A 45,616-nucleotide genomic window follows, 5' to 3' on the forward strand; every position below is an offset into this window, starting at 1 on the left:
AAAATTAGAAAAGCCACAATCATATTTTCAGCTAATTTGTCCATAAAATTCTAGCATACTAAACACTATAGCAGAAGAATTCAGTTCAACAGGTGCGGAATACATTCTATCGTTCAGGGCTACTAACTTGTCTTATAATTGCCAAAGGAATGAAATCTCTAGTTTTTATGTAATATCAATAATTTGAAAATTAAGAAAACCATTCCTCACTTATTGAAGAATGGTTTTAATGTTTTAAATCCTCTAAATGATACGATCCTCAAACCAACCAATTAAATGCTGTAAACGCTCCAAGCGATGCTTAGGCTTACCAGAGCGAGACAATTCATGATTTTCATCAGGGAAGCGAACGAGCTTTGTTTCTACTCCCAGATAGCGGAGAGCGATGTACCATTGCTCAGCCTGTTCCATTGGACAACGTAAATCCTGTTCACTATGCAGGATTAGGGTCGGCGTTTTTACATTACGAGCGTAACGGATTGGTGAAACTCTTAAAAGCTTTTCTTCGTCATCCCATAGGTTTGCCTTGCCGTGCTGGGCGTAAGTGAAGAAGAAGCCGATATCACTTGTGCCGTAGAAGCTGAGCCAATTACAAATACTGCGCTGAGTAACAGCCGCTTTAAAGCGATCTGTACGAGTGACGATCACATTAGTCATGTAACCTCCATAGCTACCACCTGTAACAAATAGCTGGTTCTGATCAATAAAGCTAAACTTCTCTACCGCATAATCCACTCCAGCCATAATGTCCTCATAGTCCATACCGCTATAATCTCCTACTACGGCACGAACAAATTCATCTCCATATCCGTGACTTCCACGCGGATTTGTATATAGAACGACATAGCCTTTAGCCGCCATCAGCTGCATTTCATGGTGCAAGCCATTTCCGTATGCGGTGTGTGGTCCTCCATGAATTTGAAGAATCATTGGGTAGGTTTTATCTGCATTAAACTTATAAGGCTTAATAATCCAACCATCGATCTCCCAACCATCAGTACTTTTATAAGTGAAAGATTCTGGAGCACTAAGCTGTACCTCCTCTTCAAGAAGCTCTTTATTCCAATGAGTAAGCTGGTTAATGTTATGCACATCATTTAAATCCTGTAGCATGAGGTCTCCTGAAGAAAAAGGAGTGGCAAGAACAACAGCAGCCTTGTGATCACCTACCAAATCATAAGAGGAGACAGAAGCCACTTTTCTCGTCAGAGCTTCCGAAACATTTCCTTCAAGATCCGCCTTAAACAGCTGTACATCCCCACCGACTGTTGCAATAAAGTAGACCTCTGTTGAAAAGCTATTCCATTTTAGACTAAGGGCTGCGGTGTCATATTTCGCATCGACTCCAACTAGATTTCCAACTGTGTAATCAAACTCTGAGCTTAGGCTTTTAGCCTCTCCACCCTCGCCTGGAACCACGTAAACCTGTGTGTTTCCTGATGAGAACGCTCCCCTTTCATGCCCGGCAAAGGCAATCCACTTCCCGTCTGGAGAATAAGAAGGTGAAGCTATAGAGCCCTTCCCTTTATACAATTCTGTCTCCTGACCTGAAGCTAAATCAAATTTGTATAAGGAAGGAATATATTCCCACTCTTGCTTTTCCTCGTTCGAACCAATATAGATAACAGATTGACCATCAGGAGAAAATTGTGGTTGCCCGAAATCAAACTTCCCATTAGAAAGTCTTGTATAGTTTTTTGTCTCTAAATCAAAGAGATAAACCTGCCTACGCTTCTCATCAAAAATCCCAGCTCCATCCATTTTATAGCGCAGTCGAGTAATAACCTTCACATCGCTCCTAGCTTCCTCTTTTTTGTCTTTATGGCTACCAGCGGCATCTGTCAGAAGCTCAGGAGTTTCTTGATCCTCTTCAGCTTTTATTACTAAGGCTAAGGAATTCCCATTCGGGGACCAGCTAAAATCAAGCACTCCCTCTTTAACGTTAGTTAATCGCTTCGCCTCTCCGCCAGACATGTCTAACGCCCAAACTTGGTTTTTACCCGTTCGATTGGATAAAAAAGCAAGGCTCTTTCCGTCCGGTGACCATGCTGGTGCTGTATCTTTAACCAGTTTGCCCTCAATATAAGGTGCGGTGAACGCCCTACCTTCACCTGTTAAATCACTCACATAGATTGAAGAATAATACCCGTCCTTATCGTGATCCATTTGTGTAAATACATAGGCTACTTGGTCACCTTGAGGTGATACCTGAGGGTTTCCTACATACTTTATTCGTAAAAGATCATCTGCTGTTATTGCACGTTTCCCCATAAATATGTTCCTCCAATCTAATAATCGAAATTGCCTGACTATTCAACTTGAATCTTTCATTAATATCTTCTCTATTTAAAATCTCCAAATTCCATCATAACATATTTCGCCAGACGAAATAAATATTTAAGCTAACTTATTTTGTAGGAAATGTGTTGTCTTTTGGAACTATTTGGAACCATTTGCTGAAGACAAAACAAAAATCCTGCCCTATCCAGGCATGTATACCTGACTGGAAGTATACCTGTACTTTTTAGGACAAGATTTTCAAGCTTTACCTTTGTTCAATCTATACCCATCTTAATTAATGCTCTTCGTCTGATTGAGTATAATGATTGGCTTCATTAGCTTCTTTTTCAGTGTCTTCAGCTAGCTTTACTCTTTTACTTCGGACAGTCTCTCTGGAATAGTATCCTCGGTTTCTCCAGTTCTTTTGTATAAACACACCTATTACAACAAGCACACCTATAATGGTTAATATAACGTATGCACTATGTGTTACATACTGCCCGACGACCTGAGCAGTCATTTATAGTCATCCAAATCCTCAGACGAACCCAGTTCTAAGTCTGACATATCTAAATCAACATTAAATTGATTTCCTCTACGTGAAGAGCTTTTGAGCATTGTCTTCTTTGCCTTCTCAGTCCATTCATTGGCTTGACGCATCGATTCCTTCGCTTTATGCTTCATTGTGTCCTTTGCCTGATCCATCGCTTCCCTTGTTTGGTCCATTACTTTCTCAGAGCTTATTCCCATCATTGCCATTACAGGACAATAACGGGTGATTCCCTCCGCTACCTTCATTGCTGATGCCATTGTAACTAGTAACGGAGTCACTCCATAGGGTCTACGAATCATTTCAGCAGTCCCCCAAGCCACTCCAGTTAAGCCCATTGTAATTCTAAATAAAGCGTCTGTTGTACTGACGTTTTTTTTATTCTGCATTTACTTTTACCCTCCTGATTCATGCTAGCAAGTTATTGCTTTTCAGTTAGTATGAGCTATTACCCGAAAGAGCATGTACGAATGACAAAAATCACATTGAATTCACACTAAAACATGATATGGTAGGGTTGTAATTTTCGTTGAATCGTCAAATCCAGCAGGCTCATTTCTTGATACATTCGTGTAAAATGGTCATAATGGTACTAGTGATGATGAAAAGAGGGTCGGAAATTTGATGTTGAAAAATGATACTTTTTTACGTGCGTGTCGCAAGGAGAACGTCGAGCATGTACCCGTTTGGTATATGAGACAAGCTGGACGATATGATCCAGAGTATAGAAAAATTAAAGAGAAGTACTCTTTATTAGAAATTTGTAAGCAGCCAGAGCTTGCCGCTGAAGTTACTCTTCAGCCGGTTAAAAAGCTTGGTGTTGATGCAGCTATTCTCTATTCCGATATTATGAATCCTGTAGCGTCCATTGGCATTGATTTTGATATTGTGAAGGATATTGGTCCTGTGATTTTTAACCCTATTCGCACAAAAGCTGATGTGGAAAAGCTAAAGCCTATACAGGTAGAAGAGGATTTAGGGCATGTATTGGAAACCATCCGGATTTTGGATCGTGAACTAACGATTCCACTTATCACGTTTGCTGGGGCCCCATTTACGATTGCCAGCTATCTGATTGAAGGAAAACCATCAAAAAATTATTTGAAAACAAAACAGCTAATGTACAGTGAGCCTGATGTTTGGCATTTATTGATGCATAAGCTTGGAGATATGGTCATTGCCTATTTAAAAGCGCAGATTCAAGCTGGAGCGAAGGCTGTGCAGCTTTTCGATAGCTGGGTCGGCTCTTTAACACCACAGGATTTTAAACAATTTGTGTACCCGACAATCTCTCGTATTTTTACTGAGCTTAAGGATGTGCAAGTACAAAAAATCTATTTCCCAGGGGTCAGCTCCGGAGAATTATTGCCTGAGCTTAGAGACTTGAATGTGCAGGTTATTGGGTTAGACTGGCGAGTTTCTATTCCAGAGGCTAGAAAGCGTTTAGATCATCGTTTTGCTGTGCAAGGGAATCTAGATCCTACAGTGCTTACAGCTCCACAGCATGTCATTGAAGAGCATGCTAAAGCGATTATTGACCAAGGATTAGAAGAGCCGGGATACATTTTTAATCTAGGACATGGTTTGTTCCCTGAGGCTTCTTTAGAGAAGCTTAAGGAGCTTACAGCATTTATTCAGCAATATTCCAAAGAAAAAATTCAAAGTATGAAGGTTTAGCCGTTCCTATGGAAGGATACAAGGAAAAGAGCAGCTCATGTTCTTTTCCCACTTTTATGTCTAGACTATCTTCAAGACATATCCTTTAGCACATAAGTACTATGCCTAATTAAAATATAGATCATATCAAGAGCTATAGTAGGGGGTTACATGATGGAAAAAAAGAAGATTGGTGTACTGGTGATGTCTTACGGGACGCCTGAAAGCATTGAGCAGGTTGAGGAATATTATACCCACATTCGTAGAGGACGCCCTCCAGAGCCTGAGCAACTGCAAGAGCTACAGGAGCGTTATGAAGCGATAGGTGGACTTTTTCCTTTAAGACAAAATACGGACCGTCAAGTGAGAGCTTTACAGGATCGCTTAAATGAAGGGGATCATCCGTATGAGTTTGTCTGTTACCAAGGTCTGAAGCATGCCCGTCCATATATTGAGGATGGAGTAAAACAAATGGCTGAGGATGGGATTAAGGAGGCGGTTAGTGTTGTTTTAGCTCCACACTACTCTGTGATGAGTGTAGGTGGGTATAACAAACGAGCGAAGGAAACGGCTGAAGAGGTTGGTATTTCCTTAGATAGTGTCAAAAGCTATCACCTGCATCCGCAATTATTAAAAGCTTTGGTTGAAAGGGTAAATACTTCCCTAGCAAAGTTTTCCGTTGCAGCTGAGCAGGTTCGTATTCTTTTTACCGCTCATAGTCTTCCTGAAAAAATACTTGAAATGAGAGATCCGTATCCACAGCAGTTAAAGGAAACGTCCAAAGCAATTGCTGACCAGGTTGGAACAACGAATTGGGAGTTTGCTTGGCAAAGTGCCGGTCAGACGGCAATGCCTTGGCTTGGACCAGACATCCTTGATGTGTTAGCCCGAGTGCGTAAAGAAGAGGACGTTAGGCATGTGCTCGTTTGTCCTATTGGCTTCGTTTCCGATCATTTAGAGATCCTGTACGATATTGATATTGAATGCCAGGATGCAGCTAAAGAGCTTGGGATACATTTAGAAAGAACAGCTTCCTTAAACACGGATCCCTTGTACATTGATACGTTAGCTGATGTTGTGACACAAACACTTCAAGTAAACAAAGGGTGATGGATGATGGGGGATAGTAAAAAAATTGTTATCATTGGTGGCGGTATTACAGGCTTAAGCGCTGCCTTTTATCTAGATAAGCTTGCCGAGGTTAGCGGGACCAAGCATCAGATCACCGTACTAGAGCAAAGTGATCAATTAGGTGGCAAAATCCAAACGATCCGCAAGGATGGATTTGTGATTGAAAAGGGACCCGACTCCTTCCTCTCGCGCAAGCTACCCGCTTATGAGCTTGCTAAGGAGCTTGGAATTGAAGGGGAATTAGTGGGCACAAATCCAGCTGCAAAAAAGACATACATCCTACATAAAGGTCGCTTTCACCGTATGCCACAAGGACTTAATTTAGGGATTCCTACTGAAATTAGTCCATTCGCTACTACAGGGCTGATTAGTCCTGCTGGAAAGCTAAGGGCCTTAATGGATATCGTACTCCCTAAAAAGCAAGAAGACAAGGATGAGTCGCTTGGTCACTTCCTTCATCGTAGGCTGGGTAAAGAAGTGCTCGAACGCGTGGCTGAGCCTTTGCTGGCGGGGATTTATGCTGGTGATACGTACAAGCTTAGCCTTAAGGCTACATTCCCCCAATTTAGGCAAATGGAACAACGTCATCGTAGCTTAATCTTAGGAATGAAAGCAAGTATGGCTAAGGCTGGTCAGACGGAAAACCTTCCCGATATTGTGAAGCAAAGCCGCTTTCTTTCTTTTAGGAATGGCTTGCAGACGCTTGTGGATCACCTTGTAGCAGATTTACAAAAGAATGACATCCAGCTTTTGACTAAGACAAAAGTGCAATCTGTCACTCATGCTGGACCTTCTCCTGATGGAGTTAAAAAATCACCGTTTCAAGTTATCCTTGATGGAGGAGAATCTATACCGGCTGATTCCATTATCTTAGCTCTACCTACAAAAGCGATTTCTAACCTGCTGTCCTCCACGTTTCCAATGGCAGAGGAGCTAGAGAAGATTCAATACGTTTCGGTGGCGAATGTGATTATGACCTTTAACCGCGAGGACATTCAGCATTCCCTAGATGGATCAGGCTTTGTTGTTCCACGAAAGGAAAAGACAAGCATTACAGCATGTACATGGACCTCTAGCAAATGGGGGCATACTGCACCTGACGGTAAAGTGGTTATTCGCTGTTATGTTGGCCGATCTGGAGATGAGGAAATTGCTGCAGAAGATGATGACGTCATTATAGCTAGAGTGCAGAAGGATTTGGAAAATCTAATGGGGATTAAGGCTACTCCTCTCTTTTACGCCGTGAACCGTTGGCCAAATTCTATGCCTCAGTATCCAGTAGGTCACTTAGAGCTTGTTGAAAAAGTTAGAAAAGAATTAAGTGCTTATATGCCAGGGGTATATATGGTTGGAGCAGGCTTTGGTGGAGTAGGAGTTCCTGATTGTATTAGACAAGGAAAAGGGGCGGCTCAACAGGCTTATGCTCACCTATTAAAAGCATAAGGCAAAAAAATTAGGACAGTCTTGGGCACAGTGCTCAGGCTGTCTTTTTACATTTATTAGACTATTGGAATGGAATATTAAACAGTTCTATCATACGGCTAGTGATGTTGTAATTGTAGAAGGTATTTTAAAGCTAAAGAAACGGATGAATATGATTTTAATGGGGTCTCTATTATTAAATTTGATCGCAACATGAGAATTTATGAGGTCAAGGAATTTCAAGCTGATCCGACCGTTCACTATCCTTTCTCAAACCAAAAATGATAAAGCTTTGTTCAATATTATTTGTAATATTATTTGTTCAATCTTATCACTAAAAAGAGGCTACCTAATAGGCAGCCTCAGGATAGGAAAATCCTATCCATCTATATAAAAGGGGGGGTGAACGAAATTATTAGGGATTGTGACTAAAGCTAGAGACCCAGTCTACTTACTAAATTAGTACAGATTCAGACCTTGTACTGTTTTAGTAAATGTTACGGTAGATTTTTATGGACTTTAGCACCAGCCCATGTCGCAGCCTTCAACATATTGGTCATCCTCTACACCATCAACCTGCTTTTGGTAGATTTTATTGTCCTCAATGCCAAAGCCTTCTTCAAATTTATATTTATCCTTCTCTGCTGTAGCTGACATACTCATACTGCCAATGTATCGCTCTCCAACATAAAATACGATTTTGTCTTCTTGGATTTTACCGATGACTTTGTTGGAGATCTCGACTTTTTTAACTCTTGGCTCGTTTTGTACGCTTTGCTGTGTCATCTGTATCCCTCCTATGCTTAATCTTTTCCCCCTTCTCAGGACGCTCAAACCTATTATTTTTCTTCTATGAAACATGAGAATCTCATGAGTAATTTCTGTAAAACTAGTCGGTTCATCGAAGTGTCAAAAGATGTTCATTTGGCATTTATAGAGGGGAATGTTATACTTTTTCATGAGTTCATGAAATAAGGCGAGGACATATATATCATTTTATAAGTTAGGAGAGATGAACAATGAGTGAAGCAGTAAATACATTAGAGGGATGGTTTGTCCTGCATGATGTAAGAACGATTGATTGGGCAGCATGGAAATCCATTTCCGAGGATCTAAGGCAAGCCGCTTTAGATGAACTGCTTACGTTACAGCAGGAATGGTCACAAACAGAGGAAAACAAGCTTGGAAGCTATGCTTTATATTCTGTACTTGGTCATAAGGGTGATCTTGTTTTTATGCACCTACGTCCTACCATGCAGGAGCTGAATGCGGTTGAAACAGCGTTTAATAAATCATTGTTTGCCGAATTTACGATTCCTTCGTATTCCTACGTATCAGTCGTAGAGCTAAGCACCTACGTATCTTCTCCAGATGTAGATCCAGAAACGGATCCATACATTCAAGGGCGCCTAAAGCCGATTCTACCAAAAACAGAGCATATTTGCTTCTATCCTATGAATAAGCGTCGCCAAGGCAATGATAACTGGTACATGCTTAGCATGGAAGAACGTAAAAGCATGATGAGAAGCCATGGTATGATTGGCCGAAGCTATGCGGGAAGAGTAACACAGGTGATTTCAGGTTCGGTCGGATTTGATGATTGGGAGTGGGGCGTTACGTTATTCGCTGACGATCCAATTACGTTTAAGAAGCTTGTGTACGAAATGCGTTTTGATGAAGTGAGTGCTAGATATGGAGATTTTGGTTCATTTTTCGTGGGCAACAAGGTGGACAACACCTCTCTTGCTGAACTTTTAAGCATGTAAAGGGGTTCGTGCTTCTATTAACATATAAATTTATGCTTCTATTAACATATAAAATGGCATAAAAATTTCTGAGGCTCTTCGATACTTTTGAGGGTCCTTAACCATTTGAGCCTCTTAAAACATTCGAAGCTCTGTAATAATCACAAAGAATAAAAAAAGCAATCTTGGCCTTGTGCCTTGACTGCTTTTTTCTATACTCCTAAAGATTTGACCACAACTATTCATCTAAGAATAATAATCTGATGGGAAAAATCAGTATTGAGAGTGATTGAGAGTGTATGAACATTCTTAATGTCCAATTTAAGGGGTTATCCCGAGTTAGACATTCACAAAGATGAAGTGCAAATATACACTTAATAAATGGAGAATTTCATGTAAAATGATATATAACTGCAAAAATACACTTAATAAGCTCAGATTAATAAGATGTTATCTAAAAATCATTAAATAATTGCATTTTTGCAGGTAAATGATTAATTTATCTTTGATATTGATCTATTAATTGCATATTTGCAATTAAATCTTCAAAACCCAGAGCATCCATCGGATCGACCTTTATTTTCTTCTTCTATACAAGTCCATGGACTTGTACCCTTCTCCTAGAATCTTTTCCATTTCTATCAGGCGCTTCTCTTGAGTTTCTTTTCTTTTAGCACTATAGACGTAACGTGCCCAATCCTTTTGATAGCCAGGGGTTAAAGCGTTATATATTTCAAGTAGCTCTTTCTTATGATCCAGGTATAGCTTAATATCCTCGATATGATGAATATAATCATCTACACGTTGACTTTTTTCAGAGCTCGACTTCTTTTTCGTTTTCTTACGCTCAGATTTTAAGCCGATCACTGTAAAAACATCATTTAAGCTAACCATCCGGGCAAATTTTATATGACTGTCTAAAACAAAGCCTTCCTCATCTATAGGAAGCCTCTCAAAAAAGCTGTCTCTGTCAATATACTCGGAGTATTTCTTGTTATTCTTTTTAGGATAGGCCATAAATAGATATCCTTTATCAGTCAATAAATCCTGATTAATCACTGACTGCACACAGTCTGCATATTCATCTAAGCTAAAAATAAAGGTGAAAACCATATCATACTTTTCTTTGCTAATCGTTGTATCATAGCTTAGCTGATCCAAGTCGTGTACGTCATCAGGCTTTTTAAGCACTAATTTGGTAGGAAATTTTGTTAGATTAAGTTTGTCGACAATGCTTTTTTCTGAATTCAAGCTTGCTTCAATCTCCTTCCTCTATCAAGAAACTCATTGTTTTTTTATCAAGAGACTCATTGTTTTTTTTATCAATATTTATTTTTATAAGATTTTTTTCTTTTAGTCAAGAGATATTCTTTCCTCTTCTTTACGTAGACCATTTACTTAGAAGCTTAGGAGCAAACTTCTCTAATCGCTCGAGTAGTTGTTCTGGTGTATCCTCTACAATAAGATTTTTAGCAAATTCAGGCTTAAGAAAGCCTTCCTGTACCATATGCTCAAGGAGCTTCTCGAACGGCTGGTAAAAGCCATTAATATTAAATACCCCGATCGGTTTAGCGTGATACCCTATTTGCTGCCAGGTCATTACCTCAGCTAACTCCTCTAGTGTACCTATTCCACCTGGGAGGGCAATAAACGCATCTGCAAGGCTGTACATACTCGCTTTTCTCTCATGCATGGTATCCACAATGACCGTTTCCGTTAGTTCAATATGATCCACACTTTCATGGATTTTTTTAGGAATAATTCCTGTTACCTCTCCTCCATTTTCTAGTACAGTACGGGAAAGAACACCCATTAAACCAACGTTTCCACCACCGTAAATGAGGTTTATTTTTTTAGTCGCTAAGGTCTTCCCTAGTTGCAATACCTCTTGTTGGTACACATCGTGCTTACCAAAGCTGGAACCACAAAACACACAAATATTATTAATCATTTAACGTTACTCCATTTCTATATGTTTTCTTTCATTTATTTTCTTTCATTTGTTTTCTTTCATTTGTTTTCTTTCATTTGTTTTCTTTCATTTGTTCTCTTCCATTTGTTCTTGCTCAATTGCTAATATACTTCTTTCATCATTCTACTTCTTTTTCTTATCCTTATTCAATTGCTTTATGAATCCTTTTTCAATCAAGCTCCACGGAACAAGCTTTTTCAGCCATATGGTAGAACGAACTCCTCGACCGATTGGATATCTCAGCTTTGGCCTCTTTGAACGGATCACCTGTAGAATCGTTCGAATAACTGGCTCGGGGTGTGGAGCACTTTGCCCTTTTTGCTGAATCATCTTGGTTAGGATGTTCATTTCCTGCTGATACATTGAAGGTCCTAATGTTGTGGCGCTGCTTAACCCTTTGTCCCAAATTTTTGTACGATACGATCCTGGCTCAATAAGAGAAACATAAATCCCGTAAGGCAGCATTTCAAGGCGCAAAGCCTCGCTGAAAGCCTCTACTGCAAATTTAGAAGCTGCATAGGGAGCCAATGAAGGAAAAGCTATAAGTCCACTGATACTACTCATATTTATGATTCTTCCAGATCCTCTTTCTCTCATTGATGGGAGTACCGCTTGAGTGACTTGGATTAGTCCAAAAAAGTTTGTATCAAATTGCTTCTGCCAACGATCCAACGGAATCTCTTCTACATAGCCACCCTGAGCAAAGCCAGCATTATTAATCAGAATATCTATAGATCCGTATCGCTTTAGAATTGTTTCCACCACTTGATTCACTTGCATGCTATCTGTCACATCTAGCTCCAAAAGCTCAATTTGCTGAAGAGCTCCCTCCTGTTCAGCCAAGGACAAAAGCTCCTGCTTTCTTTCCAAGTCCCGCATCGTTGCGACCACCTGGAAGCCTTGTTTAGCTAAAGCGATCGTTGTGTGAAGACCAAACCCACTTGACGTGCCAGTTATTAACACAGTGGCTTGTTGCTTTTGTTCCATATGGATAGCCATCCTTTATTTTAGTAAAAACTCATTCTTTCTCAATTATAGACGATTATCTATACCAGAGTAAGCGTAAGAATAGGTCTTGACAGAGGCAGCCACCTATTTTAACATGGAATAGTAAGTTCATATTAGGAACATTTTAGAAAATGTTACGATAAAAAGGAGGTTATCCTATGCTCCAACATCACATCCTCCAAGCCCTTAATAAGAAAAAGGGAATTAATCAAAAAAGGCTAGCACAGGTAGCTCGGACAAATGAATCGTCTATTTCTAGGTTCTTGCACGATTTTGAGGAGTTAAACTTTGAAGGTATTCTAAGAATTGTCCAATTTCTATTTCCCTCTCAGGAGCATGACATGCTTCGTCTCATTATCCCTAAATTTAGAAGCAGAAATGCACGGCACGCTTTAGATTACAGTATAATGCATCGACTCGATCAAGAAGCCGAGCATTTAATCACTGTACTTAAGAGCTCGACCAATCCCGTTGATAAAGAATGGGCTACTATTTATACACTCATTCATAAACGTAACTTGAACAGCCTCCCCCTTCTAGAACAGCTAAAACAAATTGAAATTTTTCACCCGAGGGAGCCCGACATGAAGGTGTTGAAAATGGTGCTTCACGCTTACATTTGTTTTGACTTACACCTCTATCCGTTCCTCTCTCTACACAGTTTTGAGGTTGATGAAAAGTTAAAGCAACTCAAAAGCACATTCATGCGACAATCACTTAATGTTAGGTATTCTCTACTTATGGGCTATTATTCCTTAAATATGAATGACATCACTAAAGCACGTTGGTACTATTCTTCTATTCTTGATCAAGCTTTTTTTAAGCATATGCTTCCTACTGTTTACTTTTATTTAGGACAATCTTATCTATATGAAGATTATGAGCAAGCTTATTATTTAATGAGCTATGCTGCCCATGCTTTTGCTGAAGCAGGGAGGGAAGATCTGTATCACACTAGTCAGCTTATGCTCTCCTTTTTGCAATCATATTGGAGGGTTGATAGGGACTTTCCTTTTGAGCTGGTGAGCTATGCTGAGGAGCTTGAATATATCTACTACTTAATTCAGTTAGACCAGAAGGAGCAAGCTAAATCCTTTCTAACAAAGCTGGATATCCATCATGTCCCTTCTCATTCCAAGGGGTTTGTGTACTTTTATCTAGGCTTACTCTATGGGGATAAGGAATTTTTCTATCATTCAGTGGAGTGGTTTAGATTAACAGGCAATTATTTTTATTGTCAGTTGCCTTTAAGAGAATTGAGAAAAATGCAAGAAAATAGGGTCATCTTGAGAGTGTTATCTACAGTAAGGAGAGAACGGCTATGTGAACGAAACGGATTTGGTCTTGTAACTCTATCATCTAAAAACCCCCTTGGGGTGAGCAAAGGTTAGTACCGCTGTGCTAAAAGTCTAAGCTTTTATCCAAGGGGGATCAATCTCATTGTATATTATTAATTAAAACTATCTTAGCAAAACTCTTCAACTAGCTCTGTTAACGCTGCTGAGGTTAAATGTAAGTCCTGATGGACAATAGGATTTTGATCAAAATTAGGAATTTGATCTGTAAAGGATGGTTCCTGATCCTGATAAATAACACCCGTTAGCATACCATTTGTTTCAATAACCTTTTGCATGGCCATGCCTAGGTTACTGCTATCATAGCCTTCCTCATCCTCAAGCTTCACAATGTTCTCCTTAAAGAAATCGTAGGAGTTGATCTTGTTATATGTGACACACGGGCTGAAAATATTGATTAAGGAAAAGCCATTATGCTGCATACCTTGCTCAATCATAGAGACAATTCCTTTTAGGTCTCCAGAGAAGCCTTGAGCTAAAAATCCTACGCCTGAGGATAAAGCAAGCTGCATCGGGTGGACTTGCTTTTCCATAGCACCTGATGGGGTACTTTTTGTGGTAAAGCCCTTCTTACTACGAGGGGACGTTTGACCTTTTGTTAAGCCATAAATTTGATTATCCATGACAATGTACGTCATGTTAATGTTTCTGCGCATAGCGTGAATCGTATGCCCCATTCCAATCGCATAGCCATCTCCGTCACCACCAGAGGCAATAACTGTTAGCTCAGGGTTGGCTAGCTTAACACCTTGAGCGATAGGCAACGCTCTTCCGTGTACGCCATGGAATCCGTAGGAATTAATATAGCCTGAGATTCTTCCTGAACAACCAATCCCGGACACAACAGCAAGATGCTCTGGAGTAATATCTAGATTAGCTGCCGCACGCTGGATTGCTGCTTGAATGGAGAAGTGCCCACAGCCTGGACACCAATTCGGTTTTACATCGTTACGAAAGTCTTTAAGTGTTGACATTCCTTCATCTCCCTTAGCTTTTTCTCAATTTCATGCGGATAAAAAGGGTCACCGTTGTATTTCAGCAGCTCTCCAGCGTGAGTAATCTGGCTGATATGCTGACGAGTTAAAGCTGCTAATTGCGCAGTCGCGTTATTTTCTACAAATAGAACCTGTTTAGCTCCTTGGATATACGCCTGTAGCTCTTCAGTTGGGAATGGTAGAAGCACTTTAACGTGCGCGTGAGAAATAGAAAGACCTTCTCCTTCCAAACGTTCCATTGCTTCCTCGATCACTCCTTTTGAGGAGCCCCAGCCAATAACCAATAAGTCGCTTTCTTGTTCACCGTTCAGTTCAACGCCATCCTTGATGCTCATATTCTGAATTTTACGTAGGCGTTTATCCATCATCATTTGACGATTATCCTTCCCTTCGGAAGGTCTACCTACTTCACTATGCTCTACTCCTGTTACGTGGTGTAGACCTAACGGAGTACCTGGTAATACACGAGGAGACACTCCGTCCTCTGTGCTTTCATAACGCTTAAACAGCTTATAGCGCTCTTCCGCGTCATACTTCTCTCCAAGAACCTCAGCCTTCTTAGGTAAAGGAATCAGCTTTCCTCTATCCAGCTCAGGAGGTGTTGGGTCGATATAAGAAACAGATTGAGTCGCCTGTGAAAGGGCTAGGTCTGTTAATAAAATAACTGGACATTGATACATTTCAGCTAGATTAAACGCCCTAATCGCATCATAGTAGCACTCTTCTGCTGTGCTCGGGGCGAGTACGATTTTAGGTATTTCTCCATGTGTTCCATATAAGGAAGCAAATAAATCACTTTGCTCATGCTTCGTAGGAAGACCCGTACTTGGACCCCCACGCTGTGTATTAATAATCACCACAGGGGTTTCCGTCATACCAGAAAGTCCAATCGCTTCCATCATTAATGCTAGCCCTGGTCCGGAGGTAGCTGTCATTGCTCTAGAACCGGCGAATCCAGAACCGATTGTCATCGTAATGGCTGCAATTTCGTCCTCCGTTTGTAGCACAATTCCACCTAATTTAGGTAGCTTTTTGGCCATATATTCCATAATGTCCGTAGCTGGTGTGATCGGATAGGCGTACATGGAACGGCAGCCTGCTGCTACTGAGCCTAAGCCAAGTGCTGAGTTTCCTGTCATAAGCATTTTCTTTACAGGCTCTATCTCTGGTAGCTCAAACTGACCGTTTAATGAATATGTGTTCTTCACATACTCATAGCCTTCCAAAATAGCCTGCACGTTCATGCTGACAATCTTTTCTCCTTTACGCGAGAAGCGTTGCTCCATAAGCTGTGTGAAGATTTCTGGACGCACTCCTACCATAGCCGCAGAGGCTCCAACTGCCACCATGTTTTTCACTAGCTTGGTGCCTAGCTTTTCCGCAATTTCAATCATTGGAACCTGAATCAGTTGAATGTTTTTACCCTCTGGCAAAACTGGATCTAGTGTAGAATCACACAGAACAAGTCCTCCGTCACATAATTTGCTGGCATTAATGTCAACGGTTTCAAGATCGAAGGCCACGAGTAAATCAAGGTTATCTGCGTTAGATAAACGCGAATCCGTACTGATACGCACACGATAGTTCGCATGTCCTCCAAGAATACGGGATGAGTTCGTAAAATATCCGTATATATAGTAGCCCAAACGGCTAAGTCCTAAAGCAAACGTTTCCCCACTAGAACTGAAGCCGTCGCCTTGTTGTCCGCCGACCATCCAAGTAATACTTTTCATTAGATGCTCCCCTTTCGTCTCTATACTGTTATTTTATGTGACAAATTTAATCTTTCCAATATATTATTAAGATAGAAACAATCTCTATTAGATATGATTTGGAAAAGACTATGCCCTGTTTGTGATACAATTAGGAGATGATAGCGAGGATAGCAGCAATAAGAAAAGCTTCTATTGAAGCCTTCTCGAAGAGGTTGTCTAGTCCATCATTAAAGGAAGCTTTTATACCAACGATTGCGAGGTGAAGATACAAATATGGAGCTAAGACAATTAAAATACTTTATTGAGGTGGCAAGACTAGAGCATGTGACTAGGGCTGCAGAGGAGCTACTTGTGGCCCAATCGGCTGTAAGTAAACAAATCTCTAATTTAGAGACAGAGCTTGGCGTACAGTTATTCGTTCGCGAGGGGAGAAATGTGAGGCTTACCCCCATAGGGAAAGCTTTTCTAGAGCGTATAAAAAAGGTCATGGCTGAGCTCGATCAAGCCATCCAAGAGGTCAATGAATTTATGGACCCCGAGTTAGGAGAAATTCGCTTAGGTTTTCCACACAGCTTAGCGGCCTATACTCTACCGATCGTTGTATCAGCATTTCGCGAAAAACACCCTAATGTTTCCTTTGAGCTTCGTCAGGGAATGTATACACAGCTATTACGAGATATTATTCAAGGGGAAATTGATTTGGCTCTTGTCTCCCCTGTACCAGAAAAGCATCCTGAGGTAGAAGGACATGTACTATTTACAGAGGATATTTATGCGCTTTTACCGCCTCAGCATGTGTTAGCGAAAGAAGGCTCTATCCGTTTGGAACAGCTCAAGCAGGAACCCTTTGTTGTATTCCGCTCTGGATTTACGATGCGAACAATCGTGATGGAGGCGTGTGAAAAGGCAGGCTTTACTCCGAAAATTGCGTTTGAGGGTGAGGAGACAGATACGATTCGGGGATTAGTTGCTGCTGGACTAGGCGTGGGGCTACTACCTGCCGTTGCTATTAATGAATCAGGGCCAATTAACCCTGCTTATGTGAAAATCAGTGAGCCAGAGGTAACCCGAACAGTAGGTTATATTACGTCCCGGTCTCGTAAGCTTCTTCCTGCGGAAAGGCTGTTTCGGATTTTTCTAGCCGAGTATTATCATCGAAAATAAGATCTAATAAAGATCATAGATGATTCAAATAAGTAGCTGGTCATGGACTGGATTTCACTAAAATTAATATTACATCATGCATCTCTTAAAAGAGATGCTTTTTATTTTTTCTAAAGGATATTGACAAATTGAACATAATATTATTATAATACGTTCAGGAATATTTGAACGTTGTGTTTTTATATAAAACCATGATTAGGAAGTAACACAATAAAGAAATAAGAGGTGAGGTACATGAAAGAGGTTTACGAAATTAAAAACATTGAACAATTAAAGGCAATTGGTGATCCACTTAGGATAAAAATTCTATGGAAAATTATTGAGCAATCTATGACTGGCAAAATGATTGGTGATTCGCTAGGTCTTCCAGCTTCGAAAATTCACTACCATTTAAAGGAGCTTGAAAAAGCTGAAATTGTCACCGTAGAAAGAACAGAAGAAAAGAATGGGATTATGCAGAAATTTTATCGGTCAGTCGCCTATCAGTTAAAAATTGATCATGGTTTACTTCCTCATTCCGATCTAATTACGGACAGTATGAGATCTAACATTCTTAGTTCACTAGACTTAAGTAGAGAATTAGTAAGCAAGGCAGAGGATAAATTATTTAGTGAAAGTATAAACAGCGAGGATTCTCTGCTCACGGGAAGAGCCATTAATACGAACCTGACAAAAGATCAAATTCAATGGCTGCAGGAGAAAATGGATGAACTGGTTCATATGCTGCTAGCTGATTCAGATCAACAGAAGGACAGCAAAGGAAAAAAGCATCATATCAACTGGATAGTTGTTCCAATTGAAGAGGATGAAGAAGAAGCATGATATACACAACAGTACCTAGTAACTGGGTCAGATTAGGGTGCTATGAAAATTGAATTACAATTCTAATCCTGAAGGGTAGATGGTTAACAATGAACGATATTTCTATTCAAGAAAGTTCAAAGCTTGAAGAACAAGGGCAGTCAACTCCATCCCTTTTTAAACAGCACAATTTTATTTTTTTGTGGATTGCCTCAGCTTTTTCCAGTATAAGCATCTCTATGTTTTTATTCAGTCAATCATGGTATGTTGTGGATCGATTAGGATTAGAAGCTTCCATCGGTCTAATATTTATCGCCTCATCTGTCCCAAGATTGTTATTTATGGCTGTTGGAGGAGTGCTGGCCGATCGGATGAGTCGATCATTAATTATGTTTATTTCCGACATCACAAGAGCTATTTTGCTTGTTGGTGTTGTACTGCTTGTTCTCCTTGACGCTGTTACTTTATGGTCTTTTGTGGGTTTAGCCCTTATCTTCGGTATACTCGATGCGTTTTTCTGGCCAGCAAGCAGCTCGTTAATCCCAACCATTGTGAAAAAAGATACGATTACTAGAGCGAACTCTGTTATTCAGATGACCAATCAGTTTTGTACCATATTTGGCCCCATGGTTGCCGGCTTTCTTATTGTCTGGGGAGGTTATGCTTTTAGCTTTGGTGTAGTGGCAGCTCTTCTTTTTATGGCCAGTATTTGTGTCTATATGATCAAGCTGAAGAAAAAGGATTCTGTAGAGGAAGGAACGGCTTCTACAGGTATGCTTCAATCCATTAAAGAAGGTCTCAGCTACGTTAAGAAATCCTCGTTTCTTAGCACATTACTGATGCTAACGTTATTTCTAAACCTGTTTATAGCCGGTCCTTTGGTGATGGGGCTACCGTTATTCGTCAAAAATGTTTTAGGAGGGGAAACCCTAGAATATAGTTATTTAGAAGGGGCTATCGCTGGTGGAATGCTTATAGGTTCGATCATAATAGGGATCTTAAACGTACGTAAGAAAAGAGGTAAAATAGCGATAATTGGAATAGGTTTTACGGCGTTATTCTACTTAGCTCTTAGCTTATCTCCGTTTTTCTGGCTCAGTTTCATTTTCGTCCTATTCATCGGTTTAACGATGTCTATTGTCAACCTACCACTTATTTCTGTGGTGCAAAGCTTGATATCTCAAGAGATGCTCGGTAGGGTCATGAGTCTATTATCTATGAGCAGTATGGGGTTAATTCCGATATCCTATGCTATAACATCTATCCTTTTAGCAGCTGGAGTAAGCATAAATACAATTATGACCTTCGGAGCTTTACCCTTACTCATTGCCATTCCTATCGTATACTGGAAGGTTCCTGATATTCGGACGGTAGATTAGCTGTACATGTAGGATTAAGTCAGAGAATTAATGATGTAAATAAAGAAATAGTCGAGTGTCTAAGCACTCGACTATTGTTTGTCAGCCTGTATGTGTCGCGTTGTTACTTTTTGAGATGAAGAGCTTTCTTCAGCCTTGGACATCCTGGAAGTCTCTGACGCCTCCATCTTCATCATGATCTGCTGTTCTAATTCCTTTGCCTTGCGCTCCTGTTTTCTATTTATCTTTAGAATGAACATCATCATATACATCGCCAGAGCAAGCGTAATAATCAAAAAAGCAACAGATGGAAGATATTCTAGCTTGTTTTCTGGGAAATAAAGAAATTCCATCATTATGCATCACAGCCCTTCTATTTGGAAATTCAGCTTATCCATCCAAAAAAATCTCGATTACTGCTACACTTAGTGTATCAATAATCGAGAAAAAAATCATGTCTATTGTTTGACTCTTTTACGAAGCCCTTCTGCAATATCTGCCAATAGACTTGCTGAAGCAGAAACCTCCTGCATAGAAGCATGAAGTTGCTCGGCAATGGCCACAACATTTTGCATATGACCCGTGGACTGGCTTGTGTTTTCTGACACATTGTTTAGCGAAGTAGAAACGTTGTTCATATTTTTCGTAACGTCCGTAATCGCTGAAGATAGATCCTGAATGAATTCATCAACTTCGTCAACGTTCGAATAAATGTCTTTAAATACTTTACCTACTTCTTTGTTTAGGGTAATTCCTTCTTGAACTGAATCTCCACCTAATTGGATAACCTCTACGACCTGAGTGGTACCCCTTTGGATTTCCTGCATAAGATTTTGAATCGTTCCAGTCGCTTGGTTTGTTTGTTCGGCTAGCTTTCTAACCTCATCAGCTACAACAGAGAAGCCTTTACCATGCTCTCCAGCCCTAGCCGCTTCAATAGCCGCATTTAACGCTAGAAGGTTCGTTTGGTTAGAAATGTCATTAATCAGAGAAATGATGTCTCCTACCTGATTAGATTTCTCTTGCATCTCTCCAACAACATCGATGGAATGATTCACATGGTCACGAATAGAGCCCATTTGCAACGTGATTTTTTCAACCACATCATTCCCTTTATTAGAATGCTCGATAGCCAGTTTCGAGGAATCTGTAACAAACTTGATACTCTCCGCAATCTCAGTCAAGCTAAAGAAAATCTCAGAGGCCGTGGTATTGATAGCTTGAACTGAATTTAATGTTTCTTCTGCACCACTCGCCATTTCTTGGAACGTTGTGGAAATATCTCCGGTAGCCTGAGTGGCCTCACCCGTTGTAGCCATAAGCTGTGCAGCTACAACAGCTGTCTGATCTGCGATTTGGGCTGTCTCATTATCCTGCTTGTCCTTTCCATTTAGTGAAGCAGTACCCTTTTTCCCTGCATGTAGGGAAAGGATGAACGCACCAAATGCGCTGTTCGCTTCTTTAGGATCAAGGGGGAAAGCCGCACCTTTTTCAGATCCATCCATCCAGTTTTGAACCTTGCGAATGGGAGCAAGCCAAATTCTTGCAAAGAAATGAGCAACAACAAGAGCAAGAACAACACTACCAAGCATAATGAACCAGAAGGTTGGTGTTGATATAGTAAGATCACCGATCACCAGTGTTGCTACCCATGCTCCAGCAACAGGTAACAGTACGATAACAAGAACAAAGAAAAATAGTGTTAGGGATAAAAGGTTATGGGGTTGACGTTTATTTTTCATTTTGTTGACCCTGTTTATCCTATAAAGTCATCTCTGGAATACCCATAAATTCCAGAGCTTCTTCCAGGTTAGTAAAGGCTCTGATGCTCTCATACGTACCTGATTCTTTAGATAACCTGTTTAATTGCATTTTCAGCGTCACATTAGAAGCGATCGTTGCATTCTTCTCTACGTTCTCTGATACCCATTTCATTAATTCTCCCCACACCTCGTTTACTTCTGGCTTTGCTACTGTTTTAATGTTACTGTTATCGTTTAAAAACTTTGTAATATTTGGCTGAGATAGAGCCTTTTTAACTTCTGCAGCTTGCTGACTAGCTTCAGCCACAGTTTCTGCCATTTCATTGTACTTAAAGTAAAACACGTCCTTGTAAACTTTTGTTTCATATTTTGCCATGTTTGTTGCCTCCTAATATTTTTAGTTTTTTGATAGGTTCATATAGTAATTAGCTATAAGACATGTTAATAAAACTTCTTTTATCCTTTGTTTTCTTCGTCGTAAACTTCCTTAAAGATAAACAAAGCATGGATCGCTTTTGGAAAGCCTGCATATGCACTACAATGATGAATTACTTCTAAAATTTCATCCTTAATCAGTCCTACGTTCAAAGCGGCTCTAAAGTGGTACGCTAATCCTCGTCCCACATCTCCCTGCGTGATAAGAGAAGAGAGGGTAATCAATGCCCGCTGCTTCAAATCTAAGCTAGGATGATCGTATACGTCTCCGTAACCAAATTCCAAAGCTAATTTAGCTAAACGTGGTGAAAATTTTTCAATCTCCTCCATAGAGCGTTTTCCTCTCTCACCTGCTAGCTTTTCAATATTAGACCAGCCAATTTCTCTTTTTGTAGTCATTGTCTTCCTCCTCTAGTGTAGTTAGGTAGCACGTACTTTGCTAGAAAGGTTAGTATTTCTTTTTCATAGATTGCCTTCATAATAAACAGCTCTTACCCTCTTTGTAGAGTAGGAGGAATTTCGTCCTTCTTCACAAGAATTTCAATCACGACTGGACCAGAGGCTTGTAACGCTTCCTTTGTCGCTGCCTCAATATCTTCTACTGTGGAACAACGATAGCCTTTAGCTCCCAGAGATTCAGCAAATTGAGCCACATGAATCTCCGTTTCATATCTCGTTCCCTCTGATCTCCCAAGGTTATGTAGCATGCCTTTGTCTACCATGTCTAGCATTCCGTTATTTAGGACGTAGAAAATAATATTCGCCTTTTGGCTAACTGCCGTTGATATCTCTGTACCATGCATGAACAAACAGCCATCTCCAGTAAAACACGCTATAGTCTGCTCTGGCTTAGCAAGCTTTGCTCCAATAGCAAAGCCAATGGCATGACCCATCGCTCCAAAAACATCATCAAAGAAAAATGTTCCTGCTTGACGAATATCAAAATGCTTAATGGCATAGAACGTGTGACTTCCATCGTCGCCATAAACAATCGTTTCATCCGGCAAATGCTCTCGCAGTACTTCCATTACAAAAGCTGCAGAAAGTCTTTCTCCTTCACTTTGTTGCTGTTTAACGGCATGACGTACATCGGCTTCCTTCTGAAGATAATCCATTAAATCAATCGTTATAGAAGGATTTGATGGATAAAGAGAAAGGAATTGCTGCAAATTGCGCTTTGCATCTCCCTGAACAAATACCGTTTCTACTGGCAAGGATTTACCTACAAAATCAGGATTGTAGTCAAACTGGATGACTCTCTTTGGATACATCGCTTCATTTAATCCGGCTAGTGACATGTCACTTAGCTTTGAGCCAATGACGATCATTACATCAGCTCCGTCTTTTAAGTACGCTGTGGCTGCTTCTGTTCCACCCAGTCCAAAGCTTCCTAAAGATAAGGGATGTGTACTTGGAAAAGTCCCTTTTCCTCCTGGCGTAGTCATGACCGGGACATTCCATTGCTCAGCTAAGGAACGAACTTCATCATAGGCTCCAGAAATGTGAACTCCCTTGCCCAATAACATGACGGGACGTTCTGCACGCCTTAGAGTGGCTTCTACCTGGTCAAAGCTTGTGGAAATGGTCTTGTCTTGCAGGTCTTGTAAAGGTAACTCAAAAGGTTCAATATCCTCTAGCAATACATCTAGTGGGATGGACAGATGTACAGGTCCCTTCTGTCCAGTTAACGCTTTTTGGAAGGCATGCTCTAAATAATACTTAAGGGCCTTCCCGCTTTCTACCTTTGCACTGAAATTTGTAACAGGCTTAAATAACTCAACTAAATCAGTGCCAAACATACTTGAATCCTGCCCTAATGCTTTCCCTGTTTGGGTTAAAGGAGGATGCCCAGTGATAAAAAGTACTGGCGCATGAAACGCTTTTGCTTGACCCGCAGCTGTTATCAGGTTTGTGCCTCCTGGTCCTGAGGTTCCCATCGCAACAGCTAGGGTTTGATTTTGTAAGGCATATCCCGTTGCTATATAGCCAGCTCCACATTCATGACGAGCTAGCACAAATTCAATTCCTTGATCTTTCATTTCTAAGATGAGGGGGACGATCGGCTTTCCGGGTACACCAAAAACATACTGACAGCCTTTGCGCTTTAATTGCTGAACGAATGTAGCTGCTACCTTTGACATGAAAACTCTCCACACCCTTTTTTTCTTTCGTATTTTTCTATATTGCAGAATTAAGGACTTAACACTACTTTATATCGGACATATGAAGTAGAACTTTTATACTATTTTTGATAAAATTATGTAAAATTATCTAACAGAATTCCAAGTAGTTCCTCAGAATGCTTCTATTTGAAGGGAAATTGGACATGTGTCCGTAAATAAAAATTAAAAATAAAAAAACCCCTAATTTTCTGTCTATTAACAGATCGGAGTTTTTTTGTTATTTTTTGGTTAATTTATAGGTCTTTTTGTGAATTCTCCCCATTCATTGCTTGTTCTTGATTATTTAAATGGTTTTAAATGCCATGGTTCAAGCTGACCAATTAAAGTGATATGCTTTTCCTCTTTTATGGCGTCTATTGTTCCGGTTGATATTTCTTCATGTGTGAGCCAGCGAGACTTTTCTTCCTCTTCAATGTAGCCTAACCAAACCTGTCTATATAGGCAATTTTCTAAATAAGGAACTGTCTTTTTAATTTCCTCAAGACTGTCTTTCTTAACTTCTTCTATATAGGAGTTACTTCCTTTCAAGTGAAAGCATTTCCATTGATTTGAAGAGTGTTGTTCAATCTCTCCTAAAATGATTGCCGGAGCATTTTTCGCTTTGGAGTGAACCCACATAATAAGTAGCTCTATAGGCCCATTTCTTTGTATGGACTCCTTTACTTGTGCTCGCAGTTTCTTATCATCTAAGTAATCTACCTTTAGTCCCGAAACCCTTTCTGGTTGCTTGCTCTCAGCTTTCAGCCTTTCATGCTTACTAGAGTCTCTGCCTATAACGGATAAATGATAGCCTTCATCCACTAGCCATAAGCAGACGTCTGTTAGCATTCCTGTTCCTCCGACAACGAGCGCGTGCTTCATGCTTTAGCTCTCCTTTCTATTCTATCTCTCTACTTATTGGGTACACACCTTATTTTACACATACCCTTATTTGCTAAAATTACACAGCAAATCTATTCATACATTGAGGGATTGAAGAAGTTTTAGTAATCCATATCTCCCATAAAAAAGCTAGTACATCTCTTACCACTTAGATGATGTACTAGCTTGTGTTACCAATATTGTCATTAGTTACATTAAATCAGGATAGAGTTCCTTGTACAGCCCTACTAAAGATCAGTACCGATCAATTGAAATAGTATTTGGGCCACCTCTGCACGAGTGATTTCCCTCTTAGAATCTTTCTGATCGAGAGGAAGCTTTAGCTGGTCAGCACCACTGCTTCCTATGCTTAAATAGACTCTTTCTAGAATGGCATTTATTTCTTCATAGGACAGTGCTGAGTTAGGGTCAAACCGTTCATTTGTTCTTCCTTGTATCAAACCTGCCTCATAAGCGGCTGCAACAGATTCGGTATACCAGCTATGCTCTGAAACATCCGTAAAATTTAGAGCAGATGGGTTAGAAGAAGAAAGACCTAATACTCTTACTATAAGTGTAGTAAACTCTGCTCTTGTAAGTTTATGTTCAGGAGCAAAGGTATCCAGTGTAACTCCTTTAATGATCTGTCTAGCGGCAAGCTCTTGAATGGCAGCCGCGGCTTGATGCTCCACAGGTATATCAGCAAAATCCTTAGTGTATGACGCGACTATATACATGCTAAGATGCTTCACATCTCCCATTAAGACTTTATCCGAAGGTGAGTCGACATCTATCCCTTGCCCGAATACATACTTGAGCTCCCCACTGTCATTTAGCTGATAGATTCCAGTAATATTTCTAGTCTCCTGTTGATCTTTATCAGCCTGTAGCTTAAGCACGATAGCTTCCCCTAACTCCTGAGCGGCATGTATGCTCCCATCCTTTGTAAAAATAGCTAAATGGATATCAAACGCTGCCCCTGCTTTTTGAAGCTGTGCTCCTTCAAGCCCACTAGCGCTTTGTAAAAGTGAATGCAGAGTAGTAGATTCCACCTCACTGATTTCTAGCACAATCTCCGCTTCATTTAACTCATCCTCTGTCACTAGCTGCTGTAATTGTAGAAGCACTCCACTCGGAATTTCTAAGGTTATCCCTGCTCCCTCAACGATTAGAGTGTGATTATTGTCAAAAGCTTCTGCTTTAGCTGGTAGGATTACCTTGTCTACTCCATCGTTAACCTTTACTCTAATGTTCCCTTCCTGATCAACCTTAGGATTAGCTATATATTGCTCATTAGGCTGACGAGAGTCAGTAGGGTTCTGGCCTCCAGTTTCTTGCTCTAAATTTTCATCTACTGGATCTGGATTTGGTTCAGGATTTGGTTTTGGACCAGGCTCTGATTCAGCATTGGGCACTAAAATAACTGTGCCTCCTTGATCTCGATCAGGCAGCATGACAGTCAATTCACCTGCTCCATTCACTTCATACGTCTTATTATGAAAAACATCTACCACCTCTGTTCCTTTAGCAAGGTCTGTGTGAAAAGTAACATCCTTAGCTTCTGTGTCAGTATTTAATCCGACATATATAGAATTTCCTTCATAAGCTCTTTGGAATAAGCTATATCCCTCTTCACTTCCTCCTGCAACTTGCTTTCTAGATCCTCTAGAAAAAATCTCGGAGTAATCTCCACGGATATTGAGCAGCTTGGAATAATGCTCTAGCAAATCCGCTTTTTCCTCTACTTTGTCCCATGGCATTGGTCTACGATTTTCACCTAGAATATCCTGATCAAAGTTAGCGTTCCTGCCAGAATGACCAAGCTCTTCTCCGTAATAGATAACAGGCTGACCTTTAGCCGTTATTTGTAGCGCGGCAGCGACCTTAAGCTTGCCTTCATCACCATCTACATATTCACTTAAAAATCCATCCTCATCATGACTGCTTAGAAATTGACCTAATGTTGCTGTATTATCCATCTGTTCATTTCTGTACTGTAAATACTCCTCTACAGCATCAATATCTCCGTTCACAAACGCTTGTGCTTTATGTTTAAATGTGAAGTCTAGCAAACTATCCATTTGTCCACTACGTAAATAGCCATTTTGATTCGCTACATCATCTCCAAACGATTCTCCAATCAATTTAAATTCTGGCTGTACGGTCGTGAGTGCATTTTTAAACGCCTTCCAGGTGGTGGATTCCACATGCTTGACTGTGTCTACACGGAAATAGTCTATCGTGTCTCCCCGATCTGTTCTAGCACGCTCTAGCCAGTCTACCTGCCACTGTATGATCTGCTCACGGACGGCTGGATTTTCCGTTTCGAAGTCAGGTAGTCCTGCAAGCTCTCCCGTTATGTCTCCACTTCCTGGTTCAGTACGAATAATATCTCTAAATCTTTCTTGATCCTCAGCTGTTGGAAAGTTTGTTACCTCATTAACATTTTCATCTGTTACCTTCATACCATATCCGGCATGATTGAGCACAACGTCTACCATTAGCTTTATCCCTCGATCATGGGCTTGATCAATAAGCTCCTTCAATGTATCTAAGTCTCCTAAGTGCTCATCAATTTTCGTAAAATCCTTAGCCCAATATCCATGATAGGCATATTGATATTCCCAAGGCTGCCCTTCTCCAACATTAAAATCAATATTATCTACAATAGGTGTAATCCAAATTGTATTGATGCCTAATGCCTCTAAATAATCTAGCTTTTCAATAATCCCACGCAGGTCCCCACCATGATACGTTTCTAAATGAGTTGTATCATAGTTTTCACCGTTAGGGTTATCATTAGTTGGGTCGCCATTATAAAATCGATCCGTAAGCATAAAGTAAATCCTTGCTTCATCCCAATCAAAGTCCATCTCTGATTCGTACACCTTTGGCACAACGTTAAGCTGTGTTTTTGTTCGGTGAGAGTTCCCAAACTCATCGACAACAGTGATTGGAATCTCTTTTTGACCAGCACCTACTGAATTTTGAACAGCAATAGATTGGCTTAGCAGCTCCTTATCCAGCTCAACCTGAGCTTCACCACCTAACATCGTAAGGTCAGCATACACCTTAGAAATAGACGAACTGCCTTCACCGTCTACGTTTACAGTTAGTACGGCATTTTGATCATGATGAATCTCAGTAGGCAAGATGCTTGCTGAAACCTCTAGCTCAGGCTTACCATAGGTAACCTCTGAAACCCCATTTCTAGTATTATACGGATCGGTTACCTCTTCCGTTTGCCCGGCTCGTGTAACAATAAACGTGTAGGGATATGTTCCCTCTTCTACTTCATGCCATGTGTAATAGAATCTTTCTGCCCCTTCATCATAAGACATCTCAAAGCTCTCTTCGTTTACCTGTAGCATGACTTCATCTATCGTTCCCATTTGATCATGACGAAACAGCTCTGGATCACGATAATAGAAGGTAATACTACCATCATCAAGCACTGGCCCCTGCACAGAAGGTACCTGATTATATTGACTTTGTCCGCTTTGTACCAAGACTTTGACAAAATCATCATTTGGATCTACTTGAATAAATCGATCTTCGTCCGTATCCTTTTGCTCCCAATCATTTAAGCGCACGATAAAGCCAATTCTTGTTACACCAGGAGCAATTTCAATATTAGCAACCGCTTTTCCATTTCTAACTTCCTCAAAATCAATTCGATCCTCCTGTACGCCAGTTCCCCAAACCCATAAGTTCCATCCGTCATAATCTTGATTAGCTCGCTCGTACTGTAGCTGGATATAACGCTTGACGTAAGGCTTCACTTCTACTTGCCATATATCCTCAATATCTCCAGCTGAGGCATGAATATCAACTATACCTGCTGAAACTCCTGTTACCCTTCCAAATGCATTAACCTCAGCAATCTGAGAATTACCTGATGACCATGTAACCTGAGGGTTTTGGATGAGCTGACCATGCTGATCCTTCACTTCTGCTCGCAGTTGGTTAGTCTGCCCCTCATAAAGAACAGGGTCTCCCTTGATCTCAATTTCTGTAGGTACTAGTCTTTCTACAAGAAGATTAGCTTCAGCTACAAGCTCTCCTGAGGTCACACGAATTCTTGTTTGACCATTACTCAAAGCTGTAATTCTCCCATGATTAGAGATCGTAGCTACAGAGCTATCGCTCGAATGCCAAGTCATCTCCTGATCTGTCAGTGGATTTCCTCTCTGATCCCTCACCGTTGCTTTAGCAGCTCGTTGCTGACCCACCTCTAAAGCAACTGTTCCAAGCTCAAGATCAATAGTAGCTGGAGTAGATGTATACTCACTAGCCTGATCATACAGCACCATCATGGATAAAGCTGGAACCGATACCTCGTTACCAGTAATTGTCTCTATAGTTTCCACACCTGCACGGTGGTCGTTCACGACCACGTTCCAGTCAGATGAGATGGCTGGTAGAGAAGCCGTTGAAGCCGTATTATTACCATTGTAGATCACCACAATATTTTGCCACGTATCTTGATTAGCAAAATCCTTTAACGTAAACGCGACAATCTGTCCCTCCTGCTGATACACCTCAAGATTCTGTTCAATCTGTTCCTTTGTAGACATTCTGAACGCTGGATGCTTTTGACGCAATTCAATTAATCCTTGATAGTATTCATAAACCAGTGTAAATCTTGCTTTATTCTCCCACCGAATTTGGTTGACAGAGTCTGGACTTTTATAGCTATTATGGTCACCATATTTACTTCTTAGAAGCTCATCTCCCGCATGAATAAAAGGTATTCCTTGTGATGTCAGCACAATTCCATTGGCAAGCAACGATCGACGAATGGTCTCATTAGCAAATAAATCAGCCTCGTCCACATATTTATAAGGGTCTGCCGCTGCCACCGCTTCGTCCACATTTCCACCATCTAGTAGCTCACCATCCAAAATATTAAGGAAGCCTACATCATCCCTTAAGCCTTGAGTAGTAATGACCTTATCCCAAAGATTTAAGTTGTCATGAGCCGTCACATAGTTAATCGTTTCCGTCGGTCCGTCTGTAAAATCAGTAATCGCTCCACGCAGTCCTGTAACGATGCCTGACTCATGACCCGACTCACCCGTAGCGAAGCCTTTTCCAGCCCCATCACTATCTCCTTTAATAGCCCCACGCAGGTGATCATTAAACACGGCAAAGTTTAATCCTTTTTGAGAGCCTTTCAGTGTCTGTTCCGTTAAAGGCGAGCTCCCACCAGTCCACGGCTCTCCATAGATAATTAGATTTGGATCAACTTGCTCATGTAGCTCCTGAGTCAATTCCTTCATTGTAGTTGTATCAATCAATCCCATTAAATCAAAGCGAAACCCATCAATATTGTACTCTTCAGCCCAGTAGCGAACTGATTCCTTAATATATTTGCGTACCATAGGTCTTTCAGAAGCAATTTCATTTCCTACTCCTGAGCCATTGGTAATAATCCCGGCATCATTGGTTCTGTAATAGTAGCCTGGCACAATGTTATTAAATGGACCATCCTCCACATTAAACGTATGGTTATAAACCACATCCATAATGACCCCTATCCCATTCTCATGAAGAGCCTGAACCATTTCTTTAAACTCTATAATTCTATTAGTAGGATCAGTTGGATCGGTAGAATAGGAGCCTTCAGGTACGTTATAGTTCTGAGGATCATAACCCCAATTAAACTTATTCTCAGTAGAGTTAGGATCATTAACTGTTAGCTCATTAACCGTTTTAAAATCATAGACAGGAAGTAAATGAACATGAGTCACACCTAGCTCCTTCAAATGATCTATTCCTAAGCTATTGCCCTGATCGTCCTGTAGTCCAGATTCAGTAAAAGCCTTATACTTCCCCTTATGCTCAATTTCTGATGCCACATCAACAGAAAAATCTCTGACGTGGAGCTCATAAATCACAGCATCCGTTGCTTGTACAAGTGTTGGCTTGCGATCCAGCTCCCACTGCTCCGGATTCGTTTGCTTTAAATCCACAATAGCCGTTCTTGCTCCGTTCGCTGCTACTGCTCTAGCATAAGGGTCTACAGCATATTCATCGGTCCCGTCTGCAAATGCCACATTATACATATAATAACGATCGCTTAGATCCCCATGAACAGTAGTTGACCACACTCCCTGCTCATTTCGTTCCATGGCTACGGACTCTCCACCCGTATGATCTGTTACCTGCCCCTGTTCATTGAATTCTCCAGCGTCATCGTATAAGTGAAGAGAAACCTCTTCAGCCGTTGGAGCCCATATTTTGAAGGCGCTCTGACTAGCTGTATACGTAAGCCCCAGGTCATCTTCCGAATAGTAAAAGCTAGGATCATCCAATACGGTACGCATTGTTACATGAACCCCTGTGAAATACTCACTTTTTAGCTCATATCTTTTTCTTACGTCAAGCTGTTCTGTGCTTTCAATGCTAATACGGATTGCTTTATCCCCTGTTTTTTGTGCGTTAATAGGTATTTCCGCATTTGTGGCAATATCCACTAGTTTAAACTGAACTAGCTCATCCTCCGTAACTTCATGAGTGGTCACAGCGTTAATATATCTTAATGAATCCATATGAGCTGCTCTCACTCTCGGTGACGTGTCTGCCTCTTCTTTTGTATAGAAAACCTGATTGACATCCTGGATCAGCCAAACCTCTACCTCTTTCTCCCCTTCAGCAGCCGTTATTCTTCGTGGTGGCTCCTGTTCAGACCAGTTCCCTGGACGTGTGATGACTTGAATGGAGGGAGCAGGAAGCTTAAATTCAGCAACAGCAAATCCATCCTCCGTAGTATCTGCAAATTTTACAGCTTTTCCATCCTGACCATCTGCCCAAGTCCACATGTCCCATTGGCTTTGCTGACCATCGTAACGGAAATAGTTTACTTTATACGTAGTTAATAATGAAGGATCCCATTCCGTTGTAAAAGTAAATATAACATCCTCCGTCCAATCTCCTTCTATCTTCCCGGAAATCGTGCCTTCTGGAAGGACAATACTGTAGCTCTGAGCATACTTCAAAGGCTGTTCCAGCTCTAGAATCAATCGATTTTCATCAACCTGTACAGATTTTGTTACATCCGTGTAGTCGATTGGCTCACCAATTGAATCACTAAAACCGTAAACTCCTTCAACTACACTCGGAGACTTCTCTGAGTTTACTAGAGTAATAGTGTCATTAAATTCAATAACTACTTCTTCTAAGGAAGTAGAAATATCCATAGATTCGTGAGCTGGGGTCATACTTGTCATGCGTAGCTTGTTTTCCATGCCTTCGATTGTATAGGCGCTACTATACGTAGATTGTATATTTTGACGATCTCCAGATTCATTCCATGATGAAGCAATTTGATTATCTGCACGAGGCAATACGTCAAACGCTCCATGCTCATGTTCGTTATTTCCTCCTAATACAACGTGTGCCTTGATCTCATCACCGTTAGATAGACCAAGCTCTGCTAGAGGAATTTTTCCTTCAAAGCCATGAAGACGGTCTACAGCAAACTCAGCCCCTTTTAATTCCGTCCATGTAGATAACAGTGGGTTAGTCAAATCAGATGCATGATAAACAGCAGCACCGTTTACCTCGTTATCATTTTGAAGTCTATGCATAATATGAAGCTGTGGCTTGTTCTCCATTCCCGAATAGTTGTATTGATAATTCCATGGGTTGCTAGAAACAGTAGAATTCTCATCGTTGATTTGTAACGCAATATTTACATACTGCCCCTCTTCTCCCCAATTAGGTACATGTTTTGCTCCCACCCAGTAATATAAATACTGACTATCGTTTGATAAACGTAGATCACTTATACTAAAACTTTCCCACCCATCTTCTTCTGAATAAGCAAGCTGTTCAACCGTTTCCCAAGCGGAATCCTTAAACCCGTCAACCTGAATGACTCCATCTTCAAGAACCGCTAGCGTTATATTCGTCGGATAAAAAGGAAGTAAAGAGAATATCATGACAAAAAATAAACCTAGTGCCGTCCATTTCTTCATTTTGTTTCTCATTCATTCATCTCCTTTAGTTTATTTAATAGCAGTTAGCAATGATTAAATGTAAATTTTAATGCAATCGTTTGCACAAATAGAACTATGTAATTACGGTTGATTAGAGAAATTTATAGTTCCCCCATACTGACCTGTACTGAAGAGAGGAACTCACAGTTCATTTATAGTGTGCAAACGCTTTCAATAATATCTCTTTTATCATATCATTCCGTATGTTTTTAGACAATGAATTTTCTGAAAATATGAAAAAAGACCCATGAAGGATCTTTTTTCATAAGTATACCTATGCTTTTGCTTGTGCTTAAGCTCCGATATGCTCCAAAGCCAGTTCGATAGCATGATCAGAGTTACATGGAAGATCAGGAATGACTCCTACCCCTTCCCAACTTGTCCCAGTGGCTTTTATAATAGGACGACCTGTAGAAATGGATATTCTAAGCTTCTCATTTAGCGGAAAATACGTATTTCTATATGCTCCACCTGCTGATGTTTCTCCCACAATGATTGCTTTTTTGTTTGCCTGTAGGACATACGCAAAATACTCAGCTGCCGAAACTGTTTTTTCATTCACCAGAATATACAGCTTATGCTCCTTCTCTACTCTCCTTTTACCAACCACAAATGAATGGCTAAATGTTTGTGCTTCTGTGGCTCCCTCTTCCATAAAGTAGGTCGTCGAAAGATGTGTCGGCATTTCATCAAAAAAGTAGCTGATTAGATACTCTGAAAGTCCACCGTATCCCCCACCATTATTCCTAATATCGATGACTATTGCCTTAGTATTTTCGAGGAATTTCATAGCAGCATTACATGTATCGATTCCTCGATCTGGGTGCATAAAACCAGTTATTTTTAGATATCCAATGTTTCCATCTAGGATCTTTGCTTCGGTGAAACCATAGTTCTCTGTTATTTCTTCCTCTCTTTCTTGCTTGAGCCAATCATCTAAGCTTAGCTTTGACTCCCCCTTATCCTTGGCAATGGCTCTTACATAAAGATGCTTATCCCCACTTAACTCTAGTAGATCTGTAGTAAGAACGTTTGCTAAATCTTCATAGTTGTCTAGTGACTCATACTGTCCCTCATCGAGCTTTTTCTTAATGCCTTCAACAATCTCCTCTGTCTTTTCTGTAACCACATAATTGGCTTCCAAAAGCTCTATTACCTTCGTTACTATCCCTTTGCCATCTAATGGACTAACTATTTGTTTTTCAGTATCCCTCATGCCCTTGTCTCCTTTATACTAATGTATCTCCAGGATCAATAAATCAACTTCTGACTTAAATTGTCTTGGTTTTCAATAGCTTAATAGAAAATAGATTATCAACATTAAATATAGTTCGACCAATATCGAACTTTATGATATAGTTCGATTATAAACGAACTACATGGGGATTAGCAAGTGAAACTATACAGTTATTAATACCAAAAGAAACTTCTTTCTGAAAATGGGAGAAACGATCAGAGGAAGGAGGTCAAAGTTCGAATTTTTCAATGGGCTAAAAGCCCCTTCAAAGGAGATCATTAGATTTAAAGATGTTGCTCATAACCTTCCTTTTGAGGAGCCCGAAGTGTTTGCTGAAGCTTTAATAAACATCGCTGAAAAGTACAAATAAGGTGCCAAATTAGGGATTTTTTAAAATTCAAACAAGTATTACAAATTGGTTATCTTACTTGAACTATCTCCCTTAACACCATTAAAAAATACTTGTAAAAGCTCTTTATATACGTGACGCTTCTGTTCTCCTTCTGGATAACGCTCCAAATACTGTGTTGCCTGATTACTAAACATCTGCATATAAAACATTAGCGTTTCCCTCGAGAGTTCCCTATTAAAGTAGCCTTGTTCTTTTCCTTGATCAATAAATCCTTCTACAAAAGGAAGGATTTTTTCTTCGTACCGCTTCATTTGAATAGCTATTTCTGGATCACTAGATGTAAATATATCTAAGAACTCCACACTCATTGAGTCGAATGCTTTTGTTTTTTCCAGGATAAACCACTCTATTTTTTCAACGAAAGAACGATCACTTTCTACAACTGACTGAAACTCCTCAATCTGTGCTTCCATGTAATAGGAAAGGGCCAGAAGAACTAACTCGTCTTTACTTCCGAAATAATTATAGATCGTTACCTGGGATACTCCAGCTTTCTTAGCAACCTCACTGATCCTTACCTTACGTATGCCGTGCTCCATAAATAGCTGTATAGCAGCCCGACAAATGCCTTCTTTTTTACGTTCCGTTCTTCTTTCATATCCGTTCATAAAATCACCTCACCTTTATCATATTATACATTTTGAACTATTTCAAAACAAAAACTTCATAACTCCTTGCCCTCTCACTATTAATAGGATAAAATAAATTATGAAATGAAATATTTTTATTATTATATTTCATTATATAAATTTACGTGGACGGAAAAATCAACTGAGTTGAATCTTCAACTTTATAATTAATCCTTGTTAAGGAGTGTTATCATGTTATCTACTAAAGTAAAAAGTATCTGGGTAAACGTCAATGGCTTAAAACTCATTGTTATACCACAGGGGACTCAGGTCCACCAATCATCCTTATCCATGGAGGAGGAATGGACTCGGCTAAATTATCCTGGGACAGGATCATTGAAAACCTGTCCCATCAAGCTCAAGTTTATGCCTTAGATTTACCTGGTTATGGGCAGAGTGAATATCGTTCCGGAGTTCAATATTCCACGAACTTCTATGCCCACTTTATCAAAGCTTTTATGGATGAACTAAAGCTAGATAAAGCGATGGTCATGGGGCTTTCCTTAGGGGGAGGAGTTGTTTTAAGCTTTACCCTGCAGTTTCCTGAGAGAGCTACAGCTCTTGGCTTGGTGGGAGCAAACGGAATGGCGAAGAAGTGGGAGTGGCATTTTATTACCTATCATTTCTATGTGAGAACACCACTCAATCGTCTGTCCTTATATATGATGAGAAAGAAGTCCTTTATTCGTACCATTGTGAAAGCCGGTCTATTTTATAAACCTGAGAATATTACAGACGAGCTACTTGATGAAATCTATCAGGAGGCTTTAAATCCTCACTTTGGAAGAGCGTATGAGTCTTTTCAAAGAAGTGATTACATGGGGCGCCAAGGGTTACGCAGTTATTTCGGGGATCAAATGCCAAATATTGATGTGCCAACGTTAATCATTCACGGTTCTGATGATCGAACGATACCTGTTGATCATGCACGTAGAGCTCACAAGCTTATTCCTGATTCAGAGCTACATATTATGGATGAATGCAGACATTGGTCGCAGAAGGAATATCCGAATGAGTTTTCGCAAGTGGTTGGGAGCTTTATTTCTAGGAAGTTGAGTTAGATATCTTTGTTAAAAATGCAAAGCCAAAAGGTGTGCTTTACCTTTTGGCTTTTTTCTGTGTTGTTCTCACTTTATGTGCTCGGGGAGAGTGCATCGAAGCTATTTAAAATCCAATCAGAACTAGATCAATTTCAATCCATGCACTCAGGTAGAGTGCAACGAAGCTGAACAAGCTGTAGGACAAGTCCAAGTAAATTTCAATCCATGCACTCATGTAGAGTGCAACCGCTGTTTTTTGTATACATAAACCACGTTACAGAATTTCAATCCATGCACTCATGTAGAGTGCAACAGCGAGCAAAATGAGCCCTTATACACCATGGGTTAAGAAGGCCAAAAGTGCGAAACTATTTTTATATTACCATATTTTATAATATTTTTCATTATCCAATCCTGCAATCCCTTGTATAGCAACAGGTGCGAACCTCCTAGGGATTTTATGTGAGCTTGGGGTTCGCACTAAGAGTAAGATATCCGGATAAACAGCTTTTCTTCAATCTCCATAATTAACTCTGTGCACTCGTATAGAGTGCAACTTTTTAGATATAGATAAATTTAAAGTCCTGAATATTTCAATCCATGCACTCGTGTAGAGTGCAACCTATGGTTTTATAAGTAACGTCGTGCCAATCGTCATTTCAATCCATGCACTCGTGTAGAGTGCAACGAGCCGTAAAAGTCTTTTTGCGTGGAGCTGGTGTATTTCAATCCATGCACTCGTGTAGAGTGCAACACGGCAGAGTGAAGGCGACCTCATGAGCCAAGGATTTCAATCCATGCACTCGTGTAGAGTGCAACAGCGAGCAAAATAAACCTTTATACACCAGGCTTGAGATGCCCAAAAGTGCGAACCTATTTTCAGGTTACCATATATTAGTTGATTTTTCATTATAAAATTCTATAATCCCTTATATACCAACAGGTGCGAACCTCCTAGGGATTTTATGTAAGCTTGGGGTTCGCACCAGAAGCGTCGGTGAAGATTTTATATTCATAACTTCTATTCCTTTATGATAATCAATAATTTTAAGAGTATTGGCTAAGTTAAAACCGAGCTCATTAATCCTTTATCGTCTGTCCAAGATCCATAATCACTAGCTCTTGACCTGATATTTCCCTACGTTCCCATTCATTTTTCAACCTCATTAGAGCCTCTTCCGCCGTATCATCTGCTAGTCTAAATGCGCCATAGTGCATAGGGATAAACTTCTTCGCACCTAAATCCAAGTAGGTTTGCACCGCTTCCTCAGGTGTCATATGAGATACCTTCATAAACCACTCTGGATCATAGGCTCCAATAGGAATTAGAGCCGTATCAATAGAATAGGCTTCACCTATCTTTTTAAACCCATGAAAGTAGCCACTATCTCCAGCAAAGTAGATAGCTCCTTCACTAGCGCCACCTTCTCTGATCGTCCATCCTCCCCAGTGGGAAGTATTTGTATCCCAAGGCGTTCTCCTTGTCCAATGCTGGGCAGGAACCATATCGAATGTGACTCCATTCTCTTCCACCGAGCTCCACCAAGGGACTTCCTTCACCTTTTTAAAACCTTTCTTTCCAAGCATGCTAGCAAGTCCTTCTGGTACAAGCAACAATGGGTCTCCCGGAAGTGCTCGTAATGAAGGAATATGTAAGTGATCGTAATGCCCATGTGAAATTAAAACAATATCAATAGGTGGCAGCTCGTTCATTGTCAGTCCTGGCCCAGACAATCGTTTGGAAAAGCCCATTCGTTTTGCCCAAACAGGATCAGTGACGATATTTAATCCTTTAAACTGGATGAGAAACGTAGAATGACCTATCCATGTAATAGAAGTCTTTGAACGATTCTCTCTTAAAAAGTCTACCTCTTTCACATCAGATTGTGGCACAACGTAGCTCATATCCACTACTTTGCTTTTTCGCACTTTTGCCAATTGCGCATATCTTTAAAGGTTTTATGAGTAGACACGTTGTCTATATTGGAGTAGCGTTTTTGAGAACTCATCAGGTTAAATTACCTCTTTCATTTGACGAAATTATAATCTATAAATCTATTTGTTGGTCACTTGCATTCTGAAAACGATTTATACGCTCTTCCTCAGATTCTATAGCCGATTCTATGTAACGACTAAGCCCTGCCACATCATACTCAGCTAAGAATGAAATGTATCTTGCACGTTCCTTGCTCTGGATAACTATAGGTGGGAAATCATGCTGTAGCAATGAGTAAGTAATAAGCAGCCTACCTGTCCTACCATTCCCATCTGAAAAAGGGTGTATCCTCTCAAATTCTATATGTGTTTCGCTTATCGCTTGTATTTTTTCTTTATCATCCTTTGCCGAATCTAAACGGTAAATTAAATTATCTACCCATTGTTGCATTAAAAAAGGTGTATCTTTGGCACTTGCCGTTACAAAGTCTGCCCCTAGGATGGCATTATCTGATGATTTAAATAATCCTTTATCATACTGGAGTTTATCTGTTAAATGGGAGTGAATTTCTTTTACCGTATAAAGGGATAGTGGGACTCCGTTAGACACTTCATTTAGAACAAAATCAAACGCTTGTCTATGATTGGAAACCTCGTAAACCTCTCTTAAATCATAGTCTCGATTACCTGTAATTGTATTATGTAGGATGATGGATACTGTTTCTGGAAGTGAGATAGTGTTTCCTTCAATAGCTGATGAATGGTGTGCAAGCCTGACAAGTATATCGTCTAAATATTCATTTGGGAATTTACGCATGATTTCCATTCCTTTCTACGTACTCGTAAAGAATGCGACTACTGAATACAAAGAGTGCTATGATTTGTTTTTTTGTATTTCAATCCACGCACTCATGTAAAGTGCTACTGCAAGCAAAACAAACTCTTACGCGCTAGACTTAGCAAACCCAACAATGCGAACCTATTTTCAGTCTACCATATATTAGTTGATTTTATCACTCATTTTACTCTAATCCCATGTATACCAACAGGTGAGAACCTCCTTAGAAAATTCATGTGAGCTTGGGGTTCAGACTAGAGTTTTTATAGTAAGCTTGTATTTCCATGAATTTGAGAATCTAATATTTTTTAAATTTCCTTATTTTCGTGAATTTAAGTTGACTCAAAGTTCTAGCTAGATTAGAATTTGAAATAATGGAATATAGTTCAAGTGAGGAGGTTATGAATGTGTTAAGGGAGAAGATTATGCGAACTCTTGATAACCATAACACCCTAGATCAACGTAAGCTTTCCCATATAGCCAATGTAACAGAGTCAACTATCTCAAGATATCTGCATGGTCATGAAGAAATGAGATTTGAATCTGTATTGAGAATCATAAAGTACTTGTACCCCAAAGAAGAGCTATCTATCATGTCTGAATATGTCATGACTCAAAGATCTAGAAATGCACGACTTAGCCTAGAATATTGTGCGATTCACAAGCTTTGGAGAGAGTTTGATTTCTTAATTGATCTTCTAAGTTCTTCTTCTACAAACCCGACAGATCGTGAATGGGCTGAAATTTATAGTTTGCTTCGTTTAAGAATATTAGATGACTCATATACCCAAGAGGAACTTTTACTAAAAGTAGAAGAATTCAAGCCCAAAGATGTTGAACTCAAAGTCTTAAAAGCAATCTTGAAAGCCCTCATTTATTACGATATGAAGGAAGTTAACTCTATCCTGCTACATAACAAAAATACCTTTAGTCTTATTGAGGATATTAAAAGTGATTTTCTTCGTTCTTCATTCTCTGTCCGATTGGGAATTATCTTAAGTGTTGTTCACTTGTATTCTAATAAACTTGAACAGTCCAGACAGGCTAGTTATTCTATCCTCGGGCAGGATTATATACATCATATGAAGATACCTGCATTAAATCAATTAGGAGAATCGTACCTATTTACAGACTATCAGCAGTCTTTAAATTACTTTAGCCGTGCTTTAAATGCAGCAATTAGCCTAGATCATTCCCAATATATACGTACGATAAAATTGAATATATCTTTCCTGCACTCATATTATTGTATAGAGTCAGATTTTGAGATACAAATAGATGATCAAACCTCCCTAATGAATTATATTTTTTATCTGATTCAAAAGGGTGATCATTCCCTTGCACAAGAGCAGCTTGACCAAATAAATATAGATGTATTGACAGAATGGAACAAAGGCTTTTATTTTTATTACAGGGGTCTCCTAAGCGACAACATAAAGCTGTTCTACCAGTCAGCAGAAGCCTTTGATACCATAGAGCATTATTTCTATTTACAGCTACCTTTGATTGAATTACAGAGGCTTGGTGAGAATGAAGAGGCTCTTAAAATAATATCTAAGAAAAGAGGGAGCACGTATGAAGAAAATTTTAACTATCGTATTCACAAGTAGTTTATTTACCCTTCTAGTCTTTTCTAACTTCTCCACTGAAACTCTTACTACTTCTACTAGTCCTGGCGGTTCAATAATTGAAAAGCAAAATGTTGAAGTCAAAATCTAATATTCGAAAAGGGAGTCGCTTATCATAGCGCTCCCTTTTTTAATGAATTCAAAAGTAAGTATCCTCCTATTCAAACTGAATTCAATCTACACACTCGTAAAGAGCGTGACAATGCTCTTTTCATTTATACAGCTCCTTCCTTTTTTATGTTTCAATCCACACACTCCGTGAAGAGTGCGACAGCGGGCATAATAAGCTCATATATATCAAGGCTTAAAAAGGCCAAAAGTGCGAACCTATTTTCAGATTACCATATATTAGTTGGTTTTTCATATTAATTTTCTACACTCCCTTATGTATCAACAGGTGCGAACCTCCTAGGGATTTTATGTGAGCTTAGGGTTCGCACTTCATTAACTTCATTAACGCTTCCTTCTATATTTCAATACTTTTACCCATTTCCCTTTTTAACACTTACCTACTTTTCCCTCTTCCCTTAACCTCCCAAATAGTAAATTCCTCTTGATTAAGCGAAAGAACAACAAGCTCATCTGCCAAGTTAACTACAGGACAGGCATGATTAGGGATAACCTCAATTATATCTCCTATCCTAAGATCCCCGTTAGGGCTTCCTTCCAAAACTCCGTGCTCCTCTGACAACCTAGTTATAGTCAAGTCAGGCTGCCCAACAACATATCCATATCCAGAAACTCCAGATTGACCGTGTGCCCCTTGATCTAATGTAAGAGTTTTCGAACCAGCATCAATAATCCAGCGATTAGGTGCAGGCTGAGAAACTACCCTACTGGCAACACGAAGAGCACATTGCTCAAATGTAGCAACGCCTAACCCTACCTGAGTCCGATCATAGAATACGTAGTTCCCTGGTCTTAGCTCTGTGACGCCGGGTACTGCTCCAGAAATTCGAGCTGTTGGTGTAGAGCCAACACTAACTTCAAGCTGAGGAAGGGCAAAGGAGGAGCTTACTTCATCAATCAGTTCTAGTAAAGCTCCGGCTTCATAATGTCCAATCCTATTAAGCTCTTCCGTAGAGCTTGCCCCATAAGCATGACCGGCATGTGTCATCACTCCAATGAAGCTAAGATTTTTACAGTTCAGTAGATTTCGGATAAAGGCCCGAACCTCTGAGCTATCTGGATTTAGTCCACATCGATTTAAGCCTGTATTAATTTTGACTGTCACAGAGAATGACGTTTGATGTTGTTTAGCAAAGGCATTTAATGCTATTACTTGATCCATATGATCAACCATAAGAATAAGTTCAGCTTGCTTTTGAAGGGCAAGAGCCCGCTGTAAGTTCTGCTCTCCAACAACAGGGTAAGCAACAAGAATGGATAATTTTCTTCCGTTAAAAAGAGATGAAGCTACAATCTCCTCTGCCTCACCAAGCTTTGCAACTGTGACCCCTATTGCCCCCTGCTCAAGTTGAAGCTGAAGAATCTCCATTGTTTTATGTGTCTTAAAATGTGGTCGCAGCTTAACAACATGCTCTTTAGAAAATGAAGCCATATCTTTAATGTTCTGCTTGAGCTGATCTTGATTAACTAGCACTTGTGGGGTCAAAATCTTTCCTGCATCATTTGAGGTTAACCAGTTGTTTAGATATGGGTGCATGAGTAGAACCTCCTTAAGCTTGAGTTATTTAAAATAGAGCTGTTCATTCCATTTGCAAGTATATTTTTACCATGTTATTATTAAACTAGAATAAGGACGGTGTCGCGACCGTCCCTAGCACAACACTTGGGTGGAAATACCTCCAAGAAAACAGAGATAACCTGCTCCTTGCGACTAGCTTAGGCAGGTTATTTTCTTTTCTCGATATATGTTAGCAACGCTAGAACGAAGGTTCAAAATGCAAACATAACAATGATCAATTGAAAAGATTCCATAAGCATCACCCCCATTCTGAAGGTTAGCTTATACCCACCCAAGCTCAGTTGTACAAGGAATATTATACCATATAACCTAACGGTCATTTTACTTTTTCCAAGTAAAAGAGTAGCACAGCTATTAAAAATTTATTATACTTAGAATAATCAAACTACTAAAAAACGTAAAGTCACTTTGCTTTATACCAATTTTTTTATATCTCATCAATTAAACATGCACCCTTATCTGTTTCTTTACTAAAGACCATTACTTGCAAGCCCGACATTCAGTCTATAAGCATCTTTTTAAAAGCTAAATTGTCTAGGATGAGCATATAGTAATCGTGTGAATAAAAGGTATACAGGAGGGGATTTTTTATGCAGTATAATGCAACAACAGTAGGGCTCGCCAGCGTACTAACACCCTGTCAATGTGTCATTCAGTATCCTCGCAACATTCAAATAGAATGGTTCTCTCAAAATTACTGTGTTTTTATGCTAGAAAGCTCTAAATCCGGACTCACATACCTAGCAGCAACTCATCCAGAGCTTGAAAAAGTGCAGTTCATTCATTTTTCCTATAACAATGGAGATATTCGTAACGTGTACAAAGCTTTAGATTGGAATGAAACCGCTTTATTTTCCGCTGAGGATAGGGATACCTTTTACTATAAGACGGCTCCTTCACTATTAGATCTAAACTACTTCCTTGAGAGATATAAGGTTTCTTAAAAAAATGACTACAGTAATGGTTCTAGCTAAAACGTGGCCCAGCCGATGCCCTGCTACGGAAGCTTGTCTACCGCAATAAACGTAAGAGCACTAAGAATAGACCTTCTGATATTACTTTGGATAGTTAAGTTCCCTTGTTTATTATCGCTTACTCTAACTAAATAGATGTCTAAGAGCTCTTCCCTTGCGGAAGAGCTCTTTTGTTTTAACAGAAAAACAATCACTTAAACTACTAAGATAGGTGGGTGGTCATAATGAATTTTTTATTCTATCTCGCAACTAAAAATATTAAATCATTTACACTTCTAATGAGTGGTACTTTTTTAATGTTAGCCTCTTTTAGAGTATTCTACAAACAAAATTTTAGTCGTTGTGACTCATCAGATTGGTACCCTAAAAATTTCGTTTCTGTTTTCCATCTTTAGGACGGAAGGATATATAAGGTCAACAAAGTAGTTTCTATAGTTCCAACTAAAGGAATTATAGACTTTTTATCGTATATATAAGTGTAATATATTGATTTTAAGTCTAGTCGATAGTAACTAGGTGCAAAACTATCTTTGTGGATTTCAGCAGGATGGAAACTGAATACTAGTGCAGCCTATCCCTTAGAATCAGTAGACCTTATATTCATTACTTTGAGAAGGGAAGAAATGACATGAAAAAATACCTTTCTATTTTAATTTGTGCTGTTCTTATTATCTCTACTTCCTCAGTCACTTTTGCTCATCCTGGTAGAACTGATGCCAACGGTGGTCATACGTGCAGAACAAATTGTGAAAAATGGGGTCTCGAGTACGGAGAATATCATTATCACAGCGGGGGAGGCTCAGGGACTAGATCAAACTCAACCTCATCCTCTTCTTCTAGTAGCTCAGCAGGTTCATCCACTACTGCTACAACGAAGTCAAATCCTGCTCCTGTTCCTGCAGGGCCAAGGTATGAACTAGCCCATGTTACAGTGAAGCTTGACGGCAAAAATCTATCTTTTACACAGGACCCTGTTACGGTCGATGGGAATACACTTGTACCGATGAGAGAGATTTTCGAAGCACTTGGCGCAAAAATAAAATGGGACAGTGCCTCTGAAACAGTAACTGGAACAAAGGGAGATATAACCGTTAAACTGACTATTGGTCAATCCTATGCCACAAAAAATGGGCAGAGATTGTCCCTTTCACATCCAGCCGTTATTGTGAGCGATAAAACGATGGTACCCTTAAGATTTGTTAGTGAAGCCTTAGGAGCAAAAGTAAAGTGGGATGAAAAAACTAGAACGGTTCATATTACGAACGAATAGCCTTTTCAATTATTAATGATTCACCTTGTCAGCAAACTATATTTACATACACCTACTGCCTTCAACTATTCGTAAGAGTATTAAGGAAGCGGTAGGTTTTTTCTTATTTTAAAAAATGATCTCTAGTCTACGTATCTAATCACTCTAGTTATTTGTCTTATCATATATAACAGAAAAAGGAGGATCCTGTATGACACATCGTAAAGAAACAACTTTACAAGATTTAGAGACGGAAGCCTGGAAACTTAAAAATACGTTCCTAGAAACCATTGCCCCTTATCGTTCAGATTTATGGAAGTATTGTCGCAGTCTAACAAGGTCACCTTGGGACGCCGAGGATTTGGTGCAGGAAACATTACTTAAAGCCTTTGCTTCACTAGGACAAATTTGGCAGCCTATTCATCATAAAAGCTACCTTTTTCGCATTGCTACTAATACGTGGATTAATCAATGGCGCCGAAAAAAGCTCATCAAGTATACGGAATATGAGGAGCATTATGAAGAGGTAAGGTCTGCTGAACCATTCGCAGAATATGATGTATACGAATCTATTGAACTATTGGTTACAAAGTTACCTCCTAAGCAAGCCGCTACGATTTTACTTGTAGATGTATTCAGCTTTACAGCAAAAGAAACAGCTGAAATGCTAGCCACAACAGAAGGGGCTGTTAAAGCTTTGCTACACCGAGCTCGAAACAACTTGAGATTAGCCCATAGCAAAGAGATGGAAGGAGACTCAAAGCAAGCTGTGAACAAAAAAGTAAAGACGTATCCTATGCCCGACAAAAACGTGATTGATGCACTCATTGACACTTTCCATAAACGAGATCCAGATGCGATGGCCAAGTTATTTTCTGAGGATGCTCATAACGATATTGTCCATGTAGGGCAGGAGTATGGACGAGAAATTATCCGAAATAACTCAATTAAAGATACGTTTTTACTTTGGCAAGGGGATTTACGCGCAGAATTGTATACTCTGTGGGGGCGGCCAGTAGTAGTTGTTTCTATGCTAGAAGGAGCAAGCTGGTTCCTTAAGAGCATTCTGTATCTTGAAACAGAAGAGAATCAGATTGTGACGAAAAAGGAGTACTACTTCTGCGAAGATTTACTACAGGAGGCAGGTCAAATATTGGGACTATCTGTTCATCCAAGAAATTAAGTGATGTGCTTAACCTTTATCTAGCAACTGATGTCCCAGAAGAGCAGCAGTGACTATGAAAGTTCCTATCCATACAAAACCCCCCACTTGTTAGTTGTGACTAACAAGTGGGGTGCAGTTCATGAATAGACAGGCGTCTTTTTCACACAATCACACAAACCTAACTCTAACGGTCAAATTTGCACCTTAGAAGTGGTTTTTTGACTTTCTTAACTTCTAACGGCCAAAATTGCATCTTAGCCGTGATCTTTGAACGAAAATCGATGGATGATTCATTCTAAGTATCGATTATGCAGTTAGAATAAAAAGTGGACACTCATAAAAGACACGTAGATAATAAAAGAAAGAAGACGGAGAGGGTGTCACAAATGAGTGGGGCAAGACAA

Annotated in this window: 33 protein-coding genes, 1 pseudogene and 1 CRISPR repeat array; of the genes and pseudogenes, 13 read left to right on the forward strand and 21 right to left on the reverse strand. The window is 39.9% G+C overall.

Annotated elements, in window-relative coordinates; all coding sequences use genetic code 11:
* Nucleotides 1–243: 243 nt before the first annotated feature.
* The 3 genes from J2S11_RS01855 to J2S11_RS01865 all read right to left on the reverse strand — a co-directional run bounded on the left by J2S11_RS01855 (nucleotide 244) and on the right by J2S11_RS01865 (nucleotide 3,219).
* Nucleotides 244–2,271 (reverse strand): S9 family peptidase, encoded by a 2,028-nt coding sequence (locus J2S11_RS01855; RefSeq protein ID WP_307390108.1) that lies wholly within the window; start codon nucleotides 2,269–2,271, stop codon nucleotides 244–246.
* A 304-nt stretch (nucleotides 2,272–2,575) separates the two neighbouring features.
* Nucleotides 2,576–2,800: an EYxxD motif small membrane protein gene (locus tag J2S11_RS01860; RefSeq protein WP_307390111.1), complete on the reverse strand. Its 225-nt coding sequence runs from the start codon at nucleotides 2,798–2,800 to the stop codon at nucleotides 2,576–2,578.
* Entirely contained in the window at nucleotides 2,797–3,219 is a 423-nt protein-coding gene (locus tag J2S11_RS01865) for a YgaP family membrane protein (protein ID WP_307390113.1), read from the reverse strand. The genes J2S11_RS01860 and J2S11_RS01865 overlap by 4 nt, the downstream gene beginning before the upstream one ends.
* A 235-nt stretch (nucleotides 3,220–3,454) precedes the next feature.
* On the opposite strand from J2S11_RS01865, the gene hemE reads away from it, so the two are divergent.
* The 3 genes from hemE to hemY all read left to right on the forward strand — a co-directional run bounded on the left by hemE (nucleotide 3,455) and on the right by hemY (nucleotide 7,060).
* Nucleotides 3,455–4,507, forward strand: a complete 1,053-nt coding sequence (hemE, locus tag J2S11_RS01870; RefSeq protein ID WP_307390116.1) for a uroporphyrinogen decarboxylase — start codon at nucleotides 3,455–3,457, stop codon at nucleotides 4,505–4,507.
* A gap of 153 nt (nucleotides 4,508–4,660) precedes the next feature.
* The gene (hemH, locus tag J2S11_RS01875) at nucleotides 4,661–5,596 is read left to right on the forward strand and encodes a ferrochelatase (RefSeq protein ID WP_307390119.1); all 936 of its coding nucleotides are present in this window, start codon (nucleotides 4,661–4,663) and stop codon (nucleotides 5,594–5,596) included.
* 6 nt (nucleotides 5,597–5,602) lie between these two features.
* Nucleotides 5,603–7,060: a protoporphyrinogen oxidase gene (gene hemY, locus J2S11_RS01880; protein ID WP_307390122.1), complete on the forward strand. Its 1,458-nt coding sequence runs from the start codon at nucleotides 5,603–5,605 to the stop codon at nucleotides 7,058–7,060.
* A gap of 498 nt (nucleotides 7,061–7,558) precedes the next feature.
* Here hemY and J2S11_RS01885 read toward each other — a convergent pair whose 3' ends face one another.
* Nucleotides 7,559–7,825, reverse strand: coding sequence for a DUF2553 family protein (locus J2S11_RS01885; protein ID WP_307390125.1), 267 nt, complete (start codon nucleotides 7,823–7,825; stop codon nucleotides 7,559–7,561).
* Nucleotides 7,826–8,058: 233 nt separating this feature from the next.
* Between J2S11_RS01885 and hemQ the strand changes: the two genes are divergently transcribed.
* Nucleotides 8,059–8,805, forward strand: coding sequence for a hydrogen peroxide-dependent heme synthase (gene hemQ / locus J2S11_RS01890; protein ID WP_307390128.1), 747 nt, complete (start codon nucleotides 8,059–8,061; stop codon nucleotides 8,803–8,805).
* Between the two features lie 555 nt (nucleotides 8,806–9,360).
* On the opposite strand, the gene J2S11_RS01895 is transcribed toward hemQ, so the two are convergent.
* The 3 genes from J2S11_RS01895 to J2S11_RS01905 form a co-directional block, all read right to left on the reverse strand.
* Entirely contained in the window at nucleotides 9,361–10,035 is a 675-nt protein-coding gene (locus tag J2S11_RS01895) for a YdeI/OmpD-associated family protein (RefSeq protein WP_307390131.1), read from the reverse strand.
* Nucleotides 10,036–10,165: 130 nt separating this feature from the next.
* Nucleotides 10,166–10,735: an LOG family protein gene (locus tag J2S11_RS01900; protein ID WP_307390134.1), complete on the reverse strand. Its 570-nt coding sequence runs from the start codon at nucleotides 10,733–10,735 to the stop codon at nucleotides 10,166–10,168.
* 144 nt (nucleotides 10,736–10,879) lie between these two features.
* Nucleotides 10,880–11,743: an SDR family oxidoreductase gene (locus tag J2S11_RS01905; protein ID WP_307390136.1), complete on the reverse strand. Its 864-nt coding sequence runs from the start codon at nucleotides 11,741–11,743 to the stop codon at nucleotides 10,880–10,882.
* 179 nt (nucleotides 11,744–11,922) lie between these two features.
* Between J2S11_RS01905 and J2S11_RS01910 the strand changes: the two genes are divergently transcribed.
* The gene (locus J2S11_RS01910) at nucleotides 11,923–13,155 is read left to right on the forward strand and encodes an AimR family lysis-lysogeny pheromone receptor (protein WP_307390139.1); all 1,233 of its coding nucleotides are present in this window, start codon (nucleotides 11,923–11,925) and stop codon (nucleotides 13,153–13,155) included.
* 74 nt (nucleotides 13,156–13,229) lie between these two features.
* Here J2S11_RS01910 and J2S11_RS01915 read toward each other — a convergent pair whose 3' ends face one another.
* The gene (locus J2S11_RS01915) at nucleotides 13,230–14,093 is read right to left on the reverse strand and encodes a 2-oxoacid:ferredoxin oxidoreductase subunit beta (protein WP_307390140.1); all 864 of its coding nucleotides are present in this window, start codon (nucleotides 14,091–14,093) and stop codon (nucleotides 13,230–13,232) included.
* A complete protein-coding gene (locus J2S11_RS01920) occupies nucleotides 14,060–15,847 on the reverse strand; it encodes a 2-oxoacid:acceptor oxidoreductase subunit alpha (RefSeq protein ID WP_307390143.1) in 1,788 nt (595 codons plus the stop codon). Before J2S11_RS01920 ends, J2S11_RS01915 begins: the two co-directional genes overlap by 34 nt.
* 255 nt (nucleotides 15,848–16,102) lie before the next feature.
* Between J2S11_RS01920 and J2S11_RS01925 the strand changes: the two genes are divergently transcribed.
* The 3 genes from J2S11_RS01925 (at nucleotide 16,103) to J2S11_RS01935 (ending at nucleotide 19,173) form a co-directional block, all read left to right on the forward strand.
* On the forward strand, nucleotides 16,103–16,993 hold the full coding sequence (locus J2S11_RS01925) for a glutamate biosynthesis transcriptional regulator GltC (protein WP_307390145.1): 891 nt from the start codon (nucleotides 16,103–16,105) through the stop codon (nucleotides 16,991–16,993).
* 234 nt (nucleotides 16,994–17,227) lie between these two features.
* Nucleotides 17,228–17,815, forward strand: a complete 588-nt coding sequence (locus tag J2S11_RS01930; RefSeq protein WP_307390147.1) for an ArsR/SmtB family transcription factor — start codon at nucleotides 17,228–17,230, stop codon at nucleotides 17,813–17,815.
* A gap of 89 nt (nucleotides 17,816–17,904) precedes the next feature.
* On the forward strand, nucleotides 17,905–19,173 hold the full coding sequence (locus tag J2S11_RS01935; protein WP_307390148.1) for an MFS transporter: 1,269 nt from the start codon (nucleotides 17,905–17,907) through the stop codon (nucleotides 19,171–19,173).
* Nucleotides 19,174–19,244: 71 nt separating this feature from the next.
* Here J2S11_RS01935 and J2S11_RS01940 read toward each other — a convergent pair whose 3' ends face one another.
* From J2S11_RS01940 to J2S11_RS01980, 9 genes are all read right to left on the reverse strand, one after another.
* Nucleotides 19,245–19,508, reverse strand: a complete 264-nt coding sequence (locus J2S11_RS01940) for a hypothetical protein (RefSeq protein ID WP_307390151.1) — start codon at nucleotides 19,506–19,508, stop codon at nucleotides 19,245–19,247.
* A 102-nt stretch (nucleotides 19,509–19,610) separates the two neighbouring features.
* The gene (locus J2S11_RS01945; RefSeq protein ID WP_307390154.1) at nucleotides 19,611–20,894 is read right to left on the reverse strand and encodes a methyl-accepting chemotaxis protein; all 1,284 of its coding nucleotides are present in this window, start codon (nucleotides 20,892–20,894) and stop codon (nucleotides 19,611–19,613) included.
* Nucleotides 20,895–20,913: 19 nt separating this feature from the next.
* Nucleotides 20,914–21,291, reverse strand: a complete 378-nt coding sequence (locus J2S11_RS01950) for a hypothetical protein (protein ID WP_307390156.1) — start codon at nucleotides 21,289–21,291, stop codon at nucleotides 20,914–20,916.
* A gap of 80 nt (nucleotides 21,292–21,371) precedes the next feature.
* Nucleotides 21,372–21,749, reverse strand: coding sequence for a carboxymuconolactone decarboxylase family protein (locus J2S11_RS01955; RefSeq protein WP_307390158.1), 378 nt, complete (start codon nucleotides 21,747–21,749; stop codon nucleotides 21,372–21,374).
* Between the two features lie 92 nt (nucleotides 21,750–21,841).
* Nucleotides 21,842–23,491, reverse strand: coding sequence for a thiamine pyrophosphate-binding protein (locus J2S11_RS01960; protein ID WP_307390161.1), 1,650 nt, complete (start codon nucleotides 23,489–23,491; stop codon nucleotides 21,842–21,844).
* Between the two features lie 321 nt (nucleotides 23,492–23,812).
* The gene (locus tag J2S11_RS01965; RefSeq protein WP_307390164.1) at nucleotides 23,813–24,394 is read right to left on the reverse strand and encodes a short-chain dehydrogenase; all 582 of its coding nucleotides are present in this window, start codon (nucleotides 24,392–24,394) and stop codon (nucleotides 23,813–23,815) included.
* Between the two features lie 248 nt (nucleotides 24,395–24,642).
* Complete coding sequence (gene pulA / locus J2S11_RS01970) at nucleotides 24,643–32,388, reverse strand: type I pullulanase (RefSeq protein WP_307390167.1); 7,746 nt, start codon at nucleotides 32,386–32,388, stop codon at nucleotides 24,643–24,645.
* A 301-nt stretch (nucleotides 32,389–32,689) separates the two neighbouring features.
* On the reverse strand, nucleotides 32,690–33,613 hold the full coding sequence (locus J2S11_RS01975; protein ID WP_307390170.1) for a S41 family peptidase: 924 nt from the start codon (nucleotides 33,611–33,613) through the stop codon (nucleotides 32,690–32,692).
* A gap of 429 nt (nucleotides 33,614–34,042) precedes the next feature.
* Nucleotides 34,043–34,654 (reverse strand): TetR/AcrR family transcriptional regulator, encoded by a 612-nt coding sequence (locus J2S11_RS01980; protein WP_307390172.1) that lies wholly within the window; start codon nucleotides 34,652–34,654, stop codon nucleotides 34,043–34,045.
* 302 nt (nucleotides 34,655–34,956) lie between these two features.
* On the opposite strand from J2S11_RS01980, the gene J2S11_RS01985 reads away from it, so the two are divergent.
* Nucleotides 34,957–35,736: an alpha/beta fold hydrolase gene (locus J2S11_RS01985; protein WP_307390220.1), complete on the forward strand. Its 780-nt coding sequence runs from the start codon at nucleotides 34,957–34,959 to the stop codon at nucleotides 35,734–35,736.
* 504 nt (nucleotides 35,737–36,240) lie between these two features.
* Nucleotides 36,241–36,534: direct repeats of the CRISPR family, unit length 32 nt; unit sequence ATTTCAATCCATGCACTCGTGTAGAGTGCAAC.
* A 261-nt stretch (nucleotides 36,535–36,795) separates the two neighbouring features.
* On the opposite strand, the pseudogene J2S11_RS01990 reads toward J2S11_RS01985, so the two are convergent.
* Together J2S11_RS01990 and J2S11_RS01995 are read right to left on the reverse strand one after the other, a co-directional pair.
* Nucleotides 36,796–37,724: pseudogene (locus J2S11_RS01990) on the reverse strand (MBL fold metallo-hydrolase).
* A 38-nt stretch (nucleotides 37,725–37,762) separates the two neighbouring features.
* Nucleotides 37,763–38,467 carry a Fic family protein gene (locus tag J2S11_RS01995; protein WP_307390176.1) on the reverse strand — a complete coding sequence of 235 codons (705 nt, stop codon included), beginning with the start codon at nucleotides 38,465–38,467 and terminating at the stop codon, nucleotides 37,763–37,765.
* Between the two features lie 428 nt (nucleotides 38,468–38,895).
* Between J2S11_RS01995 and J2S11_RS02000 the strand changes: the two genes are divergently transcribed.
* Nucleotides 38,896–40,098 (forward strand): AimR family lysis-lysogeny pheromone receptor, encoded by a 1,203-nt coding sequence (locus J2S11_RS02000; RefSeq protein WP_307390179.1) that lies wholly within the window; start codon nucleotides 38,896–38,898, stop codon nucleotides 40,096–40,098.
* A 523-nt stretch (nucleotides 40,099–40,621) separates the two neighbouring features.
* Here J2S11_RS02000 and J2S11_RS02005 read toward each other — a convergent pair.
* Nucleotides 40,622–41,782: an alanine racemase gene (locus J2S11_RS02005; protein WP_307390182.1), complete on the reverse strand. Its 1,161-nt coding sequence runs from the start codon at nucleotides 41,780–41,782 to the stop codon at nucleotides 40,622–40,624.
* A gap of 632 nt (nucleotides 41,783–42,414) precedes the next feature.
* Here J2S11_RS02005 and J2S11_RS02010 point away from each other — a divergent pair.
* From J2S11_RS02010 to J2S11_RS02020, 3 genes are all read left to right on the forward strand, one after another.
* A complete protein-coding gene (locus tag J2S11_RS02010) occupies nucleotides 42,415–42,768 on the forward strand; it encodes a hypothetical protein (protein WP_307390183.1) in 354 nt (117 codons plus the stop codon).
* A gap of 658 nt (nucleotides 42,769–43,426) precedes the next feature.
* The gene (locus J2S11_RS02015; RefSeq protein WP_307390186.1) at nucleotides 43,427–44,068 is read left to right on the forward strand and encodes a copper amine oxidase N-terminal domain-containing protein; all 642 of its coding nucleotides are present in this window, start codon (nucleotides 43,427–43,429) and stop codon (nucleotides 44,066–44,068) included.
* A gap of 190 nt (nucleotides 44,069–44,258) precedes the next feature.
* Complete coding sequence (locus J2S11_RS02020) at nucleotides 44,259–45,230, forward strand: RNA polymerase sigma factor (protein WP_307390189.1); 972 nt, start codon at nucleotides 44,259–44,261, stop codon at nucleotides 45,228–45,230.
* The last annotated feature ends 386 nt before the right edge of the window (nucleotides 45,231–45,616 follow it).

Source organism: Bacillus horti, assembly GCF_030813115.1.
Classification (GTDB): domain Bacteria; phylum Bacillota; class Bacilli; order Caldalkalibacillales; family JCM-10596; genus Bacillus_CH; species Bacillus_CH horti.

What these genes read in the sequence shown, in the direction of transcription:
- J2S11_RS01975 (WP_307390170.1), bottom strand. Translation starts at nt 33,613, where the DNA reads ATGAGGGATACTGAAAAACAAATAGTTAGTCCATTAGATGGCAAAGGG.
- hemY (WP_307390122.1), top strand. Translation starts at nt 5,603, where the DNA reads ATGGGGGATAGTAAAAAAATTGTTATCATTGGTGGCGGTATTACAGGC.
- hemE (WP_307390116.1), top strand. Translation starts at nt 3,455, where the DNA reads ATGTTGAAAAATGATACTTTTTTACGTGCGTGTCGCAAGGAGAACGTC.
- hemH (WP_307390119.1), top strand. Translation starts at nt 4,661, where the DNA reads ATGGAAAAAAAGAAGATTGGTGTACTGGTGATGTCTTACGGGACGCCT.
- J2S11_RS01950 (WP_307390156.1), bottom strand. Translation starts at nt 21,291, where the DNA reads ATGGCAAAATATGAAACAAAAGTTTACAAGGACGTGTTTTACTTTAAG.
- J2S11_RS01925 (WP_307390145.1), top strand. Translation starts at nt 16,103, where the DNA reads ATGGAGCTAAGACAATTAAAATACTTTATTGAGGTGGCAAGACTAGAG.
- J2S11_RS01855 (WP_307390108.1), bottom strand. Translation starts at nt 2,271, where the DNA reads ATGGGGAAACGTGCAATAACAGCAGATGATCTTTTACGAATAAAGTAT.
- J2S11_RS01915 (WP_307390140.1), bottom strand. Translation starts at nt 14,093, where the DNA reads ATGTCAACACTTAAAGACTTTCGTAACGATGTAAAACCGAATTGGTGT.
- J2S11_RS01930 (WP_307390147.1), top strand. Translation starts at nt 17,228, where the DNA reads ATGAAAGAGGTTTACGAAATTAAAAACATTGAACAATTAAAGGCAATT.
- J2S11_RS01905 (WP_307390136.1), bottom strand. Translation starts at nt 11,743, where the DNA reads ATGGAACAAAAGCAACAAGCCACTGTGTTAATAACTGGCACGTCAAGT.
- J2S11_RS01995 (WP_307390176.1), bottom strand. Translation starts at nt 38,467, where the DNA reads ATGCGTAAATTCCCAAATGAATATTTAGACGATATACTTGTCAGGCTT.
- J2S11_RS01885 (WP_307390125.1), bottom strand. Translation starts at nt 7,825, where the DNA reads ATGACACAGCAAAGCGTACAAAACGAGCCAAGAGTTAAAAAAGTCGAG.
- J2S11_RS01940 (WP_307390151.1), bottom strand. Translation starts at nt 19,508, where the DNA reads ATGATGGAATTTCTTTATTTCCCAGAAAACAAGCTAGAATATCTTCCA.
- hemQ (WP_307390128.1), top strand. Translation starts at nt 8,059, where the DNA reads ATGAGTGAAGCAGTAAATACATTAGAGGGATGGTTTGTCCTGCATGAT.
- J2S11_RS02005 (WP_307390182.1), bottom strand. Translation starts at nt 41,782, where the DNA reads ATGCACCCATATCTAAACAACTGGTTAACCTCAAATGATGCAGGAAAG.
- J2S11_RS01980 (WP_307390172.1), bottom strand. Translation starts at nt 34,654, where the DNA reads ATGAACGGATATGAAAGAAGAACGGAACGTAAAAAAGAAGGCATTTGT.
- J2S11_RS02020 (WP_307390189.1), top strand. Translation starts at nt 44,259, where the DNA reads ATGACACATCGTAAAGAAACAACTTTACAAGATTTAGAGACGGAAGCC.
- J2S11_RS01935 (WP_307390148.1), top strand. Translation starts at nt 17,905, where the DNA reads ATGAACGATATTTCTATTCAAGAAAGTTCAAAGCTTGAAGAACAAGGG.
- J2S11_RS01910 (WP_307390139.1), top strand. Translation starts at nt 11,923, where the DNA reads ATGCTCCAACATCACATCCTCCAAGCCCTTAATAAGAAAAAGGGAATT.
- J2S11_RS01865 (WP_307390113.1), bottom strand. Translation starts at nt 3,219, where the DNA reads ATGCAGAATAAAAAAAACGTCAGTACAACAGACGCTTTATTTAGAATT.
- pulA (WP_307390167.1), bottom strand. Translation starts at nt 32,388, where the DNA reads ATGAGAAACAAAATGAAGAAATGGACGGCACTAGGTTTATTTTTTGTC.
- J2S11_RS01945 (WP_307390154.1), bottom strand. Translation starts at nt 20,894, where the DNA reads ATGAAAAATAAACGTCAACCCCATAACCTTTTATCCCTAACACTATTT.
- J2S11_RS01920 (WP_307390143.1), bottom strand. Translation starts at nt 15,847, where the DNA reads ATGAAAAGTATTACTTGGATGGTCGGCGGACAACAAGGCGACGGCTTC.
- J2S11_RS01860 (WP_307390111.1), bottom strand. Translation starts at nt 2,800, where the DNA reads ATGACTGCTCAGGTCGTCGGGCAGTATGTAACACATAGTGCATACGTT.
- J2S11_RS01960 (WP_307390161.1), bottom strand. Translation starts at nt 23,491, where the DNA reads ATGTCAAAGGTAGCAGCTACATTCGTTCAGCAATTAAAGCGCAAAGGC.
- J2S11_RS01965 (WP_307390164.1), bottom strand. Translation starts at nt 24,394, where the DNA reads ATGAAGCACGCGCTCGTTGTCGGAGGAACAGGAATGCTAACAGACGTC.
- J2S11_RS02010 (WP_307390183.1), top strand. Translation starts at nt 42,415, where the DNA reads ATGCAGTATAATGCAACAACAGTAGGGCTCGCCAGCGTACTAACACCC.
- J2S11_RS01955 (WP_307390158.1), bottom strand. Translation starts at nt 21,749, where the DNA reads ATGACTACAAAAAGAGAAATTGGCTGGTCTAATATTGAAAAGCTAGCA.
- J2S11_RS02015 (WP_307390186.1), top strand. Translation starts at nt 43,427, where the DNA reads ATGAAAAAATACCTTTCTATTTTAATTTGTGCTGTTCTTATTATCTCT.
- J2S11_RS01900 (WP_307390134.1), bottom strand. Translation starts at nt 10,735, where the DNA reads ATGATTAATAATATTTGTGTGTTTTGTGGTTCCAGCTTTGGTAAGCAC.